51 protein-coding genes and 1 other RNA gene are annotated in these 57,671 nt (G+C 44.8%); 18 read left to right on the top strand and 34 right to left on the bottom strand.

What is annotated here, in order from left to right; translation table 11 throughout:
- Window positions 1-218 precede the first annotated feature (218 nt).
- The 5 genes from CRENPOLYSF2_RS09975 to CRENPOLYSF2_RS09955 form a co-directional block, all read right to left on the bottom strand.
- Entirely contained in the window at window positions 219-2,387 is a 2,169-nt protein-coding gene (locus CRENPOLYSF2_RS09975; protein WP_087143801.1) for a RelA/SpoT family protein, read from the bottom strand.
- Window positions 2,388-2,399: 12 nt separating this feature from the next.
- On the bottom strand, window positions 2,400-2,639 hold the full coding sequence (gene rpoZ / locus CRENPOLYSF2_RS09970) for a DNA-directed RNA polymerase subunit omega (protein WP_087143800.1): 240 nt from the start codon (window positions 2,637-2,639) through the stop codon (window positions 2,400-2,402).
- Between the two features lie 326 nt (window positions 2,640-2,965).
- Window positions 2,966-4,138, bottom strand: a complete 1,173-nt coding sequence (locus CRENPOLYSF2_RS09965) for a phosphoglycerate kinase (protein ID WP_087143799.1) — start codon at window positions 4,136-4,138, stop codon at window positions 2,966-2,968.
- A gap of 54 nt (window positions 4,139-4,192) precedes the next feature.
- Window positions 4,193-4,744 carry a thioredoxin family protein gene (locus tag CRENPOLYSF2_RS09960; protein ID WP_087143798.1) on the bottom strand — a complete coding sequence of 184 codons (552 nt, stop codon included), beginning with the start codon at window positions 4,742-4,744 and terminating at the stop codon, window positions 4,193-4,195.
- 29 nt (window positions 4,745-4,773) lie between these two features.
- A complete protein-coding gene (locus CRENPOLYSF2_RS09955; protein ID WP_087143797.1) occupies window positions 4,774-5,208 on the bottom strand; it encodes a DUF29 domain-containing protein in 435 nt (144 codons plus the stop codon).
- Window positions 5,209-5,504: 296 nt separating this feature from the next.
- On the opposite strand from CRENPOLYSF2_RS09955, the gene CRENPOLYSF2_RS09950 reads away from it, so the two are divergent.
- The gene (locus CRENPOLYSF2_RS09950; RefSeq protein WP_087143796.1) at window positions 5,505-6,062 is read left to right on the top strand and encodes a Uma2 family endonuclease; all 558 of its coding nucleotides are present in this window, start codon (window positions 5,505-5,507) and stop codon (window positions 6,060-6,062) included.
- A 27-nt stretch (window positions 6,063-6,089) separates the two neighbouring features.
- Here CRENPOLYSF2_RS09950 and CRENPOLYSF2_RS18825 read toward each other — a convergent pair whose 3' ends face one another.
- From CRENPOLYSF2_RS18825 to CRENPOLYSF2_RS09930, 5 genes are all read right to left on the bottom strand, one after another.
- Window positions 6,090-6,236 carry a hypothetical protein gene (locus CRENPOLYSF2_RS18825; RefSeq protein WP_176371089.1) on the bottom strand — a complete coding sequence of 49 codons (147 nt, stop codon included), beginning with the start codon at window positions 6,234-6,236 and terminating at the stop codon, window positions 6,090-6,092.
- A 148-nt stretch (window positions 6,237-6,384) separates the two neighbouring features.
- The gene (locus tag CRENPOLYSF2_RS09945; RefSeq protein ID WP_087143795.1) at window positions 6,385-6,825 is read right to left on the bottom strand and encodes a DUF29 domain-containing protein; all 441 of its coding nucleotides are present in this window, start codon (window positions 6,823-6,825) and stop codon (window positions 6,385-6,387) included.
- 24 nt (window positions 6,826-6,849) lie between these two features.
- Window positions 6,850-7,614, bottom strand: a complete 765-nt coding sequence (locus CRENPOLYSF2_RS09940; RefSeq protein ID WP_140396842.1) for a DUF3782 domain-containing protein — start codon at window positions 7,612-7,614, stop codon at window positions 6,850-6,852.
- Window positions 7,615-7,795: 181 nt separating this feature from the next.
- Window positions 7,796-8,197 (bottom strand): type II toxin-antitoxin system VapC family toxin, encoded by a 402-nt coding sequence (locus tag CRENPOLYSF2_RS09935; protein WP_087143794.1) that lies wholly within the window; start codon window positions 8,195-8,197, stop codon window positions 7,796-7,798.
- Window positions 8,197-8,454 (bottom strand): type II toxin-antitoxin system Phd/YefM family antitoxin, encoded by a 258-nt coding sequence (locus tag CRENPOLYSF2_RS09930; RefSeq protein ID WP_087143793.1) that lies wholly within the window; start codon window positions 8,452-8,454, stop codon window positions 8,197-8,199. The genes CRENPOLYSF2_RS09935 and CRENPOLYSF2_RS09930 overlap by 1 nt, the downstream gene beginning before the upstream one ends.
- 347 nt (window positions 8,455-8,801) lie before the next feature.
- On the opposite strand from CRENPOLYSF2_RS09930, the gene pilV reads away from it, so the two are divergent.
- The 6 genes from pilV to CRENPOLYSF2_RS09900 all read left to right on the top strand — a co-directional run bounded on the left by pilV (window position 8,802) and on the right by CRENPOLYSF2_RS09900 (window position 13,894).
- Window positions 8,802-9,308 carry a type IV pilus modification protein PilV gene (pilV, locus tag CRENPOLYSF2_RS09925; protein WP_087143792.1) on the top strand — a complete coding sequence of 169 codons (507 nt, stop codon included), beginning with the start codon at window positions 8,802-8,804 and terminating at the stop codon, window positions 9,306-9,308.
- Window positions 9,305-10,237, top strand: coding sequence for a PilW family protein (locus CRENPOLYSF2_RS09920; protein ID WP_087143791.1), 933 nt, complete (start codon window positions 9,305-9,307; stop codon window positions 10,235-10,237). The genes pilV and CRENPOLYSF2_RS09920 overlap by 4 nt, the downstream gene beginning before the upstream one ends.
- Window positions 10,238-10,245: 8 nt before the next feature.
- Window positions 10,246-11,022, top strand: a complete 777-nt coding sequence (locus CRENPOLYSF2_RS09915; protein WP_140396841.1) for a pilus assembly PilX family protein — start codon at window positions 10,246-10,248, stop codon at window positions 11,020-11,022.
- Between the two features lie 71 nt (window positions 11,023-11,093).
- Window positions 11,094-12,704, top strand: coding sequence for a DUF4114 domain-containing protein (locus tag CRENPOLYSF2_RS09910; RefSeq protein ID WP_087143789.1), 1,611 nt, complete (start codon window positions 11,094-11,096; stop codon window positions 12,702-12,704).
- A 183-nt stretch (window positions 12,705-12,887) separates the two neighbouring features.
- The gene (locus CRENPOLYSF2_RS09905; RefSeq protein WP_087143788.1) at window positions 12,888-13,409 is read left to right on the top strand and encodes a GspH/FimT family protein; all 522 of its coding nucleotides are present in this window, start codon (window positions 12,888-12,890) and stop codon (window positions 13,407-13,409) included.
- 38 nt (window positions 13,410-13,447) lie between these two features.
- Window positions 13,448-13,894: a type IV pilin protein gene (locus CRENPOLYSF2_RS09900; protein ID WP_087143787.1), complete on the top strand. Its 447-nt coding sequence runs from the start codon at window positions 13,448-13,450 to the stop codon at window positions 13,892-13,894.
- Window positions 13,895-14,103: 209 nt separating this feature from the next.
- Here CRENPOLYSF2_RS09900 and CRENPOLYSF2_RS09895 read toward each other — a convergent pair whose 3' ends face one another.
- Both CRENPOLYSF2_RS09895 and CRENPOLYSF2_RS09890 read right to left on the bottom strand, forming a co-directional pair.
- Entirely contained in the window at window positions 14,104-14,427 is a 324-nt protein-coding gene (locus CRENPOLYSF2_RS09895) for an addiction module antidote protein (protein WP_087143786.1), read from the bottom strand.
- Entirely contained in the window at window positions 14,414-14,758 is a 345-nt protein-coding gene (locus CRENPOLYSF2_RS09890) for a type II toxin-antitoxin system RelE/ParE family toxin (protein WP_087143785.1), read from the bottom strand. Before CRENPOLYSF2_RS09890 ends, CRENPOLYSF2_RS09895 begins: the two co-directional genes overlap by 14 nt.
- 542 nt (window positions 14,759-15,300) lie before the next feature.
- On the opposite strand from CRENPOLYSF2_RS09890, the gene CRENPOLYSF2_RS09885 reads away from it, so the two are divergent.
- Window positions 15,301-15,555, top strand: a complete 255-nt coding sequence (locus CRENPOLYSF2_RS09885; RefSeq protein ID WP_217884092.1) for a ribbon-helix-helix protein, CopG family — start codon at window positions 15,301-15,303, stop codon at window positions 15,553-15,555.
- Between the two features lie 362 nt (window positions 15,556-15,917).
- Window positions 15,918-16,598 (top strand): hypothetical protein, encoded by a 681-nt coding sequence (locus CRENPOLYSF2_RS09880; RefSeq protein ID WP_087143784.1) that lies wholly within the window; start codon window positions 15,918-15,920, stop codon window positions 16,596-16,598.
- Between the two features lie 221 nt (window positions 16,599-16,819).
- Here the strand turns inward: CRENPOLYSF2_RS09880 and CRENPOLYSF2_RS09875 are convergent, their stop codons facing one another.
- From CRENPOLYSF2_RS09875 to CRENPOLYSF2_RS09860, 4 genes are read right to left on the bottom strand one after another with little or no spacing between them, the layout of a single operon-like run.
- Window positions 16,820-17,590 (bottom strand): metallophosphoesterase, encoded by a 771-nt coding sequence (locus tag CRENPOLYSF2_RS09875; protein WP_087143783.1) that lies wholly within the window; start codon window positions 17,588-17,590, stop codon window positions 16,820-16,822.
- The gene (locus CRENPOLYSF2_RS09870) at window positions 17,587-18,390 is read right to left on the bottom strand and encodes a class I SAM-dependent methyltransferase (RefSeq protein ID WP_087143782.1); all 804 of its coding nucleotides are present in this window, start codon (window positions 18,388-18,390) and stop codon (window positions 17,587-17,589) included. Before CRENPOLYSF2_RS09870 ends, CRENPOLYSF2_RS09875 begins: the two co-directional genes overlap by 4 nt.
- A 16-nt stretch (window positions 18,391-18,406) precedes the next feature.
- The gene (locus CRENPOLYSF2_RS09865; RefSeq protein ID WP_087143781.1) at window positions 18,407-19,144 is read right to left on the bottom strand and encodes a tetratricopeptide repeat protein; all 738 of its coding nucleotides are present in this window, start codon (window positions 19,142-19,144) and stop codon (window positions 18,407-18,409) included.
- Window positions 19,145-19,186: 42 nt separating this feature from the next.
- Entirely contained in the window at window positions 19,187-20,350 is a 1,164-nt protein-coding gene (locus tag CRENPOLYSF2_RS09860; protein ID WP_176371088.1) for a hypothetical protein, read from the bottom strand.
- Between the two features lie 211 nt (window positions 20,351-20,561).
- Between CRENPOLYSF2_RS09860 and ssrA the strand changes: the two genes are divergently transcribed.
- Window positions 20,562-20,949, top strand: a transfer-messenger RNA (tmRNA) gene (gene ssrA / locus CRENPOLYSF2_RS09855).
- A gap of 314 nt (window positions 20,950-21,263) precedes the next feature.
- Here ssrA and CRENPOLYSF2_RS09850 read toward each other — a convergent pair.
- Genes CRENPOLYSF2_RS09850 through hemC form a run of 4 tightly spaced genes read right to left on the bottom strand, consistent with a single transcriptional unit; the run spans window position 21,264 to window position 25,774 of the window.
- On the bottom strand, window positions 21,264-22,490 hold the full coding sequence (locus CRENPOLYSF2_RS09850) for a heme biosynthesis HemY N-terminal domain-containing protein (protein WP_176371087.1): 1,227 nt from the start codon (window positions 22,488-22,490) through the stop codon (window positions 21,264-21,266).
- Window positions 22,491-22,499: 9 nt separating this feature from the next.
- Window positions 22,500-24,077: a uroporphyrinogen-III C-methyltransferase gene (locus CRENPOLYSF2_RS09845; RefSeq protein ID WP_087143779.1), complete on the bottom strand. Its 1,578-nt coding sequence runs from the start codon at window positions 24,075-24,077 to the stop codon at window positions 22,500-22,502.
- Between the two features lies 1 nt (window position 24,078).
- The gene (locus CRENPOLYSF2_RS09840) at window positions 24,079-24,849 is read right to left on the bottom strand and encodes a uroporphyrinogen-III synthase (RefSeq protein ID WP_087143778.1); all 771 of its coding nucleotides are present in this window, start codon (window positions 24,847-24,849) and stop codon (window positions 24,079-24,081) included.
- On the bottom strand, window positions 24,842-25,774 hold the full coding sequence (gene hemC, locus CRENPOLYSF2_RS09835) for a hydroxymethylbilane synthase (protein WP_087143869.1): 933 nt from the start codon (window positions 25,772-25,774) through the stop codon (window positions 24,842-24,844). The genes CRENPOLYSF2_RS09840 and hemC overlap by 8 nt, the downstream gene beginning before the upstream one ends.
- Before the next feature lie 409 nt (window positions 25,775-26,183).
- Between hemC and CRENPOLYSF2_RS09830 the strand changes: the two genes are divergently transcribed.
- From CRENPOLYSF2_RS09830 to CRENPOLYSF2_RS09820, 3 genes are all read left to right on the top strand, one after another.
- Window positions 26,184-27,800 (top strand): tetratricopeptide repeat protein, encoded by a 1,617-nt coding sequence (locus tag CRENPOLYSF2_RS09830; protein ID WP_087143777.1) that lies wholly within the window; start codon window positions 26,184-26,186, stop codon window positions 27,798-27,800.
- A 150-nt stretch (window positions 27,801-27,950) separates the two neighbouring features.
- Window positions 27,951-28,367 carry a GFA family protein gene (locus CRENPOLYSF2_RS09825; protein ID WP_087143776.1) on the top strand — a complete coding sequence of 139 codons (417 nt, stop codon included), beginning with the start codon at window positions 27,951-27,953 and terminating at the stop codon, window positions 28,365-28,367.
- Window positions 28,368-28,400: 33 nt separating this feature from the next.
- Window positions 28,401-29,075, top strand: coding sequence for an alpha/beta hydrolase (locus CRENPOLYSF2_RS09820; RefSeq protein WP_087143775.1), 675 nt, complete (start codon window positions 28,401-28,403; stop codon window positions 29,073-29,075).
- Window positions 29,076-29,729: 654 nt separating this feature from the next.
- Here CRENPOLYSF2_RS09820 and pmbA read toward each other — a convergent pair.
- From pmbA to CRENPOLYSF2_RS09775, 9 genes are all read right to left on the bottom strand, one after another.
- A complete protein-coding gene (gene pmbA / locus CRENPOLYSF2_RS09815; RefSeq protein WP_087143774.1) occupies window positions 29,730-31,061 on the bottom strand; it encodes a metalloprotease PmbA in 1,332 nt (443 codons plus the stop codon).
- 27 nt (window positions 31,062-31,088) lie between these two features.
- Window positions 31,089-32,528 carry a metalloprotease TldD gene (tldD, locus tag CRENPOLYSF2_RS09810; protein ID WP_087143773.1) on the bottom strand — a complete coding sequence of 480 codons (1,440 nt, stop codon included), beginning with the start codon at window positions 32,526-32,528 and terminating at the stop codon, window positions 31,089-31,091.
- A 154-nt stretch (window positions 32,529-32,682) separates the two neighbouring features.
- Window positions 32,683-33,288: an outer membrane protein assembly factor BamC gene (gene bamC, locus CRENPOLYSF2_RS09805; RefSeq protein WP_087143772.1), complete on the bottom strand. Its 606-nt coding sequence runs from the start codon at window positions 33,286-33,288 to the stop codon at window positions 32,683-32,685.
- Complete coding sequence (locus CRENPOLYSF2_RS09800) at window positions 33,285-34,097, bottom strand: carbon-nitrogen hydrolase family protein (RefSeq protein ID WP_087143771.1); 813 nt, start codon at window positions 34,095-34,097, stop codon at window positions 33,285-33,287. Before CRENPOLYSF2_RS09800 ends, bamC begins: the two co-directional genes overlap by 4 nt.
- Before the next feature lie 170 nt (window positions 34,098-34,267).
- Window positions 34,268-38,110: a YhdP family protein gene (locus tag CRENPOLYSF2_RS09795; protein ID WP_087143770.1), complete on the bottom strand. Its 3,843-nt coding sequence runs from the start codon at window positions 38,108-38,110 to the stop codon at window positions 34,268-34,270.
- Window positions 38,111-38,200: 90 nt separating this feature from the next.
- Window positions 38,201-39,655, bottom strand: a complete 1,455-nt coding sequence (rng, locus tag CRENPOLYSF2_RS09790; RefSeq protein WP_087143769.1) for a ribonuclease G — start codon at window positions 39,653-39,655, stop codon at window positions 38,201-38,203.
- Window position 39,656: 1 nt separating this feature from the next.
- Window positions 39,657-40,226, bottom strand: coding sequence for a Maf family protein (locus CRENPOLYSF2_RS09785; RefSeq protein WP_087143768.1), 570 nt, complete (start codon window positions 40,224-40,226; stop codon window positions 39,657-39,659).
- On the bottom strand, window positions 40,223-40,693 hold the full coding sequence (gene rlmH / locus CRENPOLYSF2_RS09780; RefSeq protein WP_087143868.1) for a 23S rRNA (pseudouridine(1915)-N(3))-methyltransferase RlmH: 471 nt from the start codon (window positions 40,691-40,693) through the stop codon (window positions 40,223-40,225). Before rlmH ends, CRENPOLYSF2_RS09785 begins: the two co-directional genes overlap by 4 nt.
- 319 nt (window positions 40,694-41,012) lie before the next feature.
- Window positions 41,013-43,451: a WD40/YVTN/BNR-like repeat-containing protein gene (locus CRENPOLYSF2_RS09775; protein ID WP_087143767.1), complete on the bottom strand. Its 2,439-nt coding sequence runs from the start codon at window positions 43,449-43,451 to the stop codon at window positions 41,013-41,015.
- A 391-nt stretch (window positions 43,452-43,842) separates the two neighbouring features.
- Between CRENPOLYSF2_RS09775 and CRENPOLYSF2_RS09770 the strand changes: the two genes are divergently transcribed.
- The 5 genes from CRENPOLYSF2_RS09770 (at window position 43,843) to CRENPOLYSF2_RS09750 (ending at window position 47,845) form a co-directional block, all read left to right on the top strand.
- Window positions 43,843-44,340: a peroxiredoxin gene (locus CRENPOLYSF2_RS09770; protein WP_087143766.1), complete on the top strand. Its 498-nt coding sequence runs from the start codon at window positions 43,843-43,845 to the stop codon at window positions 44,338-44,340.
- A gap of 73 nt (window positions 44,341-44,413) precedes the next feature.
- Window positions 44,414-44,809: a VOC family protein gene (locus tag CRENPOLYSF2_RS09765; protein ID WP_087143765.1), complete on the top strand. Its 396-nt coding sequence runs from the start codon at window positions 44,414-44,416 to the stop codon at window positions 44,807-44,809.
- Window positions 44,810-44,916: 107 nt separating this feature from the next.
- A complete protein-coding gene (locus tag CRENPOLYSF2_RS09760) occupies window positions 44,917-45,792 on the top strand; it encodes a glycosyltransferase family 2 protein (protein ID WP_087143764.1) in 876 nt (291 codons plus the stop codon).
- 71 nt (window positions 45,793-45,863) lie between these two features.
- Window positions 45,864-46,655 (top strand): glycosyltransferase family 2 protein, encoded by a 792-nt coding sequence (locus CRENPOLYSF2_RS09755; protein ID WP_087143763.1) that lies wholly within the window; start codon window positions 45,864-45,866, stop codon window positions 46,653-46,655.
- Window positions 46,652-47,845, top strand: a complete 1,194-nt coding sequence (locus tag CRENPOLYSF2_RS09750; RefSeq protein ID WP_087143762.1) for a glycosyltransferase family 4 protein — start codon at window positions 46,652-46,654, stop codon at window positions 47,843-47,845. Before CRENPOLYSF2_RS09755 ends, CRENPOLYSF2_RS09750 begins: the two co-directional genes overlap by 4 nt.
- Before the next feature lie 261 nt (window positions 47,846-48,106).
- Here CRENPOLYSF2_RS09750 and CRENPOLYSF2_RS09745 read toward each other — a convergent pair whose 3' ends face one another.
- The 5 genes from CRENPOLYSF2_RS09745 to CRENPOLYSF2_RS09725 form a co-directional block, all read right to left on the bottom strand.
- Window positions 48,107-50,248 (bottom strand): site-2 protease family protein, encoded by a 2,142-nt coding sequence (locus CRENPOLYSF2_RS09745; RefSeq protein ID WP_087143761.1) that lies wholly within the window; start codon window positions 50,246-50,248, stop codon window positions 48,107-48,109.
- The gene (locus tag CRENPOLYSF2_RS09740) at window positions 50,242-51,576 is read right to left on the bottom strand and encodes an efflux RND transporter periplasmic adaptor subunit (protein WP_087143760.1); all 1,335 of its coding nucleotides are present in this window, start codon (window positions 51,574-51,576) and stop codon (window positions 50,242-50,244) included. The genes CRENPOLYSF2_RS09745 and CRENPOLYSF2_RS09740 overlap by 7 nt, the downstream gene beginning before the upstream one ends.
- Window positions 51,573-52,394 (bottom strand): efflux RND transporter periplasmic adaptor subunit, encoded by an 822-nt coding sequence (locus CRENPOLYSF2_RS09735; protein ID WP_087143759.1) that lies wholly within the window; start codon window positions 52,392-52,394, stop codon window positions 51,573-51,575. Before CRENPOLYSF2_RS09735 ends, CRENPOLYSF2_RS09740 begins: the two co-directional genes overlap by 4 nt.
- Window positions 52,391-53,938: a TolC family protein gene (locus CRENPOLYSF2_RS09730; protein WP_087143758.1), complete on the bottom strand. Its 1,548-nt coding sequence runs from the start codon at window positions 53,936-53,938 to the stop codon at window positions 52,391-52,393. The genes CRENPOLYSF2_RS09735 and CRENPOLYSF2_RS09730 overlap by 4 nt, the downstream gene beginning before the upstream one ends.
- 81 nt (window positions 53,939-54,019) lie before the next feature.
- The coding region (locus tag CRENPOLYSF2_RS09725; RefSeq protein ID WP_140396839.1) for an Ig-like domain-containing protein at window positions 54,020-57,671 on the bottom strand (3,652 nt) is incomplete at its 5' end.

Raw genomic sequence — 57,671 nt, 5'->3', positions numbered from 1 at the left:
CTATTAGGCGCGAAAACACTGCCGCGATTGTGCCCACCCTAAAGAATAAGGAACGCGCACGAAATAACTTAAGCAAGTTCATGCTTCGACAGGCTCAGCACGAACGGTGGTGGCGTTTAAGTTGTTCAAGTTATTTCATGCACGTTCCTAAGAATACATATTGCCAGCCCATACTTTATAAATTTCCAGTATTTTTAATCACACTCTTCGTTAAACGCTTAAGCCTTAACCCGCGTAATCTTGATTACAATCGTCAACTCTTTCAAACGACGCATAATTTTAGCCAAATGCACACGATCTTTCACCGTTAAAGTAATCAAATCCACCGAAACATGGGCATCTTGATCCACCACGGTAACATTCTCAATATTGGAATCCAGCTCAGAAATGGTTGAGGCTATCGTCGCTAACGCACCGCGCTGATTAAGTATTTCGATGCGTAATTCCGCAGGAAAATCCCCCACCGCATCCAGACTCCATTCCACATCCAGCCAGCTGGTGTGCTTTTTTCTAACAATATTGCTATTCCGGCATTCGTGATGATGCACCACAATACCCTTGCCAGGATTAAAAAAACCAATGATTGAATCGCCTGGAATTGGCCGGCAACACTTAGCCAAATTAATGACCATACCTTCCGTGCCTTTAATCACCAACGGCGATTTTTGGCTGTGATCGCCATCATCCAGTTTAATATTGGCATAAATATCATCTTGCAGCAGACGCTTGGCAATTAAAAAGGGCATTTTGTTGCCTAGGCCAATATCTTCCAGCAATGCCTCAAATGATGACATGGCGGTCACTTCCAACAAGATTTTTATCCGCGCTTCTGGAATGGTATCTAACTGGGTGTGCAAAGCTTGCAATTCTTTTTCCAGCAAGCGCCGACCTAAATTAATGGCTTCTAATTGCTTAAAATGCTTGAGGTAGTTGCGAATACTGGAACGGGCTTTCGCGGTGGCCACATAACTTAGCCACAACGGATTCGGTCTTGCCCACACGGCAGTAATCACTTCTATAGTCATGCCATTTTCCAGCCGCGTTTGCAACGGCACTAACTGCCGGTCTATACGCGCCGACACACAGGCATTACCGACATCAGTATGCACCGCATAAGCAAAATCAATGATGGTTGCACCGCGCGGCAACTTGATAATACTGCCTTTGGGGGTAAAAACAAACACTTCCTGCGGAAATAAATCCACTTTCAAGTTATCGATAAACTCTAGCGAATCACCGGCAGTTTTCTGTATTTCCAGCAAATCCCGCAGCCATTCGTTAGCACGATCCTGAAATTTTTGGCATTTATCATCTTCAGATTTATACAGCCAGTGCGCAGCAATACCCGATTCCGACATGCGGTGCATTTCGTGGGTGCGTATCTGAATTTCAATGGGCAGGCCATAAGGCCCCATTAATATCACATGTAAAGACTGGTAGCCGTTGGCCTTGGGCAAAGCGATATAGTCTTTAAAGCGGCCAGGAATGGGCTTGTACAGATTGTGCATGACACCGAGTACGCGGTAACAGGTATCAACACTGTCGCAAAAAATTCTGAACGCATAAACATCAAACACATCCGACAAAGAAATCTTCTTGTGCAGCATTTTTTTGTAAATACTGTACAGATTTTTTTCACGCCCAGATACATCACCGAGCAAACCGGCTTCGTGTAAGCGATTTTTGATAGAACTTTCAATGGTATCAATCACTTTACGGCGATTACCACGGGCTTTTTTAACCGCGTGATTTAATACCGCATAACGCCGGGGGTACATTTCCTGAAAACTCAGCGCCTCCAACTTGTGGCGCATGCTGTTCATACCCAGGCGATTGGCTATGGGTGCGTAAATATCCAGCGTTTCACGGCAGATCCGGCGCTTTTTTTCGGGCGGCATAGCGCCCAAAGTTTGCATGTTATGTAAACGATCGGCCAGTTTGACCATAATCACGCGTAAATCATTGCCCATTGCCAGAAACATTTTGCGCACGTTTTCGGCTTGTGTTTCTGCTTGGGACTTGCTGCCAATTTTGGTGAGTTTGGTGACACCGTCCACCAGTTCGGCGACTTCGGGGTTAAACTGTGCCGCCAACTGTTTTTTAGTGACAGGGGTATCTTCAATCACATCGTGCAGAATGGCCGCCATAATACCATCGGCATCCATGCGCATTTCTGCCAAACTAATGGCAACCGCAATCGGGTGACAGATATAAGCTTCACCAGTTTTACGGTATTGTCCGATATGAGCAGCCGCGCCAAATTGATAAGCGCGGATGCAATCGTCAACCCGTTCCTGGTCGAGATAGCCAGACAATGTCTCGCTTAAGCGCTGAATTAATTTATCTTCAGGGCGTTCAAGTACAAGACTTTCGGCTATTTCTACCATAATTAACGCGCCTTAAAACATGGAGACGTGATCGTAAGATTCGCCAACACGGTGTAACAGATTGATATTTTCTGTGGTAACGTGACCAGCGGCAATTTCACGCAGGGCTAATACGGTATCTTTGTCTTTGCCGCGTGGCAAAAATTCCGTAGCACCATGACTTAATTGACGCGCTCTGGTGCTTGCCAACAATACCAGCTTGAAACGGTTTTCAACGTGTTCCAAACAATCTTCGATAGTCACTCTAGCCATTTATAAATCCTCTTTCGTTAAAAAACTCGACCTGCTAAGCAGGTCGATGGAGTAAGACAGTTTCGCGCTGAGCTTTCTAAAAATTAACGATCTTAGCTAAGACAACCAAAATTTTAGAAGTCCTCCAATTAGGCTACCCGCTTAATACGGGACAAAATGCAGGCTGGATTAAATGCTTTTTTCAGCCCAAAATTTTTAAGGCATTGTCAATGTTAGGTTGCCAAACAGCAGGCAGCCCAACCTACTTGAATGTTATTATGCTTTGTCGCGCTTGTGTGGGTAATACAATTTAAAACAACACTTGTTAGCCATTATAAACGTTGCGACTACTGGCGTGACTTTAATATCTCAACAGCAGGCAATTCTTTGCCTTCCAAAAACTCAAGAAATGCACCGCCACCAGTAGAGGTATAGGAAATTTTATCTTCGATGCCATACTTATCAATAGCGGCCAGCGTATCGCCACCACCGGCAATGGAAAACGCGCTGCTGTCGGCGATGGCTTGTGACATCACGCGGGTGCCGTTACCGAATTGTTCAATTTCAAACACGCCCACAGGGCCGTTCCAGACAATAGTACCAGCAGACTTCAATAACTCGGCATAATTCTTGGCAGTGTCAGGGCCTATGTCCAAAATCAAATCATCAGCTTCTACATCCGCCACTTGTTTGACGGTGGCTACAGCGGTTTCTGAGAATTCTTTTGCACACACCACATCGGTAGGGATAGGAATGTCAGAACCGGCTTGCTTGGCGGCAGCAATCAAACGTTTGGCTTCGTCGATCAAATCAGCTTCGTACAAGGATTTCCCGACAGGATACCCCATTGCGGCAATAAACGTATTGGCAATACCGCCACCGACAATCAATTGATCCACTTTTTCCGACAATGATTTTAACACGGTCAATTTAGTCGATACCTTAGAACCGCCGACAATAGCAATCAACGGCTTAGTAGGTGTTTCCAGGGCTTTGCCCAGCGCATCTAACTCGCTGGCTAATAAAGGCCCTGCACAGGCAATAGGCGCAAATTTAGCCACGCTGTGGGTAGAAGCTTGCGCTCTGTGTGCTGTACCAAACGCATCCATTACGAACACATCACACAAGGCCGCCATTTTTTGGCCTAGCGCGTCACTGTTTTTTTCTTCGCCCACATTAAAACGCACGTTCTCACACAATACCACTTCACCGGCGGCAATGGTAATGCCATCGATCCAGTCTTTTTGCAAACGTACCGGTTTGCCCAATAAGCTGCTTAAGCGTTCTGCTACCGGCTTTAACGACGACGCGTCATCATACTGGCCTTCTTCAGGGCGACCTAAATGCGACATGACCATAACCGCTGCACCAGCGGCCAGGGCTTTTTCAATCGTAGGTACACTGGCTTGTATACGGATATCACTGGTAACCTGGCCATTTTTGACCGGCACATTTAAATCCTGGCGTATCAGTACGCGTTTACCGGACAAATCCAGATCAACCATTCTCTTAATCGACATATTTTTCTCTCTACGGTTTAAAGTTTATTTCATTTTTTCTGGCATGTATCAGCGTTACTTCCACTTTATGGAACAGCCGATACTGGCAATTTGCTGCTGCGGCCCCTGACCTGTTTGTGCAATCAACTTCATTGCCTCAAATAACTCGCGTATTGTACCATCTGGCGCGGTTTCCTTGCGACTGGCATCCAAGCGGCCACGGTATTGCAATTGATAATCCGCGTTATAGCCGAAAAATTCCGGTGTACACACCGCACCGTAAGCTTTGGCGATGTGTTGCGTCTCATCCCATAAATACGGAAAGCTATACGCCGATTGCTGTGCCAGTAGCTTCATATTATCGAAACAATCAGCGGGGTAATTAATCGTATCGTTAGACATTATCGCCACGGAATTAACACCGAGGACTTTTAATTCCAGGGTGTCTTTAATAATGCGCTCGTGTACGGCTTGTACATAAGGGCAATGATTGCAGATGAACATCACCAACAAACCTTTTTCGCCCATACAGTCTTGCAATGACCACATCCGATCATCAACGCCGAGCAAATTAAAATCGGGGGCTTGTTGGCCAAAATCACACACAGGGGGTTGTAAGGCGGCCATGAATACTCCTTGGTTTTAGGGATTAAATATTACAACGGTGCTGGCAGCCACTCACTCGAAAGAATTTCTTCAATTGACCAGGGGCAGCTTTTAGGAAACCCTGCCATACCTGTTTCATTAACAGCCATTGTTACCGCATCTGACCAAATAGCAGCAAACCATTCTGGATCATTCAGTTTTGATTTTAAGCTGGGTACTTGTTTAATGTGAAACCCAAGGGATTTGCGTTGTTCTGTAATAGTTCGTTGCCAACTAGTGCCTTGGCGTTCCGGCTGAAACTGCCATTTAAGCAAATGCGCTATTAGTACCGCCATACGGCTCGCCAACTCCCGCTGCTCGCTTTTACCCACGTCTTCTATCTCCTCGGCGATATGTTCCAAGTCAAGTAATTCAAAGCGTCCGGCACGGACAAATTGCGCTTGTTCATTAGCCCACGCAATAATGTCAGCTTCATAAGTTGTCATTTTTTTTCCTCCTGTAAGGTAATTATTCGGCTACCAATTTAAAACGGGACATCCGTTCGTCCTGAGCTTGTCGAAGGACTTGTGGTTCATGGTTCGACAAGCTCACCACGAACGGCTTTTTTAAAGCTGTCCCGTTTTAGATTGGTAGCCAATTATTCAGACCCCGCCAATTTTTAACCTGGCTTATCTCTATTTTTGCTGGCATTTTAATGAATAAAAACGCATAGACATTGTTCTAAATGAGCGAGTATTATTGTAAGGCTAGGTTAGAGAATTGCATTTGATGAGGAATTACTATGGCCAATCCAGCCGTCAAAATTGAACACATTTTAACACCAGAAGCCTATCTGCTACAGGAAAATGACAATGTTATGGAAACTCGCCATGAATATGTTAATGGACTTGTTTATGCTATGGCGGGGGCAAGCCGTACCCATAATCGTATTGTACGCCGTATTATGAGGCAATTAGACCAGCATTTGGAAGGTACGCCTTGCGAGCCGTTCCAATCGGATATGAAGGTGAAAGTGCAACGCGCTAATGATGTGCGTTTTTATTACCCGGATGTGCATGTCACTTGCGAGGATGAGACCGACCGTTATTACAACGAGCGCCCTTGCCTGATTGTGGAAGTGTTGTCTGATTCTACGCAGCGCGTTGACCGCACCGAAAAACGTTTGGCTTATCAAATGCTGGAGAGTTTGCAGGAGCTTGTGTTGCTATCGCAGGAGTCGCCTTATCTGGAAATTTATCGTCGCCGCACCGAGTGGCAGCGTGAATGTTTTGCGGGCAATGCTAGTGTTACTTTGGAATCGGTGGACTTAACAATGGTTGTGCAAGAATTGTATGGTTAGGTACACAGATAAAGCTATCCGACAGCGTTATCCCCAGGTTTTTGGAACAAACACCGAATTCCAAATGATCGCCATTTTGGCCGATGACACTACAGTCTGATCGATTAGGTCGCGCTGAGTGGCTTTGGCACGCATGTTGATAGAAACGGATTCACTGATTTGTGTAGACGGCATGGTTATTTTCCTACAGCGTTTTCACAGTTCAATAGTTACAGCGTAACCGTTCGCACTGAGCTTGTCGAAGTGTGCCGTTCATGCTTCGACAAGCTCAGTGCGAACGGTGGCTGTAACTGTCCTAAGTTGAAAACGCTGTATATATACTTTAAACGGGTGTTGTTGGTAGCCACTCACTCGACAAAATATCGTCAATTGACCACGGGCAGGTTTCAGGAAAGTCATCCAGCCCTGTCTCTTTTCCGGCTTGATAAACTGCATCGCCCCAGATAATTTCACACCATTCAGCATCATTTAATTTTGGCTTTAAACTCGGCACTTGCTTTAAGTGCAGCTGAATGGCTTTTCGTTGATGACGAATAGTCACTTGCCAACTGCTGCCTTGCCGTTCTGGCTGAAACTGCCACTTAAGTAAATGTGCTATTAATACCGCCATACGGCTCGCCAACTCCCGCTGCTCGCTTTTACCCACGTCTTCTATCTCCTCGGCGATATGTTCCAAGTCAAGTAATTCAAAACGTCCGGCACGGACAAATTGCGCTTGTTCATTGGCCCACGCCACAATATCAGCTTCATAAGTCGTAGCCATTTTGCCTCCTGTCAGTTGTGGTTATCACCACGCTTTGGCAACAAAGATCGATTCATTACGCAATTCCAAATGATCGCCATTTTGCCCTATTACGTACAAACCCTTTCGGATGGCATACAGCGCCACGTTTTCAGGAATAACCATACCGGCAACCGCACCTAACATGCGATTATCTTTGTAACGCGGCAACAACCGTTTGATTTTTTCCAGACGTGCTATGTGTTCGTTAACATCATCAATACTGAGATGGCTTTTACATTCAATGGCAACGGCATCTTTATCGTTAATAACTAACAAATCCAATTCCAGCGTTTCACCATTGCGCTTGGCAACAATATTTTGCTGAACCTCATGCACATCAATACCGCACTCACGAAATAAACGCACGGCAGAAGGCCGCACAGCTTCTTCGACAAATTCGCCTAAACGATTGCCCAATTTGCCAATAGCGGTATTAACCGCTTTAATTGACAAAGCCATTTCTTTTTGGCTTTCTTTGATAAAGCGGTCGTTTTCCTGAAATTTACGGTCAGTTTCTTTTTGCCTTTCTATAATAATGCGCTCATTTTCCTGAAATTTGCGGTCGGTTTCTTTTTGCCTTTCTATAATAATGCGCTCATTTTCCTGAAATTTGCGGTCGGTTTCTTTTTGCCTTTCTATAGTAATGCGCTCATTTTCCTGAAATTTGCGGTCGGTTTCTTTTTGCCTTTCTTTGATAATGCGATCAGTTTCTTGAAATAAACGCAAAATATCATCGAGTGTAGGAGAAGGCAACGTATTGGAATTCATGGCATGTTCCTTTTTTAAATCGTTTTTATGATTATATCAGTTGCCTAAAAAATCGCCCACTAGTGAGCGAGGGTTAAAGATAAGGAACGCGCACGAAATAACTTAAGCAAGTTCATGCTTCGACAGGCTCAGCACGAACGGTGGTGGCGTTTAAGTTGTTCAAGTTATTTCATGCACGTTCCTAAGGATTAAGTAGGGTAACTTTGGTTGGCTCAAAATGACGCGTGTTACGCGTTACTACAACTAGATTGTGTTCCAGTGCGGTAGCTGCAATCATTAAATCGGCATTGTTGTGTCCAAGTTCACCGCTTAGCTGACCCCATCGGCGGGCGATACCGGTTGTTAAGGGCAAGATGCGCTGTTCGTGGCGGTGTAAAATGGTATTCAGCCAATTGTCTAAATCGTCAGCAAATTTGGGATTAACACGCCTTTGCTGGGCAATGCCGCGTTCAATTTCACCCACGGTGACGACGCTTATAAAAACATCTGATGACGTGATGCTACGTAGCCATGTTTCAAGATTGATATCGCGTTGTTTACAACGAATGGCGGAAAGAATATCAATATCCAGTAAATAAGGCATTAATCAAAATCTCTTAAGCCAATATCCATGCGTTCAAATGCAAGGTCATCGGTAGGCATGTTCAGCAGGTGATCTATAAATGTCGGTGCCTGCATTGCCTCAAGGCGTTGTAATTTTTCAAACTCTTCAAAAGACACCACAACCGCTGCGGGTATGCCACGGCGGGTCACAATCTGGGCTTTGCCATGTTGCGCGGCATCCACTAAAGCACTGAGTTTATTTTTTGCATCCTGTAGTGACCATTGTTCGGATTGCATATCGGCTCCTTTTTAAGCTAGCTATTTAATCTAGCTTTATTGTAACAGGGCTCTTCATTCAAATTCTGCCAAATTTTGGCCCATACTGACAAAAAATGTCCTGTGGGCTTATTAAAAAACATACCTATTTGCCTGCAAAAACAAGCTTAATCCATTGAATTTTAATATTTAATAATTTTTTGGCTCAATTTTTGCATAACCCTTATTAAGATATTTTGTAGCATTTGGGTTATTTAACCAAATCTAACGCATTTACATTCAAAGACTAACGTCAGTTGTAAGCTTAAAAATCTCTACTAGAATTAAAGCCACATCAATGTTTTTACAAGGTTGGGAGTATTAAAAAGATGTTGGATCATCAAAAGGCTAGGGGATTTACGTTAATTGAGGTCTTGGTTTCGACTATTATTCTGGCCATCGGTTTATTGGGCTTAGCCGCCATGCAAACACTGGCGCTAAAAGATAACCAGGATGCGTTTTTTTATTCCCAGGCTTCCACGTTGGCTTATGAGATGAGTGACCGGATAAAAGTTAATCGGAATGAGTGGAGTGATCCACTGGGGCCCACTTCCATGGACGACGCTGATTTTGATTGCAGCAACCTAAATACCCGGTGCAACTTTACCAATCAATGCACACCAGCACAGATGGCTAAATATGATTATTGCGCCTGGAAAGCCAATGTACAAAACAGGCTGGGGGGTACAGGCGTAGTTGTCACTGTAACCCAGCCGCCTTCTGCAACTGGTGTTTGCATGGGGGCGCCAAATGTTTGCATCACCATTAGCTGGAACCGTAACCATACGAAAAGCACCAACACCACCAACACATTTCGATTGGATATTACCCCATGAATAAGCAACAACATGGCATGACCTTGGTTGAACTAATGGTCAGCATGACTTTAAGTTTGAGCTTGATTGCCGGTATCGGCAGCTTATTTTCACACACGCAAAAAAGTAACCGCATACAACGTGCAATGGCCACTATGGCCGATGACAGCAGTTATGTGCAAGAAGTATTGCAAAAAGAAATTAGGCGCACAGGTGGTTTAAGAAGCCGCTCGGATGCTGCTGGCACTAATGACCGTATCTTTTTAACGCATAACAATGTGTTGAACACCGAACCGACTTTAGCCCCAACAGTGCCATTATTAGTAACAAATATAGATTTTAGCGGAAGTGAATATATTAAAGGCGATGCCACCTCTCCTCCTAATGATGCCTTTGCTATTCGTTATCAATTATTAGATAACCAAGATTTAAGTGCTGGTGCAGCGAGTAACGGTAGTTCACCTTGCACGCAAAATATTTTATTGGATCCTGGCGAAGATCCGAGCGTGATAGAACACGTCGCCAATGTGTATTTTTATCTTAATGGCACCACGTTGTCCTGCGTAGCGCAGCGAACGTTGCCAAATACCAGTGGTGGTGGCGGTGCAACAGAAACATGCGCCAAAAACTGCATGAGTACAACCGACTTCCACAGCACGGACACCTCTGTTGGACTCATCAGCAATGCGATCAAATTAGTGATGCGTTATGGGGTGGATTCAGATGCGGATAACGCGGCCAACTATTATGCCGATGCCACCCAAGTAACGACTGCTTTATGGCAACACGTTGTCAGTATTCGGTTATCGGTCGTCGTTAGGAGTGAAGAGGATTTTTTAACGAATACCCATTTGAGTTACCAAGTTGAAGGAACCAGCTATACCGCTACCGATTATCGTTTGTATAAAACTTTTGTCACGACTATTGCCTTACGTAATCAACTTTTATGAGATTCAGCATGAAATCATACTCTCTAAAAAATCAACACGGGGCGGTTTTAGCATTTACCCTGATGATATTGGTCGTATTAACGCTGGCAAGTGTCAGTATGATCAGACAAAACAAAGTCCAAATCGCCATAGCCACCAATGCTGCCCAACAAACTGTTACCTTTGCGGGTGTTGAAACCATTTTGCGGCAAGCACAGTCAGTGCTTGAGCTAAAGCGCTATGTAGACGCTAATGGAGATGGTGATATTATCGATGCAGATGATGGCAAAGCTCATAAGCACTGCAACAGCAGTGATACAGCTCACTCCGTACATCTTTATCCGCACGCCTCAGGCATACTCATCAACCAAAATAACTCAACTGTCACCGCAAAAGTAAAAGAAGAGTATTGCATTTCCAATTATGCCGATCCAGATGGGAACGGTCCAAAACCTCCTGTGGGTAATGAGCACAAATGCCTCTACAGCGACACGGGAATACGTAATCTGGTTGTGGGAAGTGAGCAAGATGAAGTGCTGGGGGATGCAACAGCTACACCACCCGTGCTGGCAGTACCACCTATACCAGATACTGAAAACGTAGCCGCTTGTGACAAGCTGAATAAAGCAGGTGGCGTAATAGCAAACACCCTATGGACAACAAGCCATCCCAATCCTAATGCCTGCCAAATTGAAGTTTATACCTTACACGTCAAGTTCATCGACACAACTGATACTGAGCGCACTATTGAATCAAAATTTGAAATCGACTGTTCAGGCGATTTAAACATGGCAAATGCACCCTAAGCAAGGAGCGTAAGCAAAACATAACAAATCATTATTATCAATTTATTAATCTAACTCAGAGGCACACAACAATGACTATTACAAAGACAGCTGCACAACAGGGAGACGGCAGGGAGCGGCTTAATCAGCCCCCTCACTTTGGGTGTAAAACTATTACACAGTTATTACCCATACTGTGTTTAACGGCGGGATTATCTCTCAATAGCATAAACGCCCATGCAACCAACTGGCAATATTTAGGAGGCAGCAGCAATTATAACCCTGCCAACGGCCAGCCCATTGGCATGACAGATAAGAGTAGCGTATTGCCAGTTGACTTATTAGCAACTGTATTAGCCCGCTTACCAGAAGGACAGCCCATAGGTAATAATCAAGCAGCATTAGACCTGCTTACCAATGATGAAGGAGCTAATATTTTTTTAAAGGCTAATGCCAATATCAAAATTTCGTATGTCAGTGAAGGTGCTGGGTATTTAAATTCAGTGGGGTTTTTTAAATTTCCTAAAGCAGATCTAACAACGCTATCTATTTCCAGTGTTATTGATACCATTATATTTCCCAATTTTTCGGATAATGTTCTGCAATTTGGCAAAACCGTAGATTTAGGGAATTTTGTGGCCGGTGATGCCATTGGGTTTACCATTATTGCTAATGGCTGGATACCTTATGTGGCTGGTAAAGCTGCTGTTCCTGCTGTGCCAGCTGTAGCTGCACAAGCGGCTGTACCTGCGGTAAAAGCTGTAAAAGCTGTGATTAAAAACGGAATAATAACAACGCCAGCAAGACCCGCAATACCCGCAATACGCGCAGTCAAAGCAAAAGCTGCAGTACCTGCCGTGCCTGCCGTACTGTCTTCTGGCGGGATAGTTGATCCAAATAAAGCGGCCAGTAAAATATTTCGTACGATTAAGCGCTTTAATCCTGAACCTGTCAATGCCAGCAACCTGCAAGCACATACCATCCTGTTTTCTTATCCTGAAAAAGAGTTACTGGTGCTGGCGTTTGAAGATCTTAATCGCCAAAGTGGTACATTGAATGACTATAACTACACCAGTGACAATGATTTTAACGATGTGATTATTGCCATTCATGTCTCGCCATTCCCCGCAGTGGATTGTGCCAAATGTAACCTTTTAGTACCCGATCCTATTTGCAAAACCCCAGTAACAACGACCCCCATTCCAGCGGCTGCCATGATGGGTAACAAGGTTAATATTTGCCATAATACCGCCAGTACAACTAACCCAACGGTGTACGTAAGTGTCAGTGAAAATGCCGTCACCACACATTTAAGTCATCATGATGATACATTCCAAATGAACGGAGTGTGCCCACTACCAACAGCGGAACTATGCTCAACAACGCCTGTTTGCACCATACCTGAAGCCTATAATCCAATAAGCAATTCTTGTTGCGCTGCACCAAAAACATATCATTCGGAAACTAAATCCTGTGATCCCATTCCAATCGTTAATTGTACTGCGCCAGAAGTTCGTGATGAAGTAACTAACACCTGCATAACACCAGCAAGCGGTGAAAGCGGCCCTATTAGCTGGCGCGAAATAACAACACCACCTGAAGTTACCGGTGATGTGAATAAAGCTACAAAAGCTGTGGCCAAAGCCAACGGTAACGGTAACGGTAACGGTAATAATACGGTCAACACCACTATCGTGCCATAGTAATCTTCAACTATCCAATTCTGTACGCTAACTAGCAGTTAGCGTACAGAATACTTTTACCCGACTATTGCACCTATTCCGTTCTTATACGCGTAGATAGCTATACTTAGAAGAAAGCATCATTTGCTGAACCTAACCAACAAGCAATGATAAAACCGTTCTTCAGCATAACCACTATGACCTATGACACAGCCTAACATAGCCTACAAAGGCTTTACACTCATCGAACTATTGATTGTCCTCATTATTATTGCTATTACGCTAGCCATAGGCATCCCCAATATTAGAGCAACCATTATCAGTAATCGCTTAACCGCATCAGCTAACGACATGATTGTTGCCTTGCAATTAGCGCGTAGTGAATCTATCAAAAAAGTAAGGCTTGCAGGGGTTTCCATTGGCACAGATAACAATGGCAATAGCGCTCCAAACAAATGGATTGCTTTTTTGGAAAGTTCTACTTTGCCAACTAGCACACCCACGGCTGGAACAGGAACATTAATACAAAGCTACGAAGCCGCCACTAATATTGACCTAACGGTGACTTCAGCAGGAACTAATGATGACACCCCCACTTATCGCTCTGATGGTAGGTTGAATTCATCAACTACAATTACAATGGATTTTACAACAATTAATGCGACTGAAAAACGCACCATCACCATTGCTCCATCAGGCCGTGTTAGTGTGACAACAACACCCTAAACAAGATGAATTAACTCATAATTAAAGAATTAAAACTTATGAAAATCAAATTATACGGATTTACATTAATAGAGCTTACGATAGCTGTAGCCATTGTTGGCATATTGGCCAGTATTGTCTACCCAAGCTATATGGGACAGATTAGAAAAAGCAAACGCGCCGATGCCAAAGCCGCTTTAACATCGTTTGCCAACGCAATGGAAATTTATAAAATGCAAAATGGTAATAGTTACCTCGGTGCAGGAGCGCCAGATAATGGATCGCCGAAAGCAACCGTTTTTCCACAGTGTGTACCTACTTCTTCCAGTTGTACCCTTACTCCCCACATTCAAACCTATAACTTAAGCATTTCTAGTGCTACAGATTCCTCTTATACATTAAATGCAACACCGGACAGTACTAGTCCAGACAGCATTTGCGGCACTTTTAGCCTAACCAATACAGGCGTAAAAACTAAATCCGGATCAGGAACAGACTGCTGGTAAACACCTGTTATGGTCTAATAGACTTGGACACAGTTTAGAGTTAAATTGAACTACTGACTAGGCAAGAAAAGAGAAAACCCATGACAACCCAACGCAAAGAAAAAAAGATTGATCAAAAACACGAGCCGCTCTACAGTGTTCTTATCTAATCATGGCGTTCGATCATCTTCGTGTACGGAAAGAGCATGTAGCGTATATCTACTAATTATCTATGGGGAATGATGTGCATTATGCAGTTTCTGCGGGATTAGGCGATAGCCCATTGCATGCATAATAGCATTAACGCTGCCAAATTGCGGATTGCCGTTTTCGGAAAGGGCTTTTTGTACTCCCTTGCGGCTAAGGCCGGAGGTTTCTGCGATCCGGCTCACGCCCTTAACGCGACTAACTACGCGCAAAGACGATAGCAGAGCGGCAGTATCGCCGCTTTCCGCGTATTCATCGAAAAGGACACTGATGTAATCATCCACTTCTTCGGGATGGTCACGAAGATATTGCTCTTCGATTTCCCCAATGCCTCTAAAGGTTCTCATGGTTCAAATACTCCTTCCAAAAGGCTTTCGCCTGTTCAATGTCTTTGCCTTGGCTGCCTTTGTCGCCGCCACAGAGCAACACAACAATATGATTGTTCTTCTCTCCAAAATAGACTCTGTAACCCGAGCCGAAGAACAATCGCAATTCACTGATTCCTTCACCGATCGGCTCGCAATCGCCATAATTACCTTGTTGCAGTCGGGAAACACGGGCAAGGATACGTTTTCGCACCATAATATCCCGCAGCCCGTAAAGCCAATCAGTAAAGGGTTCTTTCCCGTTCTCTTTAGCATAGACGATGACTTGCTTCGGTGTTGTCGCTTCTGCCACGGAATCAGTTCCTCCTACTTACACTAAAGCGTACTATAGTACGCAACCAAATAGAGTGCAACCGGTTTTTTGTCCGATAAATCAGGATTTTTCGGGCATTTATTTTTCCCAGGATCCTGGTCAGTTTTGCATGCTGATTGACAACTAAAAAGCAATACTGTCTATCATTTTCCCTGTTATTTTTACTGCTGCATGGTGTTGCACTCAATCCGAAGCTCTGGCTTGATATTAGAGTTATTTCATGCTCGTTCCTCATTGAAATTTCCCAGCACTAAGATACAAAAAGGCGTAATATTTACGTATAACCGACATTCCGCACCCCTATTCATAATTTTATGATTAAATTTAATTTAATAATTTCAGTATGTTATAAATTTTTCGAATTTTTGGCGTATTTTCAAAGTCATTTATATCAGCTTATATTTAACAAAAAACAAACGAGAGATGAATTTTTCTTGTTTTAACTCGAAAGTCTAAAATACTAAAATTCATTAAATATCAATATGTTGCTTAAATGCTGAATTTTTATTTAGGGGTGCGGAATGTCGGGTATAAATAACGCATTGGAGATTTCTATGGCAACAGACAAAGATGTGATTCGGCTTAGCTTGGCCGTATCACCTGAACTGAACGCACGGTTAGAGCAACTGGCCGCTTCTGGGTGTACAACCAAAAGTGAGATATTACGCAAAGCCATTGCCCTATACGACGTAGTGGCCGAAGCCAAGACAGAGAAAAGGCGCTTTGGCATCCTTGATGAGGACAAACACTTGCTCACAGAAATCGTGGGAATTTAATGGCCTCTGAGCCATAAATCAATTTGGGTCAAATCGGCAAAGTGTTATGGTTTAATGAACTTGGACACAAAATCTAACGGGCATCGCGCCGAATATTTACATGCTCTTACGGCGTAATGCGCTATGCCATTACACCTTATGGTTCACAGCGTATCCAGCATTTATAAGACAAAGCTGACGACCAAAATGAAAAAAATATTTCTTTTTTGTGAGCCACTTAACAGTTATTAACTTTAAATGCTTCTATAATTTAAACTACCAAAAAGAATGATTCCAACCACCGACACAGCCGTTTAAAACGGCAACCAAAATAAAACAACGCGTTAAGTATTTGTTTTTTAAATTGCTAAGAGTTAATAAAAATGAACATTTGGACAAAACTATCAGGTGGTTTGATATTACTGGCAGGCTCAACTGTCTCATACGCAACGGTCATTGATTTTCAGAATATTGTTACCCCTGTTTCGGTATGTGCTAATGTGGCAACTACCCTTAGCACCCAAGGCTACAGTTTTACCGGAAATCCGGCAACTGTTGATTCTAATAATTTGTATATCTGCCACCCTAATGTTATCCAACACAATCCCACTTTCGCACTTATCAATGGGAGGGAAAGATCGATTCTTACAATGACCAAAGACGGCGGTGCTGCTTTTACGTTGCAGTCATTCTTTGCTGGCGGCCGCACAAGGCATCTTTTACCCAATTTGTCTGTACAAACGCCTTATAGCCCAGCTCAATCAATAGATATACTGGGTAACTTAATAGGCGGTATCTCCGTGTCGCACACAGTTACCCTGGATAGTGCTGCACCCTACGACTGGGCAAAATATATCCTTCCTGCTTCCTTTACCAATCTACTGTCAGTAACATTAACAGCTCAAGGTGGGCTTTATCCAGAGTTTTTAATAGATGACATTGTTGTTACCAAATCCGTACCGGAAACAAGACTTATTACGTTGTTTCTTATAGGCTTAGCGGGCTTGTTTCTGTCACAAAAATGGGCTAGCCGTGTAATGCCCGATAAAAAGCAAATGGCTTAGATAACTTAAGTGGCCGAACGTCAATTATGAAACGTAACGAAATTATTCGCTTGCTTAGTGCAAAAGAAGGGCTACCAATCTAAAACGGGACAGCTTTAAAAAAGCCGTTCGTGGTGAGCTTGTCGAACCATGAACCACAAGTCCTTCGACAAGCTCAGGACGAACGGATGTCCCGTCTTAAATTGGTAGCCGACAATTATAATGCAACAAAAAACACTCAGTTACGAAACCCAATAAGCCACCCGCCTAACATCGGTCTCAAATCGACCATTATCATACAATTTTAACCACCGGTAGCCTGGCGCTTCGCCTGTTACTTGGCCTGACCTTGATGTCGATTGATACCCCGTAGCAGGAGTTGACAAATAGCAAACACCGTTTTGTACAATAACAAATTCCTGATGAACATGCCCCGACAACACTACTTTAATATTCGGTTGCTGCTCAAAATACGCCATCACCTGCTGATGATTACGCACTTCTATCGCCACACCTCTGTCATCATGTTGCGGTAAATTATGGTGCATAGCAATCAGCGTCCACAATTTAGGATAACGCGATAATAATGCCCCAACCCGCTGCAATTCAACAGCACTCACTTCACCCTGATAACTACCCGCTTCTGGCTGATGATTGGAATCCAGCAAAACTATTTGCCATTGACCGAAGACACAATGCAGGTCGGTAGTAACAGGGGCAAGTGGATAAACACGGTAAGCATTTTTGCTGTGGTCATGATTACCTAACACACAGTACACGGGCGCATTAAACACCTTTAACGAATCGGCAATATATTGGTAGGTCTCACAGGCGTTATCGTGCGCCAAATCGCCGGTAATAACAATAACATCGGGCGTACTATAGTGCTGGCGCACATGATTTAAAACCTGATTATAGCTATTACGGGTATTAACACCATTAAACACACCATGTTGCTCTGCAAACAAATGCAAATCTGTCAGCTGCAAAACAGTCGTGTAGCCTTGCGTCATTTACGCGCAATCGCTTCGCAACGCGCTCTGGCAAAAAAACTGGCAGGATTAGCCAGCCACTGATCCAATGCCGCACACTGCTGGGTTAGTTCCAATGCTGTCAGCCACTGTTGCTCAACAATAAGTGAACGATGATCAACATCTAAAAATTGATGCCAATAATCACGAATACTGTGTTTTTCGGCATCCGTAGCAAACATATCATAACTGCAACTCAGCACAATAGCTTGAAAACCTTGCTCAAGTAATAATTGCTTATGCTGAGAACCAAAATAAATATTACCACCTTGATAACTAAATACCTGGGCTATGGTTTGCCAAACAACCGCTAAATTCACATCCCAGGGCTGCATTATATCCCCAGTGTGGCAGGCATCGCGTAACGCCACCACACCACCGGGTTTTAACACGCGCCGAAACTCTGCCAACGCTTGCTGAGGTTGTTGTAAATGGTATAGCACAGCATGGGCAAATACCACGTCGAATTGCGCGTCATCGTAGGGTAATTGGTAGGCAGAACCGGTGGTAAAACGTGCGTTGGTAATTGCCCGCTGTTTTTGTAACAACAGCGCTTGCTCAATTTGAAGCGCACTAAAATCAATACCATGCACAACCCCTGGATTAACTAATTCGGCAATATCCAACGTGATAGAACCTGGCCCACAGCCGCAATCCAAAACGCTTAATCCCGCTGTTAAATACGGTTGCACAAAAACACCGTGCCTAGCAAAGCTGCGTTGTTTAAATTGATCAATAATCAGTGGCGAATAACCACCGCTGTAGTGTTCTGCCAGTGTCATAAATGTGTATTCCTAATTAACTATTGGCTTCGCGCTTGGCCAATGTCACCCACTCTTGATGGGTATAATTATATTGTCTGCCCGCATTTTCGCTGTAATCAACAACCTTGTTAAACAATTGATTTGCACGCTGACTATTACCCTGCGTTTTAAGCAACAATGCAAAACGGCAGGTAGGCTCAGGGCTGGGATAATATTGAATTAACGCTTCGTACTCAATGGTTGCCGCCGCAATATTACCGTTGTTTTCTTGGGCACGCGCATAAATAAGATGACCATCCGCTGATTTAAAATCAGGATTAGCCGTTTTTAACGCTGCCAATGTCGTAATCACTTGAGCATAATCGGCCAATCCGAAATTAGCCTTTGCCAAGCCTAACATAAGCATTGGATCGGTTTTGTTAATACCCACCAAACATTTTTCATATTGCGCTTTCGCATCCTGAAATTGCGCTCTGTGCAAATACAGCTCTGCTACTGTCATGCGATTACTCACCGTATCGGCAAGTTCTACATTAGCTAACGCGGCTTTTAGGTCTTTGTCAGGATAAGCTTCGTTTCTGATTCTTTTTTGTGCGTGATCAGTTGAATTATTAGCCAACCAGCCGGGCAGTAATTCCACGATAATGTAAGCCAGACAGCCTAAGATAGGAATAAAGCCAATAATGATGACCCAGATAGGTTTTCTATCGGTTTTAATGGCATGTACAGCAAAAGCAAGTTGAATAGCAACGGATATTATTATAAATGACATCGTATTTTCCTGTCTGCGCTACTAATAAGAAACTCTGGGTAACTACTTAACTACAATCCCAATATAGGTGGCATTATTGGTTTCAAAACTTTCAGCCAGTTGATTATTAGCATCAACAATACACCCTAACCAATAGGGTTTACCACTGATAAGTGCCTTCGGCACTACCAGATCAGTGCTGAACGTTGCCGGTGTACTGTCGCGTTTAAATGCTAAGGTTTTTGTTGCCAAGACAGTATCGCTTATATCAATCACCGCATCGTCAGACACATAATAGTTAACGATAGCGTGCAGCGGTGTCGTTTTTCCGGCGTTTTCATAACTGAGTTCCAATTTAACCGCCTGGCCTGGCGTCACTTTGTAAACCGGCTCTGGGCAACTACTGATAGGCGCACCTGAAAGATCAGGCTTTACATAAGGACAGTGTTTATCAAGCTCCTTATTAGCGCTGTCAAAAATTCGGCTACGCTGATGAATACTGAAAAAACTACCATCGCCAAGTGCTTTTTTACCGCCATACCGCCAATGACTGACACTGATGTCTTCTTGGGCATTATCAGCCAGACCATACAGCGCAATCAAGCCACTGGCGGCATCTTCACCTATATACGGATTAACCGTATCGCCTTGAGCGACCAGCAAATAATCACCGCCCATGAGATTAAGACTGTCACCTTCATGCTGTAATCCAGCGGCGTGCCCCATTTCGTGCATCACAATAGAACGAAATACACCGTAACTACCACCGTATTCAAACATCTGGCTCTTAGTTGTGCTGTAATCAATTTTATTGATATTTACTGGTTCGCGTGCCGGGCGATAATGGCTGTTAATAATAATGTCAGATTCGGTTGCCGTACAACTTGACGAATAATCGGCATCACTTTGTTCTGTGGCCGAGATATGGCTGCGATCAGCACCTAAATCTTTCATCCAGATTTCACTTTCACCATTAGCCACCCCTACACCATCCACGTTATCCATACCACCCGACACATAGCGAAACCGACTGGGATTGAGATTCATCTGCTTTATGGCTTGCAGTAATGCGGCGTGCTGCGGCGAGCCTTCGGGTATACTGACAGGATCAATAACCGGCTTATATTCGTGTGTTAACCAGCGTTTTTTGTTACCTTGATTTTTAGCTAATTTGCAGGTAATTTGTTCCCAGGCGACACAATCCGTATTGTGTAGACAAAATAGCAATGCAAAACAAGCTGTGAGATATGAAGTTAAGCGCATCTATTTTTAATGATACATGATTCAGTAAGGCGGTTATAAATACCAAAGTCTTGTATTGTCAGCTACCAGCATAACAAGATAAGCGGGCTAGTCAATGTATCAATACGGGGTTAGCGTTAAAAATATTTAGAATTATCATAGCTAGTCGTGATCGACTCGGTTATAATTAATTTAAGGGGGCGACATGGCTTCGACGTGGGTAGCGAAACCTTGAGTGCATGCCGAGGACTGTACACCTCGTAAAATCTACAGAAAAAAAGTATTCGCAAATGACGAAAACTACTCAATGGCTTTAGCTGCTTAAACACAGCACCATTCCTTTGACCATCTGTGCTTATGCGGGTGGAGTTCTTAAGCCGTAAGGTAGCGGAGCGCTCAGAGGTCATATACATAAGATCGCGCTGAAATCTGTCCGGTGTGGATGCGCAAAAACCTTACGGAATCGCTGGTGATTTTCTTGGCTCGTCGGGTAGTCATCGGTTAAATCAAAAGAACGAGATAAGCATGTAGACCTTGTGGCAGAGTGCTTGCGGACGCGGGTTCAATTCCCGCCGCCTCCACCAAGCAAAGATATATTAAGATACAAATAAATACAAAAACCCGCAAGCTGTAAGGCTTAGCGGGTTTTTTATTGTCCAATGAAATGCGATAAGATGCGTTGTTTTCAGTCCGTTAGATTACAAAATAAAATTGCACTTACAGCGTTTTCAACTTAGGACAGTTACAGTCACCGTTCGTGCTGAGCTTGTCGAAGCATGAACGGCACACTTCGACAAGCTCCGTGCGAACGGTTACGCTGTAACTATTGAACTGTGAAAGCGCTGTATTAAACGCCTATCACTGATAGCTGTACATGGCTACGGACAGTCTACCCGGTCTACGACACCGCATCAATCTGACTAACAATCTCACTGGATGCCAGTTCCAAGCCATATTTATAACATTCGCAGGCTTTGTCTTTTTCATTGCGAGCAAACAAAACATCACCCAATAACTGATAGGCCTGCACGGTAGGTTCTGTATTAATACTTTGCGATAAATACGCTTCAGCTTTGTGCGGGTCAGCACATTTAATAGCCAATTTGCCTAATACATTCAACAACACCACATCATTGGGATGCAAGCTTAACCATTTTTCAGCTACGGAAAATTGCTTGGCCACATCGTCAGATTGCACGCTGCCGAACAACGCAAGCAAAGTTTCATCCCAATTAACTGATAATAATTTGGTCAACTCTTCTTCAACAGCAGCGCCATCACCTGCATTAATCATCGCAGCAAAATAAATCGCAGACAAGCCTTGCATACGTTTGATATAGCTTGGAATATCTGACCACAGCTTCTGAATTTCTGGCGCATTACCACTTTCCGAAGCCTGTTTTAGCAAATTACTAAACGCTTCCGCCTCCAGTAATTTAATCTCCGCCTCCAGCATGACTTTATTCTTGTTCAAGGTCGGAATCAGGCTACGCACACTTTCCCAATCGCCCAAATTTTGATATGTCTGATGTAATAAGCGCAACACACTGGCATGGGTAGGGTCGATAGAGTGCAGTCTGGTTAAGGTTTGCAACGCTTGGTCAAACTGATTGCCTGACAAACTCAATTCCGCTTGTGTTAAGCCCACCGCCAGATCAGATCCTGGTGCGTTCGAGGCTTTTTTTAGATATTCATCACGCTTTTCAAAGGCTCCCCGTGATTGCGCCGCTCTGGCCGCCGTCAAATAATGCAACAAGGGCGCACCACTGTGTGAAGCGTGTTTAATGAGTACTTTTTCAGCTTTTTCAAAATTGCCTTCAGCAGAATCTACCAAGCCGGCAATCAGTGCTTCTTGAGAGCGATTAAACTTGATACGTTTACCACGACTTTTATAGCGCCCCGGCACCTGAACCAACCAGCCCATGAACCTGAAAAAGTTATAAAACACATAAAAGCCGATAATCAAACTGATGGCAAACACCACCAGCGAAGTTTCCATCGACCAGCCTGCTATGCCAATCAGTACATAGCCTGGGGTTTCAAAGCCACCCAGCCATTTGTTAAGTAAAAAAACCGCAACAATCGCCAATAACAACGGCCCTAGAAAATAAATTAGTCTTTTCATTATCATTCTCTAGTGTTTACCAGGCAGATACTGCTTTACTTTTTCAAGTAATTTAGCAACCGGACTGGGATCAGCTTTCGATGCTTCTTGCTCAATCCCGCCATTATCCATAGCACGCTGATTATCATCAGGAGGAATAACATCAGAATACTCAGGAATACTAGGCTCTATATGATCAGCCACGGGTGCAGATGACGGTTGAGGTGGCGCTGCGAGCGGTTTAGGTGCTTGCATATCGGTTGTTATCGGCTGCGAAGACGGCATTGTCGCTGTGTCAGCTTTGGCTGGCAATGCCGATTCAGGCGTAATTGGCTCAGAAGGCGACATGATTGCGGCATCCGGCTTGGATGCAACAGAACCCGTTGAATCTAGCGATGTACTGGATTTTGCAAGATCTGCTTCGGAAGGCATTGCTTGTGTGCTACCGGTTACAGGGGCAACGTCAGTATCTGTATCGGTAGAACTCACCGGCTCACTGGAGTCCAACGACTTATCGGTCTCAATACGCAGCTTGGTAATATCTTTGAGCATTTTCAAAGACAAGCTGATATCAGGAAAATGGCTACGTAATTTAATAGCGTCAAAACGATTCAACTCGCTAACAAACGCTTTCGTATCGCTGTTTTGAGCAAACTGCTGCTCCAGCCATTTTCTAGCATCTGCCAAACCGGCCTGATACAGCGCTTCATTTTGCTGCACTAAAGCAACTTTCACCACTTCCAGCTTAACGCGCAATTGATCACGGATAAACTGCGCTTGTTCCGGCGTTAAAATTTCTTTAACCGATTGATCCGTGTGCTTTATGGTAACAATTTCACTGAGCTTATGTTTGGCATCTTCCAATAAACCGCCTGCACCGCTGGATTCAGTAGCAGGCGCTTGCGTATGGGTTTTTTCCAGTGTTTTGCCTGAATACGGCAGCAATAACACTAAATTATTAACCCGATCTTCCAATGACTGTATGGCGGCATACAGGCCAACCACATCAACAGGCTGAATATTAGCCAGTGCGGCAATGTCTTTAATGACTTGATCACGGACTTTAAATGCCGACGCATCACCGCTTTCACGTAAGCGTTGATCGGCAGCTTCCAGCGCTTGACGTGTGGTATTGACATCACCAATCAAATACAAACGCTCGTTGGCGACACTTAATAAATACTCTGCATCGGCAATTAGCCAATCGCCACGGGTTTTACCCAGTTGCCGCTGCAATCTGACAATGGATTCGTTAAGTTGCTTGCGCGTGCTATCAAGTTTGTCACCGTGTAAGCGCGAAAAATCGTCCAAGGTTTTGGTAAAATGCGCGTCTTTACCGGAAATATCGGTTTGTAAAGCGGCAATCTGTTTTTCTATTTCCGTCAATTGACCTTGATAGCCACCCAACTGCTTGGACATTTCACTTTTCACTTCACCATTTAAACCTTCTTGTTTAGCGCGTAACTGGCTAAACAGAAAAAATCCCGCCCCCGCAAGGCCGGTAACAAGTAGCAAAACCGTAGCGCCAAACCAGAATCCGCCGCGCGACTTAGGTGGGTGTTTAGTGTCACCCACAGGTGATTCTTGTTGTTCAGTCAATTCAGCCACTCTATCCTCCTGTTACATACGTTGTTACTGTCTCAAGTACGGCGTTATCCGAAGGGTATTCGGTTACCGCGACTTGTTCAAATCCCATAGCCAGCGCCGCCTGCCGTATTCTTTCGCTAATCACCACCAGCGGCGTGGTTAATAAATACTGTCTCATCCCTGCACCTGTCATAACCAGCAGATTTTGCAGTATCTCCACACTGGTTGCGGTCACCACAGCCAGTTGGCGTGTTACCAGCAAAGCCCGCAGCTGTGTATTATCTGCCTGTGGCATACGCCTTTTATAGACTTCTAAATAAGTCACTTTAGCGCCTCTGGCACGTAAAGTATCGGCTAATGTTTCGCGTCCGCCACTACCACGTACAATTAAAAATCGCTGTCCAGCAACGTCTTGCATTTGTGGCATAACTAATAACGCGTCGCTATTTTGGGCTGTTGTGGGCATTAAATCCACCGTTAACCCAGCCGCGTGCAGTGCTTTTGCCGTAGCAGACCCGATTGCAACAAGACACAACAGGCTATTGTGATGTATTTTGCCACCATTCGCCTTAACTGCAAAATTTACCGCATTAGCACTAATAAAAACAAGCCACTGGAATTTGGCCAGTTCCGCCAAGGTTTTTTGAATTCTGGCACTGTCTTCATGCGCAACAATCGAAAGGCCTGGTATACGAATCGCTTCACCGCCCTGCTCGGTAATTAATTGACACAGTGTGTCAGCCTGATGCTCAGGACGCGTGACTAAAATCCGCGCTCCGTTTAATTTAGTCATTCATGTATAAATCGTGCAAAATTTTATCTGCCCCTTGCGCCAATAAATCTTCAGCAATCTCGCGGCCAATCGCTTCAGCACTGTCATAATGGCCGCGACGTTCGGCACGATACAACACACTGCCATCAGGATTGCCCACCAAACCGCGCATAAACAATTCATCACCACATAATTGGGCAAAACCGCCAATAGGCACTTGGCAACCACCGCTCAAACGCGCGTTCATAGCGCGTTCGGCACGCACGCACAGGCCGGTTTCTGTGTCATGCAGCTGTGCCAGCATAACGTTCATGTCGACATCATCAACGCGGCATTCAATACCAATCGCACCTTGCCCTATGGCAGGTAAAATCACGCTAGGATCAAGACACTGCGTAATACGCTCGGCCATGCCTAAACGCTTTAAGCCTGCCGACGCTAAGATAATTGCATCGTATTCACCGGCATCCAGCTTGGCCAAACGGGTATTGACGTTACCACGCAGCGGAATAATCTGCGCTCTTGGAAATAAGCCGCTAATTTGACACTGCCGACGCAAACTGGACGTACCAATCCGCGCATCCGCAGGTAAATCTTGCAACGAAACATAGTGATTGGAGACAAACGCATCAGTCGGATCTTCACGCGTTAAAATCGCCGCCAAATGCAGTCCATCTGGAAATTCTACCGGCACATCTTTCATAGAATGCACGGCGATATCAGCCGTACCTTCCAACATTCCTACTTCTAATTCTTTAACGAACAAGCCTTTGCCGCCGATTTTAGCCAGCGGCGTATCCAGTATTTTGTCACCACGGGTAACCATTTTAACCAGTTCAACACTAATACCTGGAAAGGCCACTTGTAAGCGGTCTGCAACATGTTCTGCTTGCCACAAGGCCAATGGACTTTGGCGGGTAGCAATACGGATAATTTTGTCAGTCAAAAGCACACCTGTTAGATCTTAAATAGTCATGCCTTATTGTAACCTTAATTTTTAACATGGTAGACGCAAGACACAGATAAATTTCGTGCAGCACTTATTAGCCTTATCGAATATACCGATAATTAGCTTTGGACTGAATCCGAAGAAAAGGCATAATTGTGATTTTTTCGGTATCGTCGGGCGAATTAAAATTTGATAGAATCAAACGCATTTTACGCAGTAATATAAACGGCGATACTGACATTGATTTTAATATCGTACTAATCGTTATGCCCGTATAAAGTCATTTTAAATAATGAACCTAGCAAGAGGATTGTCCAGAAAAAACACACACGTTTTATTTAGGATATTCTTTCGTGAAAATAACCTAACACTCAGTCACTTTAATTTTATAAAAAAGGTAAGTTGTTTGAAAATACGTGCTCAACAAGCCAAGCAACCACAAGCTGCTGACGTACACGCGCTACAGCAACTTATTCAGCGTGGGCAATTGCTGTTGGCAGAAACAAAAACTCAGGCTTTACTTGTACAATACCCTCATGCGTTGATATTGTATAATTTGCTGGGCGTTTGTCAGCAAGGCCAAGGTAAAAATCGTGAGGCGGTATACAATTTTCGCAAAATGCTAACAATTGAACCACGTATTGCTGAAATTCACTTTAATTTGGGTATTATACTCACACAGTTAGGCGATACTGATGACGCTATCGCCAGTTACCGACATTGCTTACAACTTAAGCCAGATTTTACCACGGCACATTTTAATCTTGGCATTGTGTTACAAGCGCAAAATATGTTACACGATGCGGCGATTCATTACCGCAAAGCCATCGCCCTTGAAGCTGGTTTTTTTGAAGCGCTCGCAAATCTGGGGACAGTTTTACAGCATTTAGGGCAGCTATCAGAAGCCGAACAATGTTATCGTCAGGCTTTGGCCTTACATGTTGATGCCTGTGGTTATTTTAATTTAGGTACGGTATTGTACGATCAAGGCAGACAGACAGAGGCCATACCCCTATTCCGTGAAGCTATCAAATTAAACCCACAGTTTGCCGATGCCTGGAATAGCTTGGGTGAAACCTTACGTGATCAAGGTGATATGCCAGCAGCGCTTACTTGTTACCAACAGGCGCTGGCAGTGCAGCCGCAACATAATCGCGCTAAATACAATTTAGGTGAGTATTTTTGCTTGGCAGGTCGCATGTTGGAAGCAATGCCTTATTTTGCAAGCGCTGATTTTGCAGATGCCAAAGCGCGTGTTTTGCTGTGCTTGTATAAAACTCAGCAGTTTGAGTTGTTCAAACAAAAACTTGAGCAGATTGTTGCAGACAAGCCACATACCTCGGTGTTATTGGCTAGCTTATCTACGCATTATGCGCTTAATTTTGGCGTGCAAAATAGCTACGGTTTCTGCAAAAATCCAATGAATTATGTATGGCAGTCGCAGATTGCTGAATTAACCGCACCGAATAACGGTTTTTTAACTGCGTTATTGCACGACATTGAGCATCTTGCCATCGCTGAACGCAAACAGGGGCGTTTGTATTACGGAATGCAATCGGCAGGTAATTTGCTCAAACGTTCTGAGCCCTCTTTTCAAAAGCTGGCTAGGCTTATCCGCACCAAAATTGTGGACTACCAAAAACACTATGCTGAAAGTAGCGATACCTTAATTATCAATTTTCCAAGCGCAATTGAATTTGCCAGCTCGTGGTATTTACGCATGCGACAAGGAGGATTTTTAACCGCGCATATCCATGAAGAAGGCTGGATTAGCGGTTGCGTGTATCTTAAATTACCTGCTAAAAACAACGACCACGAAGGCAGTTTTGCTTACGGTACTGACGGTGATGACTATCCGCGTTTACACGATGATTTTCAAAGTCAAATTATTGATTTACAGGTGGGCGATGTGGTGTTATTTCCTTCGTCTTTGTTCCACCGTACTGTGCCGTTTCATACCGATCAAGAGCGTGTGTGTGTGGCATTTGATGTAAAACCTGCACTTGTTTTATCTTCCCGTTAAGCGGAATAAAATACCGCTGCGTTACACTTTTAAAACCTCGGTTTGTTACTTTATACCGCCAACAGGTTATTTTATTAAAACTGACTACTGAAAAACTTTTGTTTCTGTTAGAGTCTAGCCAAATATTGCAGAAAATAACAAGGAGAATAGATGAAGCTTCCTATCACCGGTGGATGTTGTTGTGGTGCAGTGAGATATGAAATTACTGCCGAACCATTAGGCGGCATTAATTGCCATTGCAGAACGTGTCAAAAATCGGTTGGTGCGGCGTATTTGGCTGCTATGTTTGTTGCAGCGTCTGCGTTAACTATTACGGGTAATTACAAAGAATACGCTTCAACAGCCGCCAGCGGCCATATTGTGCATCGCGGTTTTTGCCCTGAATGCGGTAGTTCTTTGTTCGGTAGAAACAGCGCTTTTACCGAAGTGCGCCCCATTGCAGCAGCAACTTTAGACGACCCCAGTATCTTTACGCCCACAAAAGATGTGTGGGTTGCAGAAGCTCAGCCGTGGGATTATATGAATCCAGATTTGCCTAAATTTGCCGGCAATTTTACTAATCACTGATAGCCCTTTTTAATACAGTCTTATGGATAATTTATGGACGCAAAACTTAGCACAATTAATATAAAGCCCAGCGCAGCACACAGCCATTCTATAATATGGCTACATGGTTTGGGCGCAGATGGCCACGATTTTGAAGGCATCGTACCCAGTTTACGATTGGATGACGCGGCGAATATTCATTTTGTTTTTCCAAATGCCCCAGTGCAAGCCGTGACTATTAATGGGGGCGCAAAAATGCGTGCCTGGTACGATATTTTAGAAATGTCGATGGAGCGTCAGGTTGATGTGAGCGGTATTTATCAATCGGTAGCGGCAATTGAGCAATTGATTAGTGAAGAAATTACCAAAGGTATTCCATCTGAAAATATTCTTTTAGCCGGTTTCTCGCAGGGCGGGGTGATTGCCTTGCTCGCGGGCTTAAAATACCCACAAAAACTAGCCGGTATTGTTGCCTTATCAACTTATCTGCCTATGCTTGAGCAATTAAAAGTAGAGCGCTCACCGGCCAATAACAGTACGCCAATTTTTATGGGACACGGTATTTTAGACAGCGTTGTTGATGTCGAGATCGGTAAAAAAGCTGCCGATGGCTTAATTGCACTGGGCTATGATGTCAGCTGGCATGATTATGTCATTGAACATTCGGTGTGTGTGGAAGAAGTTGAGCATATCGCTAATTTTATTAATACGCTGTTTTATCGGCCATAATTAGCTGATTTTTAGGATAGGCTGATAACATTGAACATGGCGCGAATGCAAAAGATTGAATGGGCAACAGCGTTTCAAGCGTTATGGCTGATTCGAAGCACTGTTTATCCAAATGAGCGAACCCTCCCGCCCGCTTTAGAGCGAGAATAAAAGCGACCTGCACAGCAATAGACTGAACCCTTGAAGGGTTTAGCCTATTGTTTAGTGCGTCTATATTCGCTACAAAGACTGCTATAAGAGAACGCTTAGACTCGCTCTATAACGGCAATTATGAAATCAACCGTCGGCTGACGGGGCTAGTACTCAGTCAATTTAGTTCTGGCGGGTAGCGATTCTAAAAAGACGTTCGTGGTGAGCTCGTCGAACCATGAACCACAAGTCCTTCGACAAGCTCAGGACGAACGGAGTATTTTACAGTAGTCGACAGAATAATATTGACTAAGTACTTAGTCTGCATTAATTGAACGCGCAGCAAGAATATCTTCATGTGTAACGGGACAAATGACAACACATAATCTCGTAACTTCTCTGGCGGTATTATAGCTTTATCAGCATTCGGTAGCTTCATCTTCCCTTATGCCAGATTTGGTAAGGTCTTGCCTATCATTTTTTGCGGGTTACCACGCTTAGTAGAACCCGCAACCTATCCTTTACCTACTCGCCAGCAATCGACATTCTCTCAATCAAAATAGACCCCGTGCGCGTATTGCCACGGTAATCTACATCATTACCTACCGCGACGATATGCTTGAACATGTCCTTTAAATTTCCAGCAATGGTGATTTCTTCAACAGGGTATTGTATCTCGCCATTTTCTACCCAAAAACCGCTCGCGCCGCGCGAATAATCGCCTGTCATCATCTTGACACCCTGCCCCATCAGCTCAGTGACCAGCAAACCCGTGCCCATTAATTTAAGCATAGCGTCAAAATCCAGCGCTCCAGAATCCAAGGTCAGATTATGCACACCACCGGCATTACCCGTGCTTTGCATGCCCAGTTTGCGTGCCGAATACGTACCCAACACATAACCGCGCAACACACCATTACTGACGATATCGCGCGTTTGCGTCGCCACACCGTCGCCGTCATACGCCGAACTGCCTAAGGCGCGTGTTAAATAGGGCTGCTCATGGATACGAATAAACTCCGGAAAAATCTGTTGGCCTAAGGCATCCAGCAAAAACGTCGATTTACGGTACAGGTTACCGCCACTGATCGCACCCATTAACGAACCCAACAAACCTGCGGCGGTTTCAGGCGCATACAGCACTGGACATTGCCGAGTCGTCAAGCGCCGCGCCTCTAATCGCTTGATCGTCCGCTCGGCGGCTTTGCGGCCTATATCAACCGCAGCTTCCAGATCGTTGGCATTCCTCGCCACGCTATACCAGTAATCACGCTGCATACTGTCGCCGCGCTGCCCCAATACCGAACAACTCAAGGAATGGCGGGTAGAACTATAGCCTTGCAGAAAACCCAAACTATTGCCCATCACGCGGATGCCTTGGTGGGTATTAACCGACGCGCCTTCCGAATTGCTGATCTCACTGTGGTAAGTCAGCGCCGCATCCTCACAAGCAATAGCCAGAGCTATCGCTTCATCCACACTCACCGTCCACGGGTGGTTAACATCCAAATCAGGAAATTCCGTGGCCAGCATGGCCTTGTCCGGCAAACCGGCGTACTCATCTTCGCTGGTATAGCGGGCAATACTGCATGCCGCGCGTACGGTTTCTTTAATGGAGGCTGGCGATAAATCCGACGTACTGGCCGAGCCTTTGCGCTGGCCAAAAAACACGGTAATCCCCAAACCTTGGTCGCAATGGTGTTCTATGGTTTCCACATCACCCATACGCGCATTCACCGATAAGCCCGTCTCCTGACTTAAGCCGGCTTCGGCAGCCGTTGCGCCCTGTTGCTTGGCTTCATCCAATAAGTCCTGGACAATATTTTTTAATTGATTGATTTGTTCTTGATTGTGCATAGTGTTTTTAATGTCTCAGGAAAGGGATTAAATGCGCGTGCCACCGACGGTCAAACCGTCGATTTTCAGCGTAGGCTGCCCTACCCCCACCGGTACACTTTGACCATCTTTGCCGCAAGTCCCCACACCACTGTCCATCGCCAGATCATTACCGACCATTGATACTTTCGTTAATACATCGGGGCCGTTACCGATTAAAGTAGCGCCTTTTACCGGACGGGTAATTTTGCCATCTTCAATCAAATACGCTTCACTGGCGGAAAACACAAACTTACCGGAGGTGATATCCACTTGGCCACCGGCAAAATTTTTGGCGTACAAGCCTTTTTTAACCGATTTAATAATCTCTTCCGGCGCGTGTTGGCCAGCCAACATATAGGTATTGGTCATGCGTGGCAACGGCAAATGCGCGTAAGATTCGCGTCTGCCGTTACCAGTAGCTTTTACACCCATCAGCCGTGCATTCAATTTGTCCTGCATATAACCTTTTAAAATGCCATTTTCAATCAGGATGGTATTTTCGGTCGGTGTACCCTCGTCGTCTATGCTGAGTGATCCGCGCAGCCCTTGCAAAGTGCCGTCATCTACCACAGTACATAAGCTGGAAGCCACCCGTTCACCAACACGACCACTGAACGCCGAGGTACCTTTGCGGTTAAAATCACCCTCCAGGCCATGACCGATGGCTTCGTGCAACAAAATGCCCGGCCAACCCGCACCCAGCACTACTGTCATATTACCGGCGGGCGCGTCACCGGCCTCCAGATTGACCAGGGCTTGCCGGACGGCTTCCTTGCCATAGCCCAGCGCCACATCATCGGCTATAAAAAACCGGTAATCGCCACGGCAACCACCGCCCATACTGGCCTGTTCGCGCTTGCCATTATCCACGACGATAACAGTAACATTCATACGCACCAAAGGCCGCACATCAGCACTCATCAAACCATCCTGGCTGACCACCAGAATGTTTTCATACGCGCCCACCAGGCTGACAATAACTTCTTCAATACGACTGTCAAGTTTACGGGTTTCAACATCAACCTTGCGTAACAGGGTAATTTTTTCGTCATCGGTCAGCGATTTCAATGGATCGGCAGCCACATAATACTTGGCGGCATTGCTGTGCATTTTTAGCGCAACCTGCGCTTGCTGGCCTTGGCGCACAATGGCCTTAACGTTGTTGACCGCTTCGTGCAATACCGGCAGTTCAATCCTATCACTGTAAGCAAAACCGGTTTTTTCCCCCGCCACCGCACGCACACCCACACCTTGTTCAATGCTGTAGCTGCCTTCTTTAACAATGCCGCTTTCTAATACCCAGGACTCAGACCGGCTGGCCTGAAAATAAATGTCCGCCGCATCAATCGGCGCACTGAGCAGGCTGCCCATAAGGGTTTCAATATCGCCATCGTGTATGCCTGCTGGCAGCAAAATAGCTTGTTTTGCAATGTTTATTAGTTCCATTGAGTACGGTTAATAGTGTTTAAAAAGGGATTTCGTGCGGTGTTTGGCACATGAAGAGAGATTGCTACGCGACAGCTAAACGTAGAAAATGTGCTTGTTGTATATCTGCTTTAAAATGTAGATACCGTCTTGAAGCTGAATAGTTGCGTTACTTTTAATCTTCAACCAAGTCGTCGCGTAAACTTTTGTATAGATACAGTGATAGCTTGTCAGCGCCATCTGTCAAGTGATCGTCCTTATCATTTGAAGTAGTTTGTTCTGTATCATTGGCAAGTGCCGCGCTGATTCTGGCCTCACTATCGCCGTCTGCTTCCACAGTTACTATATAGACAACCGGTTTATAATCGTTGTTAAAAAAGGCTTTGGATTTATCAAAAAATCCGCTGTCTTCGGCTTGATAATCATCGGCATCAAATATCACATAATATTGGCCTTTATCATGTTCCCGATCTTTAATTTCAATCTCTTTGTGTTTCAATATCAATTCAAGATCATGCCAAGCAATGTCAAAAGACCGCTTTAGCTTAAGCTGTACACTGCCGCCATTATTAACATTGATATCATCGCCCAAGCCTTTAACAGCTTTTTTGCGCACTTCCTCCTGCGCAACCGGCTCTGGCTCACTCGTGCTCGGCAACATCTCAGGTGGACGCTCTAGCATGTCATTGTCGGCATAGCGGTCATTCACCGAGCCACACGCGACTAAAGCAAAAATAACTGCCAGCAATAAACTTTTCAAAAAACAGTGGGTATAGTTCATATAAATCGCCGGTGATTTAATACAGGAAACACAGCGCGGACTTTTTCCAAGCGCTCAAGATCGATGTCGGCCATTACAAAACCGCTGCCGGTTTTTTGACAATCCAGCACAATCCCCCAAGGATCAACAATCATACTGTGGCCAAAGGTTTTGCGGCCATTTAAATGGAATCCCCCTTGATTAGGCGCAATCACATAACATAAATTTTCTATTGCCCTAGCACGCACTAATAATTCCCAATGCGCCGCGCCGGTTTCTGCGGTAAACGCCGAGGGCAAAAAGATAATATCAACTTTCTGTTCACTCATTTTGCGGAAAAATTCCGGAAAGCGCAGGTCATAACATACCGCCAGACCCAAGCGACCAAACGGTGTATCAAATACTTTTAATTCTTCACCTGGCTCTATAGAATCCGACTCGCGGTACACTTCATTAGTACCCGGCACATTAACATCAAATAAATGAATTTTATCGTAACGGGCAACCTGCTTGCCCTGATCATCGTACACCAAACACGCAGCACGCACTTTATTAGCCGCATCGCCCGCAATGGGAATAGTGCCGCCCACCACCCAAACTGCGTATTTTTTGGCGACGGTGGCCAAAAAATGTTGTATCGGCCCTGTGCCTTCCGGCTCTTTAACACCGATTTTATCTAATTCGTTATCGCCCATTAACGCAAAATTTTCCGGTAATGCAACCAATTTTGCACCCGCATGAGCAGCTTCTGCAATCAGCTTTTCAGCTTCCAATAAATTGGAGCTAACACTCGGACTTGATGCCATTTGTATGGCGGCACATTTACTCATCTATCCCCCGTTATTTATTTTTTATTGTTATTAACTGATATTTCCGATTATCTACGAACAAGCACACAACACACAAATTTAATGACAGTGATCATATTAAGGCATGAAAGCGTCATAGCGGACGTTTTTATGGGGGCATAAATCCAGCCTTAGAGAATAAATGCACCCACTTAATTTTTCATCCATGAAAAATCCGTCAAGCCATGCCAGGTTTTTTGCAACAAACCTTCATCACCGTGTAATTGGCTGATTTTCACATCGCCCCACTCGCCTTTAAGTTGGTACTGAGAGCCAAACAAAAACCCGTCCTGATTTTTCCCTGTCAAGGTTTTAGCCATAATAGAGGTGACTTTACCGACAATTGTACCAGCAATAGGCACGGCATCGGCACTATTTGGCACCACATTGACCTTGAAATCCACGGTTTTTTTCACCAAATCTGTCTCCCCAATCAGGGTAATAGTGGCAGGAATTGAATCAATTACCAAATTTTTGGTAATGGCCTTGCCGTTGATAATATCAAAATGACCATCAATACGGTTATACGTTAAACCATCCTGAAAAACATCACTAAAATCTAACTGCAAGCGCTTAATCCACTGCGCCAAAGCCACAACGCCCAGTACACGACCAAAGCCTGGATCAACACTGAGTATACGACCCTGCTTTAAATGCACATCTAACTGGCCTTTCAGCTTAGCCATTGCAAACTGCTGCGGGGCAGCTTTCCAACCAACGCTAAAATCAACTGTTGCATTGGTCTCGGTAAAATCTTGCGTTAGGCCAATTTTATTAAAAAACGCACCGGCTTTGGGTACATCCCAGTGACCTTTCAGTGTGGTTTCAGATTGCTTACCGGTTATTTTCCAGCCACCTGTCGCCAGCAATTTATGATCTTGGCTGGCTAACTCCAGCCGTTTAAAGACAACGCCGTCAGCTTTACGTTCACTGTCTATAGTCAACTGTCCCAAATCAAAGCCTTGCCACAAGGTTTTCTTACTGGCAATCGCCAATAAAGGTCTAAAGTTTGGCACAATATCCAATTGCGGCGGTTTGTCATCGGTGGGTTTACGATTCTCTGTATCTGGCTTCAACAGTGAAAAATCCACTCTATCCATCATAAAGCTCATTTTTTCAGCACCTTGCAACTGGTATGGCAGATGAACTTTACCTTTCGCAACAGCACTATCGAGCACAGCCGACCAATAACTATTTTCCGGCTTTACTGTTAAATTAAACAAACCCAAATCAAGGTCTTGCCATACTCCGTGTGCTGTGCTGATATTAATGGCTTTAAGGCGACTATCAACGGCTTGATGCTCACCTGCAACGCTCACAGAATGAACAGCGGCCAGCGCTAACCAATCTTGTAGCATTAAGCGTTCACGTTTAATATCCAGCACGATGCCCGCTGCTGTAACGTGCGCCAGCGCTTTAGAACCCACCAAAAATTGCGCCGATTCTAGCGTTTTTTGGCTTACGTCCACATTAAGTGCCGCTTTCAATTGATTATCATAATTCAAAACAATCGGCATTATCTGCTGGCCATTAAGATCAAACGTCAACGATAACGGTTTCGTTTGTTGTGTATTTTTAACCAAGGTATCCGGCAAATCTACCGCGATCCCTACTAAATCAGACTGTATATTTAATGTGGGTGTGCGCTTATCTGCCGGTAAATCCAGTGCCAGCGTATAATCGCTCGCGCCCGATAACCTATCCCATATCGGTAAAGGGAATTGTTGCTGCAAATCATCTATCGCCGCACGCCCCGCTACTTTAATCAATGTTTGCTGATGAGTCTGTTCAATATTAATTTTGATGGGATAATGCAAAGCCTCTGCATCAATGCTATCGCTGTAAACCCCGCGTTCGTTAAACTTTAATATGCCTTTAAGATGAGTTACCGGCAACGCAATGGATTTTACCGTTAACGCCGCATCTTCAACATGTGCGCTGCCTTGTACTTTTGCCGTCGCATCGTCCATCAAAGGGATTTTTAAATCCAGATCAACCTGGGTTTTACCGGTGGGCGTTATCGCATTTAATACCGCATCAACGCCTGCATGAATCGGTGTATGCTGCATATACGCCAAAGCATTGGCAATATCACTTTCCATTGTGCCTGCAATCAGCAAATGTGGGCTATTACCCAATTGGGGAATCTGTATTTTGGTCTCGGCAATATTCATCTGATAGGTTTTCGCCTTGCGGATCGACACTTGCAAACTGTTTTGCAAGAACAATACTTCGGCATTAATATCGGTCACCTGCGGCCATTGCGGATGATAGGATAACGCCATTTGATCGACATCAAACAGCACTTCAAACACACCCTGTCCGCCCATAAAAGGGAAATTCGCCGGATTGCCGTACAGTAAAAAGCCGCCTTTAGTAATGCGGCCTTTCACAAAAGCCCTATCCAGCCAATCAACCACGCTGTTTTTCATAATGCCTACAGGCAAATACTGCGTCACTTTACTTACATCATCGCCAACAAACTCACTTTGTATATCTAAAAACAGCGGCGCATCAGCCTTAGATACCCCAACAGACAAGCGCGTTTTACTGCTGATAACAGGTGTATTAACGGCTAAATCAGAACTGGATAACAACCATTGCGTGTCGGTTTGCTGCCAATCCAGCGTCCCTGTCATCTTATACAGCGTTAAAGGATTACGAAATAATATAGGTGCGATAAAGCGGCTGTTTTCAGTCGCCAGATGTAAACGGCCTTGTTTGTCGTTGCCTTTTACCGTACCACTGAGATTCTCTACCGCCATCCGCGCAGTACCACCAGACAGACTCACATTGGCAAAGCCACCGTTTACTGCATAGGTATTAGCCACTAAATTGGCCGATAAGAAAAAATTCTCTAAACGACCTTTGAGCGGATTTTGAGTGAATTGTGCCACTTGCCCTTCGGTTAACGGAGCGAAAAACAGCAACGCTTTATTGATAAGCGGCAGCTCTAAACGCTTACTGAATACCGCCAGTTTTTGCACTACACCGGCTTTTTGTGTGCCGGTAACGCCTAATACCAGCGTCGATTTAGCCTGTTGATACTCGGACTGTAAGGACAAATCATTGGCCGTTAAGCGCCATTGGTCGTCGGTAATACCCCACTGAAACTGAGTTTTTATGGTTTTGGCAACAAAGTCGTTACGATTAGCACGGCGCAGCTTTAAATCCTGGCATTGCACATCACCTTGAATAGAAATGAGTTGTGAGCGCTCAACCTGTGCCCACACATTAAAATCGCCGATACCGGCATCAATATGCAAGGCCAGCGGTAAATACCCCGTGATCAGTTTAGCCAGTTTTAAATGTTTACCTTCAACATACACCGTGCCGTGTATGGCATTAGGTTCAAACGCATTGCCGGTAAAATCCGCCGATACCCGCAGCAATTCACCCAATTTTTTCGGAAAATCTACCAACAGGTTTAACCGATGTCGATCACCGTCATTGATAATCGCCAAATCAACCGCATCGAAACTAATCGGCTTACCCTGGCGTTTTTCATCTTGCCAAGTGATTTGGCTATGCAACATCTGGTATTTATGGCCTTGCAGCAACCATAACGGCTGGCTGTCGTTATTGGCTTTTAAACCAACCAAAGCAAAACTGCCATCTAACTTACGCTTAACCATAAGCTTTGCACCCACCAAGGTTACCGAGGTTGACGATAACAATTGGTGCGTATCAAACGCTGCTTTTAAATCAATCCCTAAGCGGATTTGTTGCAGTTGTATGGCAGGTTTTACGCCTGCTTTAGTCGATAAAATATCAATATTTTTGATTACAACTTCAGGATTAAAACCGTGAACGTGGGCGGCCAAATGCCCAATAGTAACCGGTGTGCCGAGCAGTTCACTGATGTGGGTGGTTAAATCGGCCTTATAGCGATCGATGCCAATCATTAACAGACGCACACCACTTAACGTGATAGCGATTGCAAGTAAAGACCAAAAAATAAGGTGTCGCGTAGCCCGCGTAATATGATGGATCATCCGCAGACTCTAAATTAACCAATGCCCGACTGTTAAGCCTGCCGCCATTAAACAAGCCGTTCGTGGCAAAAGCTTTGCCCACACATGACCTTACAGCAGCACCACATCATATTGCTCCTGGTGGTATTCATTTTCTGCCCTGAATTTAATTTGCACCCCCAAGAATGTTTCCAGCTCTGCCAGCATATCAGCTTCCTCATCCAGCAGCATTTCAACTACCCCATTAGAAGCCAGCACCAGTAATTTTTGTACCTTATAAAGCCGTACTTCACGGATAATCTCCCGAAATATCTCCAGACACATCGACTCCGCTGTTTTCAACACACCGCGTCCACCACACGCACTGCACGGCTCACACAAAATATGTTCCAAACTTTCACGGGTACGTTTGCGGGTCATTTCCACTAAACCCAATACAGATACCTCGGTGATTTTAGATTTAGCGCGGTCTTTTTCAAGATGGCGTTCCAGCGCGTGCAACACCTGCTTTTTATGATCATCGCTTTGCATATCAATAAAATCGATAATAATAATACCGCCCAAATTGCGTAAGCGTAACTGTCTAGCGATAGTCTGTGCAGCCTCAAGATTGGTCTTGAAAATGGTTTCTTCCAAATTGCGCCCGCCCACATAACCGCCAGTATTAACATCCACCGTGGTCATGGCTTCGGTCTGGTCAAACACCAAATGGCCACCGGACTTTAATTTCACTTTACGATCTAAAGCTTTCTGGATTTCATCCTCAACACTGTAAATATCAAACACCGGACATTCGCCCGTGTAGTGTTCAATCAGCGGCACAATTTCTGGCACAAACACGTTGGCAAATTCCACCAGACGGTGGTAAGTTTCACGGGAATCCACCCGTATGCGCTCGATGCTTTCTTTGTATAAATCCCGTAAGGTGCGAATGCTGAGGGGTAAGTCTTTGTGAATAAATTGCTTGGCTTTAGCGGTGAGAATTTTTTCCGAAATCGATTCCCATAACTTCACCAAAAAATTCATATCGGCAATCAGTATGGATTCTTCTACGCATTCAGCAGCGGTGCGGGCAATAAAGCCGCCGCATTGGTGTTCTTGCCGAAAGCTATCCAAGCAAGTACGTAACCTAGCACGTTCTTCGGCACATTCAATACGCTGCGATACGCCGGAATTACTGGCATACGGCATGTACACCTGAAAACGCGAAGGAATAGAAATTTCGGTGGTTAAGCGTGCGCCCTTACTGCCCAAAGGATCTTTCACCACTTGCACAACGATCAGCTGGCCATCGTACAAATAATGCTCAATATTCTCCGAGCCTTTTTTTTCCAGCTCTTTGCTGGACAGGTCAGACAAATGCAAAAACGCGGCTTTGGGCAGACCAATATCAATAAAAGCCGCTTGCATACCGGGCAATACGCGGCATACCTGACCTTTATAAATGTTACCCACTAAACCACGCTCGCGGCTGCGCTCGATAATCAGCTCTTGCAATACGCCGTTTTCGATGACCGCGACCCGCGTTTCTGGCGGTGTGACGTTAATTAAAATTTCTTCACTCATATTAAAACTGTATTCCCTGTTTTATGAGAAGTTGGCTGGTCTCAAACAACGGTAACCCGACTACACCGGAAAAACTACCTTTGATTGATTGCACAAACACCGCCGCCAAACCTTGAATAGCATAACTACCGGCTTTGCCAAGCGGCTCACCCGTGTGCCAATAACGTTCTAACTCTGTATCGGTCAAAGGCTTAAAGCTTACCTCGGTCATACTAACAGATTGGTTGTGTTCATTGCCACGTAATGAAATCGCGGTATAGACGTGATGGGTAGCACCAGATAGCTGCCTTAACATGGCAAAAGCATCGTCCTTGTCTTTGGGTTTACCCATAATGACATCGCCCAACACAACGGTCGTATCAGCGGCTAGAATCGGCAAGTGCTTGCCGCATTTAAGCTCACAGGCCGCAGACTTTTCAGCTGCCATGCGCTGTACATACGCTAAGGGCAATTCACCTGGCTGCACGGTTTCATCAATATCGGCGGCGACAACACGGTAGCTTACGCCAATTTGGTCTAACAGTTCTTTTCTACGTGGAGAAGCCGAAGCCAGGATAATCTGTACTGTCATTCGCGGTGGTAAGGATGGTTGTTAAGAACACTCCAAGCACGGTATAGCTGCTCGGCGACAATAATACGTACTAAGGGATGTGGAAACGTTAACGGCGACAAACTCCACGACTCTTTCGCCAGCGTTTTAACCGAATCAGCCAAACCTTCGGGGCCACCAATTAACAAAGCGACATTCTGGCCACTGTCTTGCCAGCGTTTAAGTGAATGCGACAGTTCCACAGTTGTCCAAGCCTTACCAGGAATATCCAAGCTAACCACATGAGCATAGTGCGGTATGGCAGCAAGCATCCGGTCGCCTTCGTCTTTGATAATACGAGCGATATCGCTGTTTTTAGTACGTTTGCCAGGGGCAATTTCTTTAAGCACCAAGCTACATTCACGCGGCAGGCGCTTGGCATATTCATCGTAGCCTTGTTGTACCCAACCGGACATACGGTTTCCCACTGAAATTAGATGTATTTGCATAGCCGCCAGAATACAGATATCGGGCGTTTGTTGCAATGTTGTCTGTTAATACCTCATACAGAAGTGCCACGGCGCTATAAGAATTAGTACAGCGAAAGTTATGATAATGCAGCTTTGAAAGTAGCGCGACAATTAAAAACCAAGTATCACCAAAAAAAATGGCTAACAGCTCACCTTAAAAGCACCGTGTAGAATCGATTACTAACACAAATCACCCTACACATTTTATCTACCCTATGACTGTACGCGTTCTTAAAAGGTTAAGATCGCCAAAAAGCCATCAATAAGGCAAGGGCATCCTTGCCCAAGCCAAACCTAACTAACGCCAGTTCCGCATCACTCCTTGCCCCATACTTGCCAACACCATGCGGCCACTGGCTGTGCCATAGGCAACCGTAGCAACGTTATTGTAAGACAAGCCCTGGTTTAACGACTCCCAAATACCGTTATTTAACCGTAACACCCCCAGCGACTGCGCATTATAGCCACCGGATGTAAAGGCAACCGAAGAAGTTGCTACTAACTCATCTTTAAGAAACGGTGATGCAGCTACAGATCGCATATAAGGATTTGTATAGAGGCGCTGCCAATTGTTACCACTGTCACTTGACCATATACCGCCTCGCCCCCCAGGATTACGGGTATCAAGCACCGCAAGATAAACCCTGTTAGGCGTAAACGGATCGGTTGCTACACGGCTAATCAAATAACGGTCGAGATAAGCTTCAAACATATCCGGCAGGGTTTTCGTTACCGTCATTTGTGTCGTATCAGCCCAAGTCCAATTATTTCCACCGTCGGTCGATACAAACAAGCCTGCGCTACCTGCCGCATAAACCAGTTTGCTGTTGAAATAATCCACTGCCGTCGTCACACAATAATTCAGGTTATTGGTTTGTCCTTTGCAACTTAATACTTTTACCCAGTTCCGGCCATCATCAACACTGCGGTAGACTTCACCGTTTGCCGTGACAAATAAAGTGCGCTGGGTGACAGGGCTGTTGGGATCTATGCTGAGGCCATAAATATTTTTTAAATCTGCCGGTGCAATGCCGGTGTCAGCTTTTTGCCAAGAATCAAAACTGCCTGAATTGGTGCTGCGCATTAACGTCATCTGCTGGCTAATATTATCGCCTATTGCTGTCCAAACCATGCCGTTTCGTACAGGATCGATAGCAAACGTCGTTGCATTACCCCCCGTGCCATTCCAGCCACCGGTAGCGGCCATATCGGCCGCCAGTTGAATGCGGGACGGCGTAAGATTTAGCTGCGGAATACCGAAGCGGGCCTGTGTGGGTAGATCAGGCAGTGCGTCGCTGGGTAAATTTTGCCTAAACGTGCGCAAGGAGGGTGTAGCGGCGGCCAGTGCATTACTGGGCGCATACTGTATGGGATTGCAGCTTTCCCAGCTCAGGCCATCGTTCAGACTGCGCCAGCAACCTAAATCAGCATAACCGCCAAAAATAACGTTACCGGTAGCCCAGCGACTGGCTGCAACATCCAGCACATTCACATTTTCAATACCGCGTGAACGCCACCCTGTGCCGCTGGCATTGGTAAAATACTGGCTAAATTTAATGCCACCATCGCTGGTGTTAAATACCCACTGGGCGTTGACAAAAACCATGCGACTGGCATTGCGTGGGTCAATAGCCATAGTGCGTAGGCTTTCGCCGGTATAATAAAAATGACTCCATAAATTGTTAATTTTTAAAACATTGTAATGCCAGTAATCGGGCATTTCCCAGCTGGTTTTGGTGAAGTTGGCATTAGTGGCGTTGTTCAGGAAAGCCCAAGAAAACTTACTGCTACTTATTTTAGTTCCCTGCCAGACACCCCAACGCGTGTTATCCCACACAGATAAGGCGTTACTAACCAGACGTATTTTGCTGGGATTTACAGGGTCTAGCCAAAGACTAAAACCTATGTTGTTGTTTAAGTAATCATACTCCAGGGATTTGCCGGTATTTGTCCAGCCAGCACCACTATTAGCTGAATAATACACACCTTTTGTAGACGATAAATACATGTTATAGGGAAATGCCGTTGAAATTGCAAAATCAAATGCATCACCTAAAGTTGTAGCGAATTTTGACCAGTTTTGACCGCTGTCAGTACTGCGGTATACCGCGCGTAAGGCGATATTAGCAAAACGGTCTGGGGCTGAGACAGCATAAATCTCGGTAGACTTTGTTGGGTGTACCACCAGTTTTTGGATACGGGCATTGGCAAGACCGATGCTGGCTTTTTTTACCCATGCACTGCCGCTGTTGGTACTCTGATAAATAATAGGCGTTGTTGAGTTATACGCTGTGTGTCCAACGGCGTACATGGTTGCAGGGGTGCTGGGTGCAAATTTAATGCTGGTGATATAGCCGCTAGGTTGGACTTGGGTAAAGGATGTACCTTGGTTTGCACTACGGTAAATGCCACTTTCGGTACCTAATAGCACAATGCCAGCATCGGTTTTATGGAAACCGACAGCGGAAACATGGGTAGATAGCAATCCTTGCGTTGCTCCCACAGCTGTCCAGGTGCTACCCGTTGGGCTGATATAAGCACCGTTTAAATCGCTAGCGACAACGATCAGTCCACTGGGACCTATGCCAACAGCACCATACCAGCCTCCTGCGCCTGGGGTAATAGATTGCCAGGGCTGTGTGACTAAAGAAATAGCCGCTGTAGTTGTTTGCGAAAAAAAACCAAAAATGAAGGCCAATAGGGTAATCATCCGAAAAAAAACATGACGTAATAACATAAAATTCCTTGGGCTTGGATTAGTGAGGATTGCCAGTAGCTGAAATTGTGATCGGATTGAATCTTAACTATAGCAGCACGCTTCATTTATTGAAGTAATCCGGCAAATATTGGATGTGGGTAATGCAATTGAAAAACTTGAGACGGGGCGGATGTGGGTGGATTGCGGTTAACAAAGCAAATACTGATTAAACTGGCGCAAAATGTAAGGCAGATTGGACGCTTTTCTCAAGCTAACAGGATTGAGCAGGTGTTAACATTGGGATACCAAATAGTAAACAGCCCAAGCTATGACTGGACATTCCGCCAGCAGCTGATTATTATGACTTGTACGCATGCGACCAGTGCAGCATCAATGCTCACATAAAATAACACATCACCAGGAGTCTCTTATGTTGGAAATACAACAAACCGCCCCCCTATTTCAATCCATGAATCAAAACAATCAACTGATCAGCTTGGCTGATTATGCCGGTGAGAAAAACGTTGTTTTGTATTTTTACCCAAAAGACGACACCCCAGGTTGCACGATTGAAGCCAACGATTTTACCGCGCTGGCCGATGACTTTGCGGCGCTAGACACCGTGGTCATTGGTGTCAGCAAAGACTCTTGCAGTAGCCACGTTGATTTTATTAATAAATACGGTTTAAAAGTTGAGTTGCTAGCCGACACCTCCGGCGCGGTTTGCGAAAGCTATGGTGTGTGGCGTGAACGCGAAAAAAATGGTGAAAAATTTATGGCTATCATTCGCTCTACCTTTGTCATCGATAAAACAGGTGTTTTAGTGTATGTCAATAATGCTGTTAACCATGAAGGTCATGCCCAAGCAGTATTAGATGCCATAAAAAATCTGACGAACCCGGAACAAACAAAAAATAACGCGGAATAATGCATCATCGTCAAAAAAATTCTTACTGTTTTTACAGCCTATCGTTGTTGCGTTTACAGGTGTTATCGTCTTTATGAAAGTTTTAGGTATTAACCACATCAATATTGTTCTTACCGAAGAGCAACTCACCCAGGAAATCGCTTTTTATGCACAGGTATTAGGCTTAACGCCGGGTTACCGCGCACCTTCTACCCGCAATGGTGCCTGGTTGTATTCAGCCTTTAATGAAGTGGCGGTGATTCATTTATCGGTTATCGGTACACAGGAAGATGTCAGCGGTGAAAATCATTTTCATCATGTTGCATTCACCTGTAGCGGCATCGATGCTACCTTGAAACTATTGACCGATAATGCCATTACATATCGCTTTGAACAACGCAACGCACCAGAGATGACGCAGGTTTTTATTGTTGATCCAGTGGGGATTCGGGTGGAGTTGAATTTTCCTGAGGAGACTGTCGCGCAGTGATCGTTATTTATTGTTAGGGTTATACCCGCACGTTTTGAGAAATATTCTTTATAATTATTAGACAGCTACTATAATTGATTTAATAGTTTCTAACTTCTTAATCAATCATGCAAAAATATGCTGTAAGCATTGTTTTACCTGCCAAAAACGAAGCTAAGTCGTTAGAGATACTGCTGCCACGGCTTAAATTAATTGCGCCCGACGCTGAAATTTTAGTAATCAATGACGGTTCAAGTGATAACACGGCACAAGTGGCGCTTGCGGGTGGAGCAAACGTTTTTAGTCACCCGTATTGCCAAGGTAATGGTGCCGCTGTTAAATCCGGAGCAAGAAATGCCAAGGCTGAGGTGATTATTTTTATGGATGCAGACGGCCAACATGATCCAGAAGATATACCGACACTACTTGCTAAATTAAACCAAGGCTACGATATGGTGGTGGGAGCAAGGCATCCAAGTACCCATGCCAGTGCAATACGACGCTTTGCCAATACGTTTTATAACCGTTTAGCCACTTACATGACGGGGCATAAAATTGAGGATTTAACGTCTGGTTTTCGAGCAGTTAAAGCAGATAAGTTTCGCAAATTTATTTATTTATTGCCGAATGGTTTTTCTTATCCAACCACCAGTACGATGGCATTTTTTCGCTCAGGCTTTCCTGTTGCCTATATACCGATTCGCGCAGGCCAGCGAGACGGTAAAAGCCATATTAAACTGATAAAAGATGGCCTACGATTTTTTATTATTATTTTAAGAATCGGGACTTTGTTTTCTCCCATGCGGTTATTCCTACCGATCAGCGCGACTGTTTTTGCAACAGGCGTATCATATTATGCCTACACTTATGCAACATCCAGTCGATTTACCAATATGGGTGGTGTTTTGTTTTTGTCCTCATTAATTATTTTTTTAATTGGCATACTGTCAGAACAAATATCCTCTTTGCATTATAAGGCTGCTGAAGATAATAGGCGGACGTAATCTATATGTAAAATACGTAAGGTCAATAGTGACTATTTTAAAATGCATAGATACCTATAACGAATAATATAATGATCAGTATTTTAATACCCACAATTAATAATACCGAATGCCTAAAACTCTGTATTAACTATTTGGAAAAGCATACTAAATCAGCTTTTGAAATATTAATTTACAACAATGGCGGTAATCAGGCATCTTCAGATTTTATCAACAGCTTATCACACAAGAGCTTAAGCTCTTCTTATAATACAGGCGTATGCAAAGCCTATAATGAATTGGCTAAACTTGCTGAGGGTGAGTATCTGCTGTTATGGGATGATGATAAATTAGCATTACCTTTGTGGGATGTTAATATTTTGCCTTTAATTGAAACTGAAGGTGAGTTTGCATGGAAGAGCTTGGTCGAAATTTGGCCACACAATACTAACCCTTGCTCTATACAATATGATTTTGGCCAAAGTCCTTCAACACTACAAGCAACAAAACTGTTAGCGACGGTTAATGAATTATTTTTTCCAAGAAAAGTCAGCTTATCAGTTTCGCAATTAATGACCAAGAAGCTCTTTGATGCTATTGGTGGTTACGATGAGTTATTTTATCCCGGCTTTGGCTCTGATCCTGACATTATGTGGCGTAGCTTTTGTTTTTTAGGAAAAACACCGCAAAAATTCTTGAATGCTAATAGCTCATTTTATTATCACTTTACCAGCGCAACCACGAATAGAATTTTTCGTTATAAATTTGTAACCTATTGTTTACGAGCCTATGGCCATTGTTTATTTTTCGTAAAACATGGTTTTTTAGTGAGACATCTGCGAAAAAAAACCAGTCATGGCTTACTTGAAACTGCCTTGCAATGACGATACCACAACGAAAACGTATTCTATTAATTACTCGTAATTTTCCACCTTTAACCGGTGGTATGGAGCGCCTTAATTACCACATTTATTTAGAGCTAGCAAAAGAATTTGATATTAGTATTGCAGGCCCACAAGGTTGTCAAAATTACTTAGCGGCAGAGACCGCTGTTACTTTGTTTCCACATAAACCACTGGGTCTATTTCTGGTAAAATCTTTTATAATGGCTTATCGTTTTGCTGTTCAAGAAAAACCTGATCTGATTATTGCTGGCAGCGGGGTAACCGCTATAGCGGCGCTAATAGCAGGGTGGCGAGTTGATGCCAAAGTAATGAGTTTTTTGCACGGCTTAGATATATTATTTCCGCATCCGATATATCAATTATTGTTTCTTCCGGCCATTCGTGCTTGTGATGGCATCTGGGTAAATAGCAAGCATACTGCATTTTTAGCTAAGCAAAAAAAAATTGCTTCTGAAAAAATCACCATATTGCACCCAGGTGTGACGCTGCCAAACAGTAATCAATTAAACGCTGATCCTACAATATTTAGAAAATCGTTTGGCATCAGTGATGATAAAATAATTTTATTAAGCGTTGGTCGATTAACACAGCGCAAAGGCTTACCGGAATTTATTCAACATTGTTTAGCTGAGATAGTACTTCAATTTCCTGATATTTTATTGGTTATTATAGGTAACGAAGCAAGCGATGCATTAAATAAACAAACCAGTATGATCACTAAGATCAGACAATCTGCGCTTGAAGCAAAAGTACAAGATCACGTTTTGTTGCTAGGTCAGGTATCTGAAGTTGACTTGTCTCATGCTTACCTGTGCAGTGATCTGCTGGTATTTCCGGTATTGGATTTACCCGGTGATGTCGAGGGTTTCGGCATGGTGGCTGTAGAGGCTGCGGCACATGGTTTACCCACAGCTGCGTTTGCTGTCGGCGGTGTTACAGACGCAGTTGCAAATAAAATTTCGGGCTGGTTAGTAAAGTCTGGTGATTACCCAGGATTTAGTAAAGTTATTTTAAATTACCTTGAGCGTCACAAAAGTTATCCATTAATTCAATGCGCCGAAATATCAAAACTGAAGTGCCTGCACTATGCGACTAAGTTTTCATGGGAATTGTTTGGTGAGCAACTAAGGGCAACATGCCAAAATATCATCTTTTCCAATAAAAAATAATAGCTTTTACCCTCTTTTTTGGCTTACAGCGTTTTCACAGTTCAATAGTTACAGCGTAACCGTTCGCACTGAGCTTGTCGAAGTGTGCCGTTCGTGCTTCGACAAGCTCAGCACGAACGGTGGCTGTAACTGTTCTAAGTTGAAAACGCTGTATGTCTGATGAACATCGTGCCTCGTTATCTCATTTATTGTTGTAACTATAGGAGGGTGGGAATATTTACTATTTGTACAACAAAGCTTACCCACCCAATATTATTAAAACTACCAACCACTCTCACGAATAACAACAGCAGCCGCTGAACGTAACATATGTCCTACCAAACTTTCTGGTTGGGTTTCTAATGATAACCTGCCGCGCACGGTCATCGGTAGGCTCGCCGTATTGTTTTCTACTTGCAATAACACGCGGTAAATACCTTGCTCTGGCACTAAGCGTCTTTCAGTATCAGGGCGCACGGCGATTGCACCACCGTACGTTGAAGCGAGTTCTTCTACATTAAGCTGGCGAGTACCGGTTTTGTCAATACTGATAATACGCACAGGAAACGGCAATAAATCGCCCCCTTCAGGATAAAAACGCCCTGCCCCATCAGCCTGTAAACGACCAACATCAGCCTCCTCTGCATAGGCAACCACCGTAGAAGCAGGTGTTTCCACATCGCCTAGAACCTCATCTTTCGCTAACCATTCACCAGGACGCAATACATCCGATAAATCCCGAATTCGTCCTGTAAAAGCTGATTTTACAAGCAATTTTTTATGCGCTGCCCGCAAACCTTCCAATTCTGCCAAAGTCGATTGCAAGGCTTCTGCATCGATAGGATTGCGCCGTGCCAAACTCAACTCTAAACTTTGTGAAGCTAATTGATCGGATAATTCTGTCCATTGTCGCTGTGCAGTAGCAATTTTAAAATCCAGATCGGGTGAGGTTAATTCCATTAATACCTGCCCCGCTTTAACCGTATCGCCCTCCTGTACCCACAGTTTTTTAACTTGTGCAGCTTGCGGACTATACAACGTTGATTCCGCTTGCGCATGCACTAAGCCCGGCACAATCAAATGCGCTTGCCACGGCACAAAAAGCACCGCCAGCGCCGCAATGGGTATCAGCCAAGACACGCGTGGACGAATAGCTTTATCATGCGCCGCGATTTGCTCGCGCCAGGCAGACATTTCTTTTAGCATAGGACGAATAACAAACCAACCGATTTCAACTGCAAACAACGCCAGCCCTAAGACCTTGAAAAAAAAGTAATACACCGCCCATGCGATACCGGTAAACAGTATCAAACGATATATCCATGTGCCGTAAGCATAAGCCAGTAACAGACGATAACGCCCCGCCGACCAATTTTCGGGGGCTGCATGACCAAAACCAAACAAACTTTCCCGTAGCCGCCACCTGGCTAATGAAAAAGACCGGTCTTGTAAATTCGCTATATCCAGGCCATCGGTTAACAGATAATAACCATCAAAGCGCATAAACGGGTTAAGATTAACCGCCAAAGTTAACACCCATGCGGTACTGGCCAATAAATAAATACCACTGCGAAACGGCCCATCCGGCAACATTGTCCACAAAATAGTGGCAAATACCGCCAAGGTCAATTCGGCAATCATACCGGCAGCATCAATTGTTAAACGCTGTTTACGGTCAGACAAACGCCAGGCATCGGTCACATCTGTCCACAACACCGGCATACCCAGCAATAATGCAACCCCCATAGTCGGCACTCGGCAACCAAAATGACTGGCAGCAAACGCATGGCCAAACTCATGAATCACCTTGGACAACGACAACATGCACGCCGTCGCCAATACGCCTTCTGGGGTTAATACATATAAAAAACTGTGAGTAAAATGACTCCATTGCTGCATTACCAAATAACCGGCAATACAGGCAAAAAACAGCAATACGCCAATAAACTGCGTGTGGAAAAACCACTCCAAACGCGGCACAATGCTTTTTAAGGTCGAATCAATACGCAGCAGCGGAATACGCATGAATAAATAATTATGCAGCAGCCACAGCCAAAATCCGGTTTTGCTGGCTTGGCGTTGCTTGGCAAATTTACGGCTAGCTTCCACACCAGAGGCTTTAATTAACTGCTGATTACTCAGAAACTGACAAAATTGTTCAACATCACCGGCATCGGCATCCAAAGGTGTTTCTTCGAAAATAGCACCGGCAATATGGGCAGCATTGCCGATACTCCAGCGCTGCAAGCATTCAAACTCTAGCCAGCCTAAGCGAAAATAGCGATGCGCTAAGGGATCATGTAACGTCCATGTGGGCAAACCATCGTGGCTTTTCGGTCCTGAAAAAATGGCAAGATCATCACGTAACTCTGGCCAAGGAGCGGATTTTTCTCCCTCTATAGGGGGTAAAGCCGCTGCTACCATGTCATCCACAACCGCGCAGTTTGAATAGGTTTACGCAACAACCATAAAATAAACGGTTTACGTGCGCCATACAATTTGGCCGAACCACGATAGCCAAGACGTGGACTTGCCGTGGTGTCAGTAAAGTTAGCTTTTAAACGGTATGCCATAATATCGGCAGGTGTTGGGGTTGCACGGTAACTAAAATAATTCAGCTTGGCTTGTAACGGCTTATGCGGATTAATATTAGAGAAAAACAATACGTCGGCATCAGGCTCCAAAGCCAGTAAATCGTCCATCGGTAAGCGTATTTCTAACTCAACAATGCCGGGATCAGCTACCGCGAGTATTTTTTCACCTTGAGTCACCGGTTTGCCCAACCAATCGTTAGGGTCATCAAAAACCATTACCCCAGCTTTGGTCGCTGTCACCATACTGCGTTTTAACAAGGTTCGCACATAGTTCACCTCGGCGACTTGTTGATCCCATTTGCTTTTTAAACCCGCCAATTTGGATTTAACAGTAGGATCGAGCATGGCTTGCTGGGTGGTTTGCAAATACTCGGTTTTAGCAATATCGCGGGTTTCTTGCGCCACATCCAAACGACTGCGTAATTGAGTCATGTCTAACGAAAACAATTTCTGCCCCACCTTGACGACTTCGTTAGGTTGCACATAAAACGTTTCTATTACACCTTCTAGCGGCGCACGAACTAAATTGGGTTTAACAGGAATCACTTCTGCTTCAGCTAACACCGCCTGCCGCACCGGATAACACGCCGCCGCCAATAACGCGCCGACAATAAGTAACTGTAGTTTTTTACTGCTCAGCCTGTCCCACCAAGATCGTACTGGTGGCCCCGCTGCTGCCAAAGCTAAAGCATGGCCATAAGTTTCAGCTAAATAACCGACCAACTGCATTTCAGATTCCGTCCACTCGGACTCTCTCAATAACACCAAGCCGTATTGACTGCCGTTAGGTGTTATCAACGGTATCCACAACCCATGTTCCGGCAGCCACTCATACCAGTCCCTGGCCAATTCTGCTGACACGTCTTCGGCGGTAAATGCCATCACTGCATCAGCACGTTGATCACGACAAAGATGCTGTAATATCGGTTTTATCCACAGTGCATAAGGGCTGTTTTTTTCCGGTGTAGCAACACCAGAAGCGGCGTGCAATCGCGCCGATTTTTTATGCCACAGCAAGGCCTGCCGGTAGGGTAATAACTCTGTCGTTTCATTGACAATAACAAAAGGCAGCTCATCAGCAGGCGCTAATCGTGCTCTTCTTTCTAGCTGTAATAGCAGCGTTAAGCGCAATAATTGATGATTAAGCCGATCGCTCATTTAAGTGCCGCCGTATCAATCGCCCCACTCATGCCAGGTAATAATTCCGATGACTTGTCGGTAATTCGTCCATAAACTTTAATGGTTTGACTAACTGCATCTACCTTACCGCCAATACGAATAATTTGTGCGTTATACGTTTTACCGATTTCATCCAAAGTGACGCGAAATCTTTTACCTGGTTTTAAATGTGCCGCAGCATCGGAAGGTGCCATAAACTCAACTTCCAAATCTTTATCATCAATAATTTCCATGATGGGGTCCCCCGCACGTACCGATTGAAAAGGTCGCGCTAACAACTCAACCACTTTACCGGAAAAAGGCGCTTGTATACTACAACGCTGTAATACAGCCTGCGCCACATTGACATCAGCCTTGGCCTCTTCGGCTTCGGTTTTAGCCACCGATACTTCCAGTGTACTAATCGACTTCAACTCCGCCAAACGCTGATTAACTTCGTAGGTTTTATTCTTTTTTTCTAAAGTGGCTTTGGCTTTATTCAACTGCGCATCTTCCACGCTGCAATTAAACTCCACCAAAGTCTGGCCATTACTGAAACGCTCGCCATCACGTAGTTTTAATTGATTGATACGGCCGCCCATTTCACTGGACACCAAGGTACTTTGTCGTGCCTTCAATTGGGCACGCAAATGTATCGCTTGATCAACCATTTTAACCGGCGATTGCTCACTGGCAACGCTTGGAATTTCAACCGCAGCGGCTGACAAAGCTTCGGGTGTTTGGGGAGTTTCAGCGACTGCCACGGTCATCGACAGTGGCAATAGGGCTAAAACAGAGACAACTAATCGTTTTATCATTTCACACTCAGGTTAACGGGTTTAGCAACCGCAATAGTCGGCAGCCTAGGTAATTGCCCCTTATACCACCGATCCATATTTCTTTCCAGATTGGCAGACAGCGTTCTTACATTAACGTTTTCAATACTACCGGTGGCCGGATCTAAGCCAATAGACGCGTAAATATTACCCAATGCAGAATACACTTCTGACAGACTCTGTTCTTTTTCTAGCTGCGATGCTAAAGCAGAGGTCGCAGCATGAATACGCTCAAGCTCAGAGCCTGCATCGTTATCCGCACTATTAGACACAGCAGTAAAGATACCATCATCAACCCGACTCAATTCAATAGAACTTTTATAACTGTCCAGCGCTTTTTGATACTGCATATAACCAACGTTAATTTGTACTAACGCCGCAACCGATAAGGCTTTACGACGGGTTCTAGCCACTTCAATCTGTGTTTCTGCTGATTTCCAAATTTTAGGTGCAGCAATCAGGTTAACTAAATTAAAAGTAGTACGCGCACCGGCTTCTAACCACATTTGATGCAATAAGAAAGAATTTGAATCCCATTGCACAGACATGGGTATGGTGATACCGGGCAATATCTTTAACATTTCTTTCCAAGCGTCGGTACGACTGATACGCTCTTGATACAACTCTTCACGTAATTCTGGACGGTAGAATAAGCCTAAATTTTCAAGATCAGCAACCGCCACTTTTAACTCTGGTGGCTCGGGCGTTTGGTCAGGATTAGCTAACACCAGCGACGTATTCATCGGTGCATTGATTAAACCGGCCAACTTAGGCTTAGCAATTGATAAATCGGCTTTCAGCTTTTTCAATTGATCAATAATACGCAACAAGCTACGCTGGTATTCCAACACGCCAACAACCGGTTGCAAGCGATTATCACCAATGGTTTTGCTTAAGGCTAAAGCACGTTCAGACTGCTCTAATACCGGTACTAATTTAGGCAATAAACGATCAGCAATGCTCGCGCTCCAGTAAGCTTGCAGCACTTCTTTAATTAAATTATTAACCACTTTACGTCGTCTTTCTTGGGCAATTAATACCCTGTCAGCTTGCTGTTTAGCTTGAAAATAACTAACACCAAAGTCCAGTATATTCCAAGCGAAAGACAAATCAGCTACCCCACGACCGCTGTCTTGTGATGTAGCATACCGACCATTATTCAAAGCATTTTGATTATTACCTAGCGCATTGCTACTAGAGTACATTTGATCTTGACGACCTAAATAACCGGCACTGGCGGTTAACTTAGGTAACATATTAATGGTTGCCACAGATAACTGTGTATCTTGTAAAACCGCTTCCATCATGGTTAAACGATGATCAAAATTATATTTTAAAGCCCGCGCCAACGCATCATAAAACGTCAGGCCACCGCTAATCGGCTCTTGTTTACTGTACATTTCTGACTGATCGGTCATCATACTCTTAAGTCGTTCTTTGTCGCCAATCGGTTCTGGCTTGATTGCGCAACCACTTAAAGCCGCCGCTGTTAAAATTGCAGCTCCGAAAGCATTCGAATATCTCATAGTGTAGTCCGTTCAAAATTTAATAGTAATATTACTTAAAAGTGGCTGAGCCCATAACTAAAGGGCTCAATATGTAAATCGTTATCCCTTTTGTGATTTAAGTATAGTCACATTTTCTACATTTTTATCAGCCGCGAGACTATCTAATAATTCACGACCTTGTTGCAGTCTGCCCATTTTTCCTGCCGCGTGCAGTTGGTTACTAAGGCCTAGCTTACCCTTGTTAAAACCATGCGCTTTATCGCGGCTGGTATGATGCTGATGCTCTTTACTTACTTTAACGAAGAAAGTCGCATGCACTTCGTCACCACAACTGTCTCTAACCGTTATCATAACTGTTTCAGATAACGTGCCTTTTGGCGGCACACCAAAGAAAGTCAACGTTTTTGCATCAAACTTCAGCCATTCTGGCAACGGCGAACCATTCGGATGTGTGGCTTTATATTCCAATTGTTCACTTGGGTTAGTGTGCCTAAACGTACCGGCTGGAATAGAGAAATGATACGGCTGTCTTTCAATTACAAATTGATTCTTTAATGATCCTGTTAAGTAAAGCTCACATTGTTCAGCGTTATTAAACAGACTTAAATGCAACGGTTTAAACCATTCATGTTCCCACATAGGTGTTAACGGTCTTACCGGCAACACCGTAAACGGTAATGTTTTTACCGGCATGGTAAACAAGGGGGGCTCTTGATTAACCAACAGAATCAAAGAGCCTATTTCTGGCGGTAAAATATGAATTGTTACGCCTGCAAGCCCTGAAACCAAACCACTTGGACTTTTTACCGTGTAGTTAATTGGCGTAGGATCGCCATTAAAAGTAGCGAGCGGCGTAAAAGTCAACTGACCGGTAGTTTTATCCACTGTCCAGAGACCTTGTCCTGGTACAAGCAATGGATTACCCAGCTCAGTTGTACCGTCAATTTGCACAGTAGTAGGATCGACGTCTTTATCATTGGCCAATACATCCACAGTAATAGGCGTATTAACGGCTTGGGTATTGACAACATCATTTGTTACGCTGGGCGGGGTCTTAATTTTTATTAATGCGTTAGCAGACACTTCGCCTTTCGCATTGGTAACGGTGTACTCTATGGGGGTTGGCGCGCCATGAAACGTCGCCAGTGGCGTAAAGGTTATTACCCCTGTCGTACGATCAACTGTCCACGTACCCTGCCCTGGTACGACCAATGGATCACCCGGTTTGGCTGTGCCAACAAGCTTTATAGTCGTAGGATCAGTTTTGGGATCATTCGCCAAAATATCTATCTTGATGGGGGTATCGATTGCGCCATCCACCGTATCAGGCTTAGGCACAATAGTTGGCACGATAGTGACATCAACATTAATGGGTTTACCATTATTGTCAACAGAATCATGAGATACCACAACATAGGTTTGCTTGATTCCCACCGGTAATAAATTAACAGGGTTTACACTCCAGTTACCATCACCATCAACGAGGGTATGCAGTATTTCGCCGGAAGGTGACGTAACTGTAATGGCATCACCTGGTGTACCGGTACCGCTGATAGCGGGCGGGTTTTTATCGGTAAGCCCGTCCCCTACGACACCACTGTCTGTCTCAGGCTTTAATTCCGCTGTTAAAATAATATCGGTATCAATAATAACCGCTACTGCAATCGGCGTACTGACGTTACCAACAGGATCGGTAGCCGTTACACTAAAGTTTTGCGCACCATTTGGCAACGCTATTTCCGGTGTTACTTGCCATGTGCCATCGGCCGCAACCAGGGTCGTTAATTTTTCACCGGTTGGGCTGATAACAGTAATCGTATCGCCTGCCATACCGGTACCACGAATGGTTGGGGTCGTGTCATTGGTTTTTGTATCACCCAACACGCCGCTATCACTAGCAGGGTTTAGCTCCGCCGTTAATGGCGCGGTAATATCAATTTTAGCGCTATCCGTGTTACTTACTGGGCCAAGATTACCCGCACTGTCGGTAATTTGAGCAGTCACACTGATTGTTTTGCCATCCGCAGGTGCCACAAATGTAACATCCACATTAGCAGCAACAATATCAGTCGCAGTTAACACCCTTGTGTAAGGTTTTATACCATCCGTTACCATTAAGCGATCACCAGCCTTGGCATTCGCTGGCAAGCTCACTTTAACATCGACAAGTCCAACCAATTCAGCTGCATTGATGAATCCATCGTTATTAGCATCTTCTACAATTTCAACTGTCGGTGCATTCAATGCCTTTATATTACCCAAATTCAAAAGAGCAACATCCGTAGCACCGTTGCCATCGCTCAGGGTGTATTCGACTACGGGCACGGCACCGGTGTAGTTGTTTGCTGGTTTAAAGTTGAAGCTGCCATCGCTGTTTAAGGTCAGAGTGCCGATTGGGTTGCCGGTTTTATCGGTCAACGCGGTCGCGGTGCCTAGTACTAACACGTCCGGTGTGCCGTCGCCATTGACATCAACCAGGGCTTGACCGACCAGCAGTTTGTCGCCATCAAGATCACTGTCGTTGTCAAGGACGTTGCCGGTAACGGGGGTGTTAACCAGTACCGGTACGTTGTCATCGACAGCAACCGGGGCATCGTTCACGGGGGTTACGTTCAGGTTGACTGTACCGACATCGCTTAAGCCGCTGGGGTCTTTGACCACGTAGTCAAAGCTGACTGGGCCGGTGTAATTCAACACCGGTTTAAAGCTGAGGCTGCCATCAACTGCGACGGTGACTACGCCGCTTGGTACGGCAATGCTTTGCGCTGTGCCGGGAATCAGCTCAATGCCATTGATTGATTTAACGGTCAGGGCATCGCCATCCACATCGGTGTCATTGCCCAGCAAATTGAGCGGGGTGGCAGTGTCTTCGACTATCGGCAGTGGCCGTGCCAGCGTACCGTCATCGACAGCCACTGGGGCATCGTTCACGGGGGTTACGTTCAGGTTGACTGTACCGATATCGCTTAAGCCGCTGGGGTCTTTGACCACGTAGTCAAAGCTGACCGGGCCGGTGTAATTCAACACGGGTTTAAAGCTGAGGCTGCCATCAACTGCGACGGTAACTACGCCGTTTGGCACGGCAATGCTTTGCGCTGTGCCGGGAATCAGCTCAATGCCATTGATTGATTTAACGGTCAGGACATCGCCATCGACATCGGTGTCGTTAGCTAGCAAATTGAGCGGGGTGGCAGTGTCTTCGACTATCGGCAGGGGCAGTGCCAGCGTACCGTCATCGACAGCAACTGGGGCATCGTTCACGGGGGTTACGTTCAGGTTAACCGTGCCCATATCGCTTAAGCCGCTGGGGTCTTTGACAACGTAGTCAAAGCTGACCGGGCCGGTGTAATTCAACACAGGTTTAAAGCTGAGGCTGCCATCAACTGCGACGGTGACTACGCCGTTTGGCACGGCAATGCTTTGCGCTGTGCCGAGAATCAACTCAATGCCATTGATTGATTTAACGGTCAGGACATCGCCATCCACATCGGTGTCATTAGCTAGCAAATTGAGCGGGGTGGCAGTGTCTTCGACTATGGGCAGTGGCCGTGCCAGCGTACCGTCATCGACAGCAACCGGGGCATCGTTCACGGGGGTTACGTTCAGGTTGACTGTACCGATATCGCTTAAGCCGCTGGGGTCTTTGACCACGTAGTCAAAGCTGACCGGGCCGGTGTAATTCAACACGGGTTTAAAGCTGAGTGTACCATCAACTGCAACGGTGACTACGCCGTTTGGCACAGGAATGCTT

The sequence above is a fragment of the Crenothrix polyspora genome (genome assembly GCF_900163755.1).
In the GTDB taxonomy this organism is placed as follows: Bacteria; Pseudomonadota; Gammaproteobacteria; order Methylococcales; family Methylomonadaceae; genus Crenothrix; species Crenothrix polyspora.
The sequence above is the reverse complement of the archived record's forward strand: the minus strand, read 5'-3'. Positions and strand labels throughout refer to the sequence as shown.

Bases quoted from the DNA above. Each gene is read 5' to 3' on its own strand.
- CRENPOLYSF2_RS09975 (WP_087143801.1), bottom strand. From the start codon at position 2,387: ATGGTAGAAATAGCCGAAAGTCTTGTACTTGAACGCCCTGAAGATAAA.
- rpoZ (WP_087143800.1), bottom strand. From the start codon at position 2,639: ATGGCTAGAGTGACTATCGAAGATTGTTTGGAACACGTTGAAAACCGT.
- CRENPOLYSF2_RS09965 (WP_087143799.1), bottom strand. From the start codon at position 4,138: ATGTCGATTAAGAGAATGGTTGATCTGGATTTGTCCGGTAAACGCGTA.
- CRENPOLYSF2_RS09960 (WP_087143798.1), bottom strand. From the start codon at position 4,744: ATGGCCGCCTTACAACCCCCTGTGTGTGATTTTGGCCAACAAGCCCCC.
- CRENPOLYSF2_RS09955 (WP_087143797.1), bottom strand. From the start codon at position 5,208: ATGACAACTTATGAAGCTGACATTATTGCGTGGGCTAATGAACAAGCG.
- CRENPOLYSF2_RS09950 (WP_087143796.1), top strand. From the start codon at position 5,505: ATGGCCAATCCAGCCGTCAAAATTGAACACATTTTAACACCAGAAGCC.
- CRENPOLYSF2_RS18825 (WP_176371089.1), bottom strand. From the start codon at position 6,236: ATGCCGTCTACACAAATCAGTGAATCCGTTTCTATCAACATGCGTGCC.
- CRENPOLYSF2_RS09945 (WP_087143795.1), bottom strand. From the start codon at position 6,825: ATGGCTACGACTTATGAAGCTGATATTGTGGCGTGGGCCAATGAACAA.
- CRENPOLYSF2_RS09940 (WP_140396842.1), bottom strand. From the start codon at position 7,614: ATGAATTCCAATACGTTGCCTTCTCCTACACTCGATGATATTTTGCGT.
- CRENPOLYSF2_RS09935 (WP_087143794.1), bottom strand. From the start codon at position 8,197: ATGCCTTATTTACTGGATATTGATATTCTTTCCGCCATTCGTTGTAAA.
- CRENPOLYSF2_RS09930 (WP_087143793.1), bottom strand. From the start codon at position 8,454: ATGCAATCCGAACAATGGTCACTACAGGATGCAAAAAATAAACTCAGT.
- pilV (WP_087143792.1), top strand. From the start codon at position 8,802: ATGTTGGATCATCAAAAGGCTAGGGGATTTACGTTAATTGAGGTCTTG.
- CRENPOLYSF2_RS09920 (WP_087143791.1), top strand. From the start codon at position 9,305: ATGAATAAGCAACAACATGGCATGACCTTGGTTGAACTAATGGTCAGC.
- CRENPOLYSF2_RS09915 (WP_140396841.1), top strand. From the start codon at position 10,246: ATGAAATCATACTCTCTAAAAAATCAACACGGGGCGGTTTTAGCATTT.
- CRENPOLYSF2_RS09910 (WP_087143789.1), top strand. From the start codon at position 11,094: ATGACTATTACAAAGACAGCTGCACAACAGGGAGACGGCAGGGAGCGG.
- CRENPOLYSF2_RS09905 (WP_087143788.1), top strand. From the start codon at position 12,888: ATGACACAGCCTAACATAGCCTACAAAGGCTTTACACTCATCGAACTA.
- CRENPOLYSF2_RS09900 (WP_087143787.1), top strand. From the start codon at position 13,448: ATGAAAATCAAATTATACGGATTTACATTAATAGAGCTTACGATAGCT.
- CRENPOLYSF2_RS09895 (WP_087143786.1), bottom strand. From the start codon at position 14,427: ATGAGAACCTTTAGAGGCATTGGGGAAATCGAAGAGCAATATCTTCGT.
- CRENPOLYSF2_RS09885 (WP_217884092.1), top strand. From the start codon at position 15,301: ATGTCGGGTATAAATAACGCATTGGAGATTTCTATGGCAACAGACAAA.
- CRENPOLYSF2_RS09880 (WP_087143784.1), top strand. From the start codon at position 15,918: ATGAACATTTGGACAAAACTATCAGGTGGTTTGATATTACTGGCAGGC.
- CRENPOLYSF2_RS09875 (WP_087143783.1), bottom strand. From the start codon at position 17,590: ATGACGCAAGGCTACACGACTGTTTTGCAGCTGACAGATTTGCATTTG.
- CRENPOLYSF2_RS09870 (WP_087143782.1), bottom strand. From the start codon at position 18,390: ATGACACTGGCAGAACACTACAGCGGTGGTTATTCGCCACTGATTATT.
- CRENPOLYSF2_RS09865 (WP_087143781.1), bottom strand. From the start codon at position 19,144: ATGTCATTTATAATAATATCCGTTGCTATTCAACTTGCTTTTGCTGTA.
- CRENPOLYSF2_RS09850 (WP_176371087.1), bottom strand. From the start codon at position 22,490: ATGAAAAGACTAATTTATTTTCTAGGGCCGTTGTTATTGGCGATTGTT.
- CRENPOLYSF2_RS09840 (WP_087143778.1), bottom strand. From the start codon at position 24,849: ATGACTAAATTAAACGGAGCGCGGATTTTAGTCACGCGTCCTGAGCAT.
- CRENPOLYSF2_RS09825 (WP_087143776.1), top strand. From the start codon at position 27,951: ATGAAGCTTCCTATCACCGGTGGATGTTGTTGTGGTGCAGTGAGATAT.
- CRENPOLYSF2_RS09820 (WP_087143775.1), top strand. From the start codon at position 28,401: ATGGACGCAAAACTTAGCACAATTAATATAAAGCCCAGCGCAGCACAC.
- pmbA (WP_087143774.1), bottom strand. From the start codon at position 31,061: ATGCACAATCAAGAACAAATCAATCAATTAAAAAATATTGTCCAGGAC.
- tldD (WP_087143773.1), bottom strand. From the start codon at position 32,528: ATGGAACTAATAAACATTGCAAAACAAGCTATTTTGCTGCCAGCAGGC.
- bamC (WP_087143772.1), bottom strand. From the start codon at position 33,288: ATGAACTATACCCACTGTTTTTTGAAAAGTTTATTGCTGGCAGTTATT.
- CRENPOLYSF2_RS09800 (WP_087143771.1), bottom strand. From the start codon at position 34,097: ATGAGTAAATGTGCCGCCATACAAATGGCATCAAGTCCGAGTGTTAGC.
- CRENPOLYSF2_RS09795 (WP_087143770.1), bottom strand. From the start codon at position 38,110: ATGATCCATCATATTACGCGGGCTACGCGACACCTTATTTTTTGGTCT.
- rng (WP_087143769.1), bottom strand. From the start codon at position 39,655: ATGAGTGAAGAAATTTTAATTAACGTCACACCGCCAGAAACGCGGGTC.
- CRENPOLYSF2_RS09785 (WP_087143768.1), bottom strand. From the start codon at position 40,226: ATGACAGTACAGATTATCCTGGCTTCGGCTTCTCCACGTAGAAAAGAA.
- rlmH (WP_087143868.1), bottom strand. From the start codon at position 40,693: ATGCAAATACATCTAATTTCAGTGGGAAACCGTATGTCCGGTTGGGTA.
- CRENPOLYSF2_RS09775 (WP_087143767.1), bottom strand. From the start codon at position 43,451: ATGTTATTACGTCATGTTTTTTTTCGGATGATTACCCTATTGGCCTTC.
- CRENPOLYSF2_RS09770 (WP_087143766.1), top strand. From the start codon at position 43,843: ATGTTGGAAATACAACAAACCGCCCCCCTATTTCAATCCATGAATCAA.
- CRENPOLYSF2_RS09765 (WP_087143765.1), top strand. From the start codon at position 44,414: ATGAAAGTTTTAGGTATTAACCACATCAATATTGTTCTTACCGAAGAG.
- CRENPOLYSF2_RS09760 (WP_087143764.1), top strand. From the start codon at position 44,917: ATGCAAAAATATGCTGTAAGCATTGTTTTACCTGCCAAAAACGAAGCT.
- CRENPOLYSF2_RS09755 (WP_087143763.1), top strand. From the start codon at position 45,864: ATGATCAGTATTTTAATACCCACAATTAATAATACCGAATGCCTAAAA.
- CRENPOLYSF2_RS09750 (WP_087143762.1), top strand. From the start codon at position 46,652: ATGACGATACCACAACGAAAACGTATTCTATTAATTACTCGTAATTTT.
- CRENPOLYSF2_RS09745 (WP_087143761.1), bottom strand. From the start codon at position 50,248: ATGGTAGCAGCGGCTTTACCCCCTATAGAGGGAGAAAAATCCGCTCCT.
- CRENPOLYSF2_RS09740 (WP_087143760.1), bottom strand. From the start codon at position 51,576: ATGAGCGATCGGCTTAATCATCAATTATTGCGCTTAACGCTGCTATTA.
- CRENPOLYSF2_RS09735 (WP_087143759.1), bottom strand. From the start codon at position 52,394: ATGATAAAACGATTAGTTGTCTCTGTTTTAGCCCTATTGCCACTGTCG.
- CRENPOLYSF2_RS09730 (WP_087143758.1), bottom strand. From the start codon at position 53,938: ATGAGATATTCGAATGCTTTCGGAGCTGCAATTTTAACAGCGGCGGCT.